The sequence below is a fragment of the Pseudomonas sp. LBUM1648 genome (genome assembly GCF_059716145.1).
Genome location: NZ_CP166808.1, coordinates 2900172 through 2957042, shown reverse-complemented (window position 1 = coordinate 2957042; position 56871 = coordinate 2900172). Strand labels below are relative to the sequence as shown.

Genomic DNA, 56871 nt, shown 5'->3' with positions numbered 1-56871 from the left:
CACCTTTGCGTAATTGCTAACGAGTAAAGTTTGACAAACAAAGTGGATTCCTTCTTTCAAGTGCGTTAAAACCGGACGAAGAGAAATGATGAACAGAATAATCGGACTACTGTTTTTCGCTCTTTTGGTTGGTTGCGCACAGCCTGTATCGCAAACGCCTGATGTCATCAGCGGGAACAGTGTTCAGAGCCAGAGAATGGATGGCGCGGCCACAGTTGCTTATCTCACTACGCTGTACGGTCGCCAGCTTCGAAATTGCAACACAGTGAACTCGCCATCTGCGTTTCTGTGCTCAGGTGTAATGACAAGGGTCACGAACAAAGATTCGAACAACACCTATAAAGTTTGGGCCTCCAGCCCTACCTCAATAAAAAATGGCGGAGTCAACTTCTCCTACTTGCGAGCCGATACCAACTTTGACAAGTTCGCCTTAAATAAAACCAATGCCAATGTCTACATTCTTTATCCCGTACTGGAAAGGTCTGCCAATACCGATCAACTGAAGGTGCTGTGTTCCTGCCCCATGGACTCCTACGGGTGGTATCGCAGCGCAACCGCTGTGTGTGTGTGTGGCCCACCCGTCTTACCCGAATAGCGGACATTGCCAAGACGCTGGTATCACCACGGGCAAGCAATACAAGAGCGCCTGGAGTTCGGCACCTGGCGACCAAAACAGGCGCCAGTGCGATTTTGACGTGAGGGACGAGCGCAATATGCGGGCCCGCCCGGCCTTTTATCAGTCGTTACGCGCCAAATCACTGCTAGGCACAACAGGACTCAGCCAATGGAACGACTTACTCGTTAAAACCCGAGCCGCCGGCAAACCAAACGTTTTACCAATACTTGCGTTCTTTTAACTGCCAGCAATAAACGACCCTAAAGCGCTCGCAGATGCGCAATACAACCAAAGGGATTTTTACAACTCCACCAACCCGAAAATTTTTCGTACCGATCATTCGTGTGGCACTTCCCACCGTCTTAACCGGTAAGGCCGCATTCACCTGCTTTGCAGCAGATCAGGGAATCAACCAATGAACGTGCTCAACGCGCCCTCGAAGCTCATCTCGTGTTTACTGGCAGGCGCCAGTCTGACAACACTCAGCATTTCTGCCGCCCCTGCGCAAGTTACGGAGCCCGGAGACAGCTTCATCGTCGTCACAGAGCGCTGTAATAAATACATCGAAGGCGCGCACTGGTTCTACCGGGACTACGAGTGGTCGCTTTCTATTACTCCCACGCCATGTGCGAGGAGGACACTGGAGCCGAGCACAGCTTACATATGGGATGAACTCACACGCGACTACTCCAATAGTCGCTACTGGCAAAACACGCATGGCATGCGTCACCAGTTGATTTGCCATTTGGCTATAGCTCGTGACAAGCCACAATGGAATCTGGAGCCGTGGCGCCCGGATGTGGGGTATGCCAAAACGCTGGAAGCCGGATGCAATCACGTCATCCCATTGCCGGAAAAGGCACCATGACACCTGTGTGATAGATGAGCGATACAGTTCATTTGACGCTGGTATCCGTCATTGAACCAACGGAAACTCGGAGCAGGCCTGGGTCGATCCAGGCCATTGCCTGAGGAATTTCAATGCGCACCATCGGCCTGATCGGCGGCATGAGCTGGGAGTCCAGCGCCGAATACTATCGACTCATCAATCAACAGGTGCGTGACCGTCTCGGTCCACTGCGCTCGGCACAAGTGTTGATGTACAGCGTAGATTTCGGCCCCGTCGAACAAGCCCAGCACGCCGGGCGCTGGGACGATGCGGCGGCGATTCTGGTGGATGCGGCGCGCAGGCTTGAGGCCGGCGGCGCGGAGTGCGTGGTGCTGTGTACCAACACGATGCATAAGGTAGCGGAGCAGATTCAGGCGGCGATCAGCATTCCGTTCCTGCACATTGCCGAACCGGCAGCGCACGCGGCTTTGGCGATTGACGCCGGTACCGTCGGGCTACTCGGCACGGCCTTCACCATGGAGCAGGACTTCCTCAAACAGCGCCTGATTGCCCAAGGCCTGACGGTGTTGGTGCCGGAAGAGGCCGAGCGCAAAGACGTGCATCGGATCATCTACGAAGAACTGTGCGTCGGGGTGATCAGTGAGGCTTCGCGCAAGATTTATCAGCAGGTGATCGAATCACTGACCGCGCGTGGCGCCCAGGCGATCATTCTCGGCTGCACGGAAATCGGCATGCTGGTGAAACCCGAACACAGCGCCCTGCCCCTGCTCGACACCACCGAACTGCATGCGCAGTCGGCGGTGGCGTTTGCGCTGGGCGACTGAGTCAGACTTTAGGCGAGCGGCGCAGGCGGGCCATGCTCAGAGTGTCCACCCATTGCCCGTCGCGCACCGCGTAGTCACGGAACAGGCCTTCGTTTTCGAAGCCGAACTTGCGGTAGAGGCCGATGGCCGCTTCGTTATCGGCGTATACCGTGAGTTCGACGCGGTGCAGGTTCATCCAGTTGTCGGCAACGTCCAGCGCCGCCGCCAGCAATTTTGAACCCACGCCTTTGCCCTGCCAGGCCACCGCCACGCCCATGCCGATGCTGCCGGCGTGGCTGCGGCGGATCCGCGAATAATGTTCCAGGCCCAAATGGCCGATCACCTCGCGCTGATGCAGCGCCACCAGTTTCACCGCCCGCTCGTTATCCGCCATCACCCGTTGCCGCCAGACCTCGACGGACTGAAACGGCATCTGCAACACCTGGCGGGCCACGGCTTGATCGTTGTACAGCGCAGTAACGGCCTCGACGTGGGATTCGTTGAAGCGTTCGATATGAATGGCGGGGTTGTGGTCGGGCATGGCAGATCCGTCCTGGATCGATGTGTGGCCGACCACTCTAAACCGCAGATCTTGCGCCTGGCTACAATCACAATGTAGGAGGTTTGGGTTTCAGTGGGTTCACCGTTCAGGTCTGGAACCATTCCTGGCGTTCGTCGAAGGTGTGGTGAATGAGGTCGAGCAGGGTTTGTACTTCGGCGATGTGTTGCGAATCGGCATTCACCGCCAGCCACGCCTGCAATCGCATCGGCTCCTCGAACAACCCTGGCAGCGCCACCAGTCCACGGTCATAGCGGCTCATGTACATCGGCAGTAAACCAATGCAGGCACTGCACCGGATCATCTCCAGCATCAGCTCGTAGGATTGCATCTGCACCACGCCGGCAAGGCGCTGTTCGACCAGATTGTTCCAAGGGCGAAAACTGTCGATCTGCTGATCGTGTTGCCATTGCACCAGCATGAAATCGGCGAGGTCGTCGGGGCTGTCGGGGCGCGCGGTAACGCGAGAGTAGCGTTTGGCGATGTGTGGCAGGTAGTCAAGGCTCGCGAGTCGCTGTGGTTCGCTGGTGACGAAGGTAGGGCCGGGATGCGGGGTTTCGCCGTGGGCCAGCCACAGGACGACATCGGCGCTGACGGCGCGCAGCGACAGCTCGCTGTCGAGGGCGATGATTTCCAGACGCACGCTGGCGTTACGCCGCAGCAGCGCAATCAGGTCGCGGCCAAGGATGTCGTGCAGGATCGATTCGGCGACCGCCAGGCGAATCAACGGTTGTTCGACCACTGGCAGTTTGCGCTCATTGGCCAGAGCAACCAGTTTGGCCTGAAGTTGCTGGCCTTCGCGGGTCAGGCTCAAGGCGCTGCCATGAAAGCTGAACAGGGAATGTTGAAGCTCTTGCTCCAACTGCGCCAGTTGTTTGCGCAGTAGGGTCGATCGCACGTTAAGGCTGCGCGCCGCTTGCATAAAGCAGCCGCAGCGAGCGCTGACCAGAAAGTATTGCGCGATTTCGGTGTCGATCATCGCGGCTTGCCCGAGCCAGGGTTCACTTTCGTCCTGCGCCCAGCGAAATTCGGCGCTGCCCTGTCGTCCTGCGGGTTCGGTGAATGACATCGATGACTCCCTGTCGATCTTTGTACTGGAAACGCCTCGGTTTAAATGTGGGAGCGAGCCTGCTCGCGAATACGGTGCGTCAGGTACCAACGATATTGGATTGACCGACGCTTTCGCGAGCAGGCTCGCTCCCACAGGGGATCTGCGGTGAATCAGGACTATTGTTTTTCCTCGAGAATTTTGTTCAGTTCAGCCCCATCAATACTCAACGTCGCGGTATTGAGCATTCCGTCCAGATACGCCTGTGCAATCTGCTCCTGACGCTGGGCTCGTAAAGCCTGGGTCAGTTGATCGCGCAGTTCATCGAGGGTCGCGGTACGCGCCGGTTGCTGCTCGGTGAGTTTGATCACATGAAACCCGGCCGCGCTTTGCACCGGATCGGAAACCGCACCAACCTTCAGTCGCGCCACCGCGCCGCGCACTTCCGGTACCAGTTGCTGCAAGGGTTGCAGACCGGTATCGCCGCCACGTTCAGCCGTCACGCGATCCTGCGAATACTGGGTCGCCAGCGCCGCAAAATCCCCCGGTGTCGCCTGAGCCTTTTTGCTCAGTTCCGCCGCCAGTTTGCGTACTGCTTCAAAATTCTGCGGTTCATTCACTCCAAGGAAAATCTGGCTGACCCGATACAAAGCCGGGGTCTGCCAGTTCGCCTTGCCCGCGTCATAGGCTTTCTGCAAATCGGCCGCACTCGGGTAATCCGCCGGCACTTCGCTGACCGAACGCAAATAATCGCGAAAGACAATCTGCTCAGTCGCCGCACGGGTCTGTCGCGCGACGTCCGGACGCTGTGCCCAGCCCTGCGCATCGGCCTGTTCCAGCACCGCTTTCTCGGCCAGACGCGCACGAATCCAGCGCTCCAGCGCTTCACGATTGCCGCGCAGTTGTTCACGGGTTTCTAGCGGGACAGTGGCCAGCAATGTCTGCAATTCCTGCGGTGACACCTGCTGATTGCCCAACCGCGCCACCGCTGGCCCCGTAGCAACCGCCGCCACAGGCGACGATTGCTGGGCGGCGACCGGGTCACTGCCCGGTCGCACCACCAGCGCCACGGCCACCACCAACAGCGCCACTGCTCCAGCGCCGATCACCATGGCAGGCTTTTTCACAGGGCGACTTCCTCTTGCTCGGCGACGGCCACTTTTGCAGCCGAGGCTTGAGCGGTCTGACTGAAGTCACGCAGGTAAACGATGAACTCCTGCAACAGACGATCCCACAATTCCAGATTGCCGCGCAGGTGATCGTTGCTGACGCCAGCGGCCAGCACCACGTCCATTTCCATCACCAGAAACTCGCCCTGCAACGACAACCGGGCAAAACGTCGAGTCGCGTTCCACTGCTCGGCCACACCGACTGGCAACTCACCCTGCACTCGCAGCGCACAGCTGAAAGTGAAGTCGACATAGCTACCCTGCTCCGCCGCCGGGTTGCCGAAGCGCACGGCGTAGCCGATGCCCTGGCTGGCGCTGAGCAACTGAACGATGCCGTTCTGTTCGGTCTGGTTGACGCGATAACCGGCGGCTTGCAGAACGTCGGTCAGGGATTGCGGGGAAACGTGGCTGATCAATTGAGTCATTACTTCTTCCTTGTTTATCAGTCTTTTAAATCAGGCTTTTTAATCAGTGCAAGAGCGCGGCTTGCGGCGCGTCGAATTGAGTCTTGTAGAGGTCGTCACCCAACCCCTGGGCCAGTTCATCGAACTTGACCCGGGCGCTGCCCGCGAAGGGCTGGCGGATCTTCATCACCTCGGCCACATCGATGTTTTCGTAGGCAGTGAGGATCTGTTTGGCGACGCCGTACATCTGCTGATTCTTGACTGAACATTGCTGCACTTGTGTGTCACGTTCAGCCAATTGCGCTTGAAGCTTAGACCGTTCTGCCTCTTTGGCACGGGCCATGACCAACAGCTCGTCATAGGCCTTTTTGAACTTGCCGGTTTGCTCGTTACTGGCCGTCACTTGCGCCTGAGCCTGGCTGTGCAGGCTCTGCTGCTGCCCGGCGAGTTGCTCGGCGACGCCTTTGGCCTTGGCCAGTTCGGCGCTCAATTGCTTGATTTGCGCCTGGGCGGCTTTGGCCTCGTTCTGCGCCGCCAGTTGCGCGGCGCTGGCCTGGGCCTGCTGACTTTGCAGGGCCTGCAACTGCTGGGTAGTGCTGCGCAACTGGGTGCGCAGGCGCTCTTCCATGCCTTCGGCGCTCGCCCCGTGCGCGATGAAAAAACTCAGCCCCAACAGTAAAACTCGTGCGTGCATGATCGTTCTCCCGGCGCCTTAGAAGCGCGTGTTGATCTCAAGCTGCAAGACGTCGATGTCGAAAGGCGCGCCGTACACCGCCTCGGTGCTCATCCAGCGACCGGTGGCGTAAACGTTCTTCGCCAAGCCGTAATTACCACCGATGAAATAGCCCTTGGCATTGGTGCCGCCGAGGTGGAACGACGAGTCGTTAAAGCCGTCCGGCAAGGCATCCGGCTGGATGTACTTGTAGCCGGCGAACATATTCCAGTCGCCCTGCTTCTTCAGGTCCAGCGCGTTGCCGAGGGTGAACTGCACCATCCATGCATTGGCACCGCTTTCGATATCGCCATTGCTGTCGAGGTTGTTGACGATCTGCCCGGCGGAACGCTTGCGCATGTCGCCTTCGTCGTAGCTGAGGTTGTGGATGTAGTTGCCCTGGCTGCGCAGTTTGAAGTCTTGCGGCAGATCGGCATCCCAGACCATGTTCAAGTCGAGCAGGTTGAACTCCGACGCCAGACCGACGAATTGCGGTTGCGGCGTGGTGGTCGGGTTAAGCGGGTTCGGCGTGATGTCCCGTAGCAGGAACACGCTGTTGCCCTTTTGCATGAACGCCGCGCGGCTGCCATCGCTGTCGCAGCCAGGTGCGCCGGCCCACGGCTCGCAGGGGCCGGAGCGCTGGCCTTCGATGTCGTCGAAGCGGTAATAAGCCAGTGCGCCCTTCAAGCGGTTGTTGCTGTTGATCGCCCATTTGGCGCCGATCTGCGCGCCGTATAGCCATTTGTTGTCGCTCTCTTCCTTGTCGAAGCCATTGCTGCTGGTGGTGTCGTTGGTGTAATCCACCGGAAACGCGCCGACGGTGCCGAACACGCCCCAATCACGGTTGAGCTTGTGATCGAAAATCGCCGCCACGCCGTCGAAGTTGAGGTCATGGGAATAGAGCATGTCAGTGGACATGAACGGGTTGGCAAAGCGGCCACCGGTCAGGGTCAACTCGTCCGTCGGCTTCCAGTTCAGGTAACCCTGATCGAGCCAGATGTCTTTCTTGGCGAAACCGCCGCCCAGGCTCTGCGTGGTCGATACCGGGTTGTTGTCGGAGCCGGTGCCGATGCGAATGCCGGCGGTCCATTCCGGCGAGATCACCGCTTTCATGCCCAGCCGAGCACGAATGCGGAACTGGTTGGTGCGGTCTTCACGGGTGTTGAGCAGCGGCGGCAGGCTGGTGCTGCTGTTGGGGTTTACGTCGTACGGGCCGTTGTTGTTGAGTTTGGCAAAGTCGACGATTTCGTTGCTGTTGCTGTCCGAGTAATAGCGCGACTCGTTACGCAGGCGAATGTCGCCGTCAAAGCTGATGCGCGACGCCCAGTCCGGGAAGGTGTTGGGCGCTGCCCAGTTTTCCTGCTTGGCGGTGGCCATGACCTCGGCTTTGACCTGATCGCGGATCTGGTCGCGCACCGCTGCCGGTACGTATTGCACGCGCACATCGCCCGGGGCGGCAACAGGGCCTGCCGCCACTGCCGTGGTTGCCGCAGCCTGTTTGGCCTGCGCCGCTTCGTTCTGCGCTTGAGCAATCAGCGCGTCGGCCTTGTCCTGTTTCAAAATGCCCTGCTCGACCAGCAAGCGGATCAGATTGATCGTGGCGTTCTCCGAGGGCGCAGGCGCTGCCACGGCCTGACCGACCAGGGTCGCGATGACCATGCCGACCGCCAGGGACAATCGATTCACGTTGGAAATCATCTGCACACAACTCCTTTTGGCAAAACTTTAAGAATTCGGTTAACCCGGACGCCGCCCTTGCAGGGACAGGCGCACAGGCAAAGTCATGGAGGCCGGTGGCCGTTCGCTTAAGTGCGGCGCATTGCGCAGCGCCGCCAAAACCTGGGTATCAATCTCGGGATTGCCGCTGGACTTGATCAGCTCGACCCGGGTGATCTCGCCAACGCTGCTCAGCCACACATCGGCCTGCAAGGTGAAGGCGAGGTTGCGCAGCTCCGGGTTCTCGCGCAGCAGCTTCTGAAAGGTGAACGCGAGGAACTGGCTGTAAGTGCCGTTACCCAAGCGACCGCCTCCAGCGCCGGCCATGCCGCCGCCCTTGCCCGCACCGATGTTGAAGGCGTCGTTGCCCGACTGTGCATCGCCGTCCATTTGCATCGGGTTGGCCAGATCGTCCGCTGGCGATGGCGGCGCCTCTTCTTCAGGCTTGACCTCCTGCGGCTCGGGCGTTGGTTCCGGTTCGACGATTTTTTCTTCCACCGGGGTTTCCGGCTCCGGCGGTTTCTCGGGTGGCGGCGGTGGCGGTGGCGGCAACGGAATGATCGTCGGCACCTTCGGCGCTTCGCGGCGGATGCCACTCATGTCGTTGGCCCACTGCCACAGGAACCATGCGGCGAGCGCGCCAACCAATAGCCCGGCGCCCCACTTCACAAAGCGCATCGGCGACTTTTTCACCGGCAGCGGCTCGATCGGGAGTTGTGCGGTCATGACTCAGCCCTGACTCGGTTTGCCGGTCACAAGACCGACCTGGGACAGTTCGAGCCGGCGCAGCAGATCCAGCACTTCGATGACTTTCTGGTACTGCACCGTCGCATCACCGCGCACGATCACCGGGAAGTCCGGGCTCTGTGCTTTCTCGATGCGCAGGCGCTCTTCCAGCTCGGCCAGCGTCACCGGGTAGGCATCGAGGAACACCTGGCCGCCGTCGTTGACCGAAATCGCCTTGGTCTTGGCTTCCGACAGCGACACCGATGCACTGGCTTTGGGCAGATTGATCTGGATGCCGGAAACCTGCGCGGTGGCGGTGAGGATGAACATCACCAGCACCACCATCAGCACGTCGACCAGCGGGGTGATGTTGATGCTGTCCACCGCGGCATCTTCTTCATCGTCGTGGGAGGCATTTACGGACGCCATGTCAGTGCTCCTCAGGCCGGTACGGAATGGTTGGCGTGATGGCCGCGCGAGTGCGATGCCTCACTGAACTGGCTCTCGCCGTGCATCTCCGCCAGACGGGTGATGAACTCGTCGACGAACACGCGCATGTCGGCGCTGACTTCCTTGTTACGCGTGATCAGGCGGTTGTAGCCAAACAGCGCCGGGATCGCGACGAACAGGCCCATGGCAGTGGCGAGCAGCGCGGCGGCCATGCCGGGAGCGATCGCATTGATGTTGACGTCGCCGGCCATCGCCGTGCCGAGGAACACCACCATGATCCCCAGCACGGTGCCGAGCAGACCGATGTAAGGGCCGCCGGCGATGGCGTTGGACAGGGTCGAAAGCTTCGAGCTGAGGGCCTGGTTTTCCCGGGTGCGCACGCCGTCCATCGAGCAACGGATCGCTTCGATGGTCGCCGCTGAAACCGAGGAGGTGTCGGCACCCTGCTCGCGGCGGGTGCGGATTTCTTTCACCGCCACCAGATACAGGCGCCACAGCGATGAATGCTGCAAACGCTGAGCGAGCTGCGTGTCATCGGCAAACATTTCCAGGCGTGTACCGACCTTGGCGAACTGCTCGCGGAAGGCTTCGTTGGCCTTGCTGACGCGGCCGAGGGTACGGTTCTTGCGCAGCATGATGATCCACGACTGGAACATCATCAGCACCAGCACCGCGATGATCACCCAAGCGTCGACTGGCACCGCGTTGAGCAGGAAACCGAGGCTGCCGAAACCGTAACCGGACTGTTCTTCATCAACGCCGTAGGCCACCAGTTTCGACTCGGCGCCTTGCGAGGTGGCGTCGGCCAGAATCAGCGGCGCAGCACGCGCGACTTTCGACAGGCGCAGTTCGTCGACAGCGCCCACGAATGGCTGCAAGGCGCTCGCGGAAAGGTCCGCGCCGATGGCCATGACCGAGTTGAACGCCGGCATCGCTACCGCCAGTGTCGTACCTTCGCGACCATTGATGTACAGCGTGACTTTCGAGCCTTCGGCGGTCAGCGCGACGTGTTGCCATTGACCCGGATTCAGCGGCTGCGTGGCGATTGCGCGTTGACCATCGATTTCCACGAACGGCACACCCTGATTCACACCGACCAACAGACTGTTGGCACCTTCACGGCGGGCCAGAATCAGTTGCTCGCCATTAGCCTGATCCAGACGCAGCCAGGCACTGAAGGTGAATGCGCTGCCGGCGTTGTGTTGCAACGAGGGGCTGGCCGGCAGTAGCAATGGCTGACCGCTGAACTGCAAGGCACGCCCCACTACGCCGTCAATCGCCGCGCCGGTCGCGCTTTGCGCGGTGTTGCCGTACGCGGTGGTGTCTTTGGCCGGCGTGCCGGTGGCGCCGTCGAAGTGATACAGCGCGTTGTAATTCGGGTCGAAGGTCAGTTGACCGTTGCCGGTGGCCGGGGCTTTTTGGTTGCCGTAATACATCCAGATGTCCTGACGCTGACCGCCCTCGACATTCGGCACATCAACCCAGATCAGCGCCATGCCCATCAGCGCATCGAAGCTTTCGATTTGGTGATTGAGCACGGTCTTGTCATCGGCGCCGACAAAGCGTAGATCCGAGCCGTCTTCTTTAACGCCATCGAAGGTGAAATTGCCGGTGTGCAGGCGCACCAGCAGCGCAGTGCGGCCCAATGCCTGATTGATCGCCGCGCCCTGCGGCGTGGTGTCGACGGTGATCTGTTTACGGTAGTGCCAGTCGTCCTGCCACCAGGCCTGAGCCGTGGCCGGGAGCACGAAGCCCAGGCAGATCAACAACGAAAGGAAGAGGCGCTGCATGTACGTGCTCCTTTAGAAAGTGGCTTGAAGGTTGAAGTGCAGGCGCGATTCCTGTTTCGAGGTGTTCGGCCCTTCGAGTAGCGGATAGCCCCAGTCGAGGCTGCCGGACAGCCATTTGCTCAGGCTGGCGCGGGTGCCGAGGCCGACGCTGGCCAGGGCGTAATTGGCGTCCTGATCCGGCAGTTCGTCGCGCAGGTACAGTTGCGCGCCTTCGGCGAAGGCGTAGAAGCGCCAATCCTGCATCCAGGTGCCGGTGTACTTGGCGAGCGACGGCGTGCGCAGTTCCTGGCTCAGCAGGTAACCGTCATCAGCCGTGCGTTCGGCGGCCAGATAGCCGCGCACCGACGTCGCACCGCCGGCGGAGAATTGCTCGTTGGAAACCAGCGGCCCTGAAGCCAACTGGAACGCCGCTTTGCTCGCGCTCTGCCAGTCGTTGGCGAAGGTCCAGGTGAAACTGGTGTCGCCCTTGAGCACGGCGAAACTCGGGTTGGCGCGGTAGCGTTTGTAGTCGAAGTCTTCGTCGGAGCTGCCATAACCGAAGAGGCTGCGGGTGGCCGCGACCAGGCTCAGGCCGAGGCCGAGCTGGCTCTTTTCGGTGTAGCGATAGCCGTTGTAGGCGAAGGTGAACGGCGCGTATTGCAGCGGCACCTTGTCGCTTTCGCCGGACAGGGTCAGGCGTTCATCGAAGTCCTTGAAGTCGATGCCCGCTGACAGCGAATTCGACCAACTGCCGCTGGACGGCAGTGTGTAGATCGCCGACACGCCATACGAATGCCCCTTGCCCAGCACGTTGCTGCCGCCGATGGTGGCGACGTTGCTGTCGGACTGATAACCGGAGAACTGCACGCTCCAGCGATCAGTCAGCGGCGCGGTATACGAGCCGGACCAGACCTTGGCGTTGTCGGTGTCCTGCGGCGCAGTGAAGTAGGTCAGCGAGATGCTGTGGCCGAGTTGCCAGAGGTTGTTGTAGCCGAGGCTGGTGACGGCCCGCAGTTTTTCGGTGTCGGCGCTGTAATCGTTGTTGAGGCCGACGCTGGCCGTCCAAGGGTTCTGGTCTTCGACCTGCAAGTCGACGTCCATGGTGCCGGGGCGCTGACCTTCGCGAACCAGTGGCATGACCTGGCGGCCCGGGGTTTTGTTGAGTTGCGCCAGTTCACCCTGAACCTTGGCGAAGTCCGGGACCTCGCCCTCCTTGAGCGCCGGGACTTCGTCGCGGATGTCCAGTGGCGAATAGTGCTTGGCGCCCACCACGCGCACGCGGCCGACCTTGGTTTCGCTGACTTGCAGATAGACGATACCGTCCGCCACCGCTTGCTCCGGCAACTCGACGAACACCGATTGATAGCCGCGCTCCTGATAGGTCTTCTGCAACGCGTCGCGCGCGCCTTCGATATCGCTCAGGGCTTTTTGCGGGCCGAGAAACGGGTATACCGCCTCTTCGATCGCCCGAGCATCGAGCACGGTGTTACCACGCACGAAGTATTCGTTGACGTCGACCAGACGCTGCGCGGCGGTGGTTTCGGCGGCCTCTTCGGCCAGCGCCGGCTGCACGCCCGCCGTCACCAGCAGCCAGCCCCACAGCGCCAGCCGTGACGTAAAAATCTGTTCCACACTACCCCCTGAATTCGCGATGACCTGTTGGCGCTGTTGCGCGCCTTGTGTGTTGCTTCAGTTGCTGGCTGTCGAAGCGCAGGCGTGTTTACCGAGCCATGTGTGCAATAGCGCGAAGTTCAACGAGAACTCGGGCATTTGCAGCAAGGCACCGCAGAACACTTCGCCGATGATTTTCTGAATGAGTTGCACCGCACGCGGGTTGTTGAGCAGCGTGGCGATGTCGCGACTGAGGGCGTTGAAGCTCCAGACTTTCTGTTGCAGGCCGAGGCCGACGAACCAGCGGAACAGCAGGTTGTAGCTGAGCTGTTCATAGAGCTGCTGCTCGCTAGGCACCGAATACAGCAGTTGCAGGAGCAGAATGTGCATGACCGTTTGCGCGGGGATCAGCCGGCCGGGCTCGGCATTGAGGTCGTGCAGAAGGTCGCGATGGGCGTCGAGCAAATCGTCGATCTGCGGGCGTAGCAAGACCAGCGAATGACCTGGCGGAATGTAGCTGGAGACCTCTTTCAAGGCGCCCTGCCAGTCATCCTGCGAGACGATCCAGACCCACGGCGCGCCGTAGCGATACACCGAAACCGGCTTCTTGCGCGCGGCTTCGACGATCTTCGACAGACGTTGATCGAGTTCCTGCATGCCCACTTTCGAGTAGCGTTCCATAGTCCCCACTGCCTCACTCCCGGCGTCCCGCCTCGGCTTGTGAAAAGCGCCCTGTCGGGCCCCTCAAGCGCGTTACATAGGCATGACCGGACTGGCGATGTGCTACCGAACTTTTGTCATAAAAGCTTCATTAGGGGAGCGTTTTGATAGAGGACTAAGGATGTTGTGTGTAGGGGCTAAAGACTTTCTAAGTTGGTGCCATGGGGAAACTCCGATCGCCGACCCGCATGGCGCCAACTGACAAAAAGAAACCTCGTCCGAATATACAATTGTTAAATTGGTTCCCTTCGCCCCCAGTTAAGGGTTCTTCAGATCAAAAGATCCATTAACTTCTACCTTTGCAGGGCCGGAAGGAACGGGACTGCCAACCAACTCCATCCAAATTTTAATAGTACCTTTGGTTTGCCGAGGTGAGTCCTGATACGAGACCGAGACCGTCCCCTTATAGGCAACATATTCATAGCTGTGATCTTCTGCGAACTGCTTGTACGTCGCAACTTCTAGATCACCGACGTCATATTCTGCGGACAATTTATCGGGAAACACTAAATCAAAGAATTTTTTTGTCGGCATGTTCCCATTAGGATTGTCATAAACTGAGACTTGAAAGCCTTCGCCGACCTCCTTGAAACCAAGGGTGAGAGGATGAATTTTTCCAAATTCTTCCAATTCCACATCGAAAGTACCCTCTGTCTTTGTTGCGATTTCCTCAACCATTTTTTTGCCCCTTCTGAAAGAATGTATCTCTCACTCGAAAGAATGAAAGTTGAATAAAATAGCTCACTAAAAACTTAAAAGGTCAGCTAACGCCGCTATTGATAATCCTGATTTAACAAGTTGTCTACTGTCAAAACTGACAGTAGACAACACAAAAAATTGTTCATAAGCAGGAAAAAGTGCTTAGCCATTTAGCTCAGGAATACACAGGCCAGATATCAACGACCCTGCCGCCGCGCACAGCCAACAAATCACCGAATTGCAGCAGCACCGCTTCGGTCTGGGTCGGGCGCAGGAAGACTTGATCTTCCACGGTCAGACCCACGGCATTCGAGCCATTGACCATCTCCTGATTGGAGCTGCGTCCGTAGACCCCATTACTCTGCAAACCGGGCGGCGATTCGAACTCGGCCATCCAGTTGCCGCCATACACGAAAAAGGTCTGGCGCTGGTTCGTATCCCACCACGAAAACAGCTTCGACTTGTCATCCAGCGCCGGGATGTTCACCGCGCCCGTGCTTTTCAAAACGGGCGTGGCGATGTAGGTGGCGGGCACATGATCGACCAGCGATGGCAAGTCGTAATGCGTCGGCTTGAGCATCGCTGTGCCCACCGACACTTCCGTGCTCAGCCTTTCGTTTTCATGAATGCGATAACTTGGACTGCCGGCGGTGTTCAGGCACAAGCCGTCGTGCCACAACTGCGCAAATTGCTGACGGGTGAAGTCGACGCAGCGCTGATAAATCACCATGACCTTGGCGAACAACTCTTCAGGCGAACCGAGAATCCCCGGCACGCCCATGCCCACGAAAGGGTCGTAGCCCATGAACCCGCCAAACTCCAGATGCTGCGGGTTGGCGCTGATCAGTGTGAGCATCTGCCCTAGCGCTTCAACGTCACTCACGCCGCCACGATGCAGGCCCACATCGAGTTCGATGTTGATGCGCATCCGAGAGCCCAACCCCTTCGCCAGTGCGAGGTATTGCTGCAAACGTTCAGGGCTGTCGAGCAGCCATTGCAGTTGCTTCGCCGGATCAAACGGGCCTTTGTGGGTTTGGTAGAACAGTTCAGCCGAGCGCACCGGCAGCGGCTTGCCGAGCAAGATGTCGGATTGCGGAAACTTCACGGCATCGTGGTTGAGAAACGGCTGATGAAATGACATCAAGTTCTGCGTTCCTGCTTTTTGGGCGATGTAACTGAGCAACCCCGGCGACGGCAGCGACTTTTCCACCAACCTCAGCTGCTTGCCACCGCGTCTCACCGACTGCATCACCACATCAATATTGTGATCGAGGCGATCCAGATCGATCAGCAGCACCGGGCGCATCGGGCCTTTTTCCTTCAGTTCACGGTTCAGTGCCTGGAAGTATTCGCTGTACGGCCCGCCGCGATCCCCCGGTCTCAGCCAGGCACCAACGCCCACCAGTAAAGCGCCGACACCCAGCGTGCCAAGCAGAAAATTACGTCGATTGACCGCCATCAGCTCACCCCCAGAATCGACGAAAGATGCGCATTCAAAAACTTGCCGCTCGGATCAAGCGCCTGGCGCACCTCGACAAACTCGCGCCAGCGTGGATACAGCGGCTGCAACGTTCGCGCATTGAGCGTGTGCAATTTGCCCCAGTGTGGCCGGCCGTTGTACTTCCAGAAGATCGGCTCGATGGCAGCGAATAGGTTGTGATGGTCCATCTGATAGTGCTGATGCACCGAGATCGAACAACTGTCGCGCCCCTCGAACATGCTCAACGGAATGTCGTCAGCCTTGACGTAGCGGTACTCGATGGGAAACCAGGTGCGCAGGTCCTTGTCCTGAATCAACTTGAGGATTTCGCGCAGGCAGGCCGGGCCGTGTTCGGTGGGCACGGAGTATTCCATCTCGTTGAACCGCACCGTGCGCACGTTGGCGTAGATGTCGAACGAGTCGCCCACCCGGTCATCGAAACTCGCCAGATGCCGCAGGCTGTTGAGCATCGTCCGGCGCAGGTCGGGAAAGTCGCTGCCGTACTTGTCGATCTTCTCGATCAGGTTAACGAACTCGTTGCCGCCCTCCTCTTCAGGGCTGATCGGCGGCGTCGCCGGGTCAGTGGTTTCGTTGAGGGCGATGGACAAGGCGTAGTCGGAATGGGTGACGACGAGCATTTCCCAGTGCTGGTTTTCCCGAGTGTTCTTATCGAGGTCTTCGAGCAATTCTTCGGTCTTGGCGATCCATTGGGTTTCACGCAGGCGATAGGCCGGGCGGTTTTGCAGGCGGATTTTCGTTGCCACGCCGAGTGCACCCAGGGAGACGCGAGCGGCGTTGAACACCTCAGGGTGGCGCTGACTGTCGCAGTCGAGCACCTCACCATTGGCAGTGACCATTTGCAGGCCGCAGACATGGGCCGAGTAGGACTGGAAGTTTTTGCCGGTGCCATGGGTCGAGGTGGCAATCGCTCCTGCGAGGGTCTGGTAGTCGATATCGGCCATGTTTTGCAGGGCCTGGCCGATGTCCTTCAGGGGCACACCCATGCGCGACATCGGCGTGCCGGCGGCGAATTCGGCTTGCAGGGTTTTCGGGTCGTGGTCGAGCAAACCGTTGAGGTAGCTCAGCGACAACAATGTGCCGTCGGTGGGCACCAAGGCGCTGAAGGAATGTGCCGAACCGACCGGACGAATTTTGCCTTGGGCCTGACGAATCACCGTCGTCAGCTCATCCAGATTTTTCGGCGCCAACCGTGCTGCCGGCAGGCAACTCTGCGCGCCCGACCAGTTGCGCCAGGGAATCAGCCGTGGCGCGCGCATCAATTGACCCAGGGCCGGGTTGCTCGCCAGCGCACTGTACGCGCCGACGATACTTGCCCGTTGCAATAACTGACGCCGTGTCAGATCCATCGTCATGCGCGCACCTTATTGTGGGAGAGGCTGGTCGGCCATGAAGCCGATCAATTGCAGGAACTGCTCTTGCGAGCACTCGACGCACTGGCCCATCGGCGGCATGCCGTTGTAGCCGTTGATGGTGTGGTCGAGCAGCGTGTCGACACCCTGCTGGATGCGCGGCGCCCAGGCTTTGCGATCGCCAGTGAGCGGTGCGTTGGCCGCCGGATTGGCGTGACAGAGCTGGCAACTGTTGGTGTAGATCTGTGCCAGTGCCGGGTCGGAGGGTGTGGCGCTGCTGGATGTCACTGACGGTTTTGCTTCGTCGCCACAGCCCGCCATCGCAGCGACCAGAGCCAGCAGTAAAGTGAATCGGATTGCCCGCATAACGATCCTCGCGTGGGGTGCGGCTTATTGTTGTGATCACACCTTAAGACAGCGGCACCAGACGACTGAGGGCATTGCGGGACAGTAAGGGGGGCAAACGGGGCCAGCCTTCTCTCCAATGATCGTTCCCACGCTCTGCGTGGGAATGCAGCCCCGGACGCTCTGCGTCCGCTTGGAACGCGGAGCGTCCCTTGAAGCTCTGCTCTGCGCCTTTGCGTGACATTCGGGTGACATTCGCGGGTTTAAATTTCGGCGCATTCAGGCGTATAACCTGTAAAGACTTTTTTGATTGCACGCGGACATCCAACACGGGGTAGCGACATGACCACAGCAAACATCCTTGGCAACCTGTTCCCTTCTGTCAGCGACATCCCGGAAAAATACCGCCCAGGCGCTCAGGTCGAGCAACGCGAATACCTCGTCGACGGCCAGTTGCGCCGCTGGGACGGCCCGCTCGCCACTGTACGCAGCCCGGTTTATCTGCACGGTGAAAATGGCGACGAACAAGTGATTCTCGGCAGCACGCCACTGCTCGATGCCGACACCGCCCTCACCGCCCTCGACGCCGCCGTCCGCGCCTATGACCGTGGCCAGGGTCTGTGGCCGACCATGCGCGTTGCCGAGCGCATCCAGCACGTCGAAGCCTTCCTTGGCCGCATGCGTCAGCAACGCGACGCTGTGGTGAAGCTGCTGATGTGGGAAATCGGCAAAAACCTAAAGGACTCGGAAAAAGAGTTCGACCGCACCTGCGATTACATCGTCGACACCATTAACGCCCTCAAGGAACTCGACCGCCGCTCCAGCCGTTTCGAGCTGGAGCAGGACACGCTCGGCCAAATCCGCCGCGTACCGCTCGGCGTCGCGCTGTGCATGGGGCCTTACAACTATCCGCTGAACGAAACCTTCACCACGCTGATCCCGGCGCTGATCATGGGCAACACCGTGGTGTTCAAACCGGCCAAGCTCGGCGTGCTGCTGATCCGCCCGTTGCTCGAAGCGTTCCGTGACAGCTTCCCGAGCGGCGTCATCAACGTCATCTACGGCAGCGGGCGTGAAACCGTCAGCGCGCTGATGGCCAGCGGCAAGATCGACATTTTCGCGTTCATCGGCACCAACAAGGCCGCCAGCGACCTGAAGAAGCTGCACCCGAAACCGCACCGCTTGCGTGCCGCGCTGGGTCTGGACGCGAAGAACCCCGGCATCGTCCTGCCGGAAGTCGATCTGGACAACGCCGTCAGCGAAGCCGTCACCGGTTCGCTGTCGTTCAACGGCCAGCGCTGCACCGCGCTGAAGATCCTCTTCGTCCATGAAGATATCGTTGACAGCTTCATCGAAAAATTCAACGCCAAACTGGCCACGCTCAAACCGGGCATGCCGTGGGACAGCGGTGTATCGCTGACGCCACTGCCGGAATCGGGCAAGGTCGATTATCTGCACGGTCTGGTGGCGGACGCGCGCAGCAAGGGCGCCGAGGTGGTCAACCCGAATGGCGGTGAATCCCGCGAGTCGTTCTTCTATCCGGCGGTGCTGTACCCGGTGAATCCGCAAATGCGCGTCTATCAGGAAGAACAGTTCGGCCCGGTCGTGCCTATCGTTCCGTACCGTCACCTCGATACCGTGATCGATTACGTGCTGGAATCGGACTTCGGCCAACAGTTGAGCATCTTCGGTACCAACCCGGTGGCGGTCGGCCGACTGGTCGACACCTTCGCCAACCAGGTCGGCCGGATCAATCTCAACGCCCAGTGCCAGCGCGGCCCGGACACGTACCCGTTCAACGGTCGCAAGAACTCCGCCGAAGGCACGCTGTCGGTACACGATGCGTTGCGGGTATTTTCGATCCGCACGCTGGTGGCGACCAAGTTCCAGGACAGCAACAAGGATCTGATCAGCGAGATCATTCGCGGACGCGATTCGAGCTTCCTGACCACCGACTACATCTTCTGACGAGGGCCTTGCACTGAGTACGTTCAGCACCCACAGATTGCCTCCGTTGTTGCGCCGAATCCTGCGTCCGCTGCTGGACCCATACCGGCGCTACCGCCACGCCCGACTGATCCATGCGGTGCGGGTGGCATTGGGGTTGCTGGCGACGATTTTGCTGACCACCGGCATCAATCTACCCCACGGTGAATGGGCGTCGGTGACCATGCTGGTAGTAATCGGCGGTTTGCAGCACCACGGCAACATCGGCAAAAAAGCCGCCGAACGCGCTTCCGGCACCTTGATCGGTGCCGGCGTCGGATTATTGCTGGTGGCGCAGCAGGCCTGGCTCGGCATGCCGTGGCTGACCTACTTCGCCATGGCGGTGGTCTGCGGCTTTTTCTCGTATCACGCGATCGGCAAGGGCGGCTATACCGCGCTGCTCTCGGCGATCACCGTATTCATTGTTGCCGGGCACGGCGACAACCCGATCACCGATGGCTTGTGGCGTGGGGTCGACATCCTGATCGGTATCGCGCTGGCATTGGCTTTTTCCTTCGCCCTGCCGTTGTACGCGGTGTACTCGTGGCGCTACAACCTGGCCGATGCCTTGCGCGACTGCGCCACGGTGTACGGACGGATCATCAGCGGCCAACCGGTCAGCGCTGACGAGCATCTTAAATTGATGAGCCGTTTGGGCGCAGTGATGGTGCAATTGCGTTCGCTGATGCCATCGGTGTCCAAGGAAGTGAAAATCTCCATGACCGAACTCGATGCCATCCAGCGCAACCTGCGCATGTGCATCAGCACCCTGGAGATCCTCGGCAACACCCGCCCCGATGCCAACGACCCAGAGGCCATGGCTCATCTGCAATCGGCGCTAAAAGCTGAACATCGGGTCATTCGCGTGCAATTGATCGGCATGGCCCGCGCCCTGAAATCCGGCGCGGCACAGCGGTTGGATCGGCCAGTGGAGTTGCACGAGACCAGCCTTGACGCACCTGTCTACAGCGCGCTCGATGGCTATCGTTTGTTGACCCGGCAACTGGCCGCGAACATCGGCGAGATGCGCCAGCGCCTGGCGAAAACCGCCCCGCGCTGGAACATCTGAGGCTTACTGCGCGGCCTGCCGCCGCGCCTTGAAGCCCCAGCCCTGTTGCATGCCGGCCGCCGCCAGCAGAATCGCCGCAACGCCAACCCATTGCAGGATTTCCAGGCGATGACCGAAGGCAAACCAGTCGACGAAAATCGCGGCAATCGGGTAGATGAAGGACAGTGCACCGGTCAAAGCCGTCGGCAACTTCTGGATCGCGCCGTAAAGCAGCACGTACATCAGACCGGTGTGAACAATGCCCAATGTAATCAGACTGGCCCACGCACTCGGTGCCTGCGGCATTGCAGAAAAGTGTGCGAACGGTGCGAGCAACAGCACACCGGTGCAGACCTGAATCAGTGCGATCAAGTGCGGTGGCGTGCCGGTCAGACGCTTGATGATCAACGCCGCAATCGCATAGAGAAACGCCGCGCCCAATGCCAGCGCAATTCCCACCAGATAGTCGTTTCCGCCCTCGCCTTGCTGGCCATGGGCGCTGACGATCGCCAGCATCCCCATGAAAGAAATCGCCAGCCAGAACAGCTTCTGCACGGTGATCTTCTCGCCGAGAAACAGCGCCGCCAAACCGACCAGCATGAATGGCTGAACGTTGTATACGGCTGTACCAATGGCAATCGAGGCCCGAGAGTACGAGGCGAACAACAGCACCCAGTTACCGACAATCGCCACGCCGCTGAGCACGGCCAGCAAAAATGTCGTGCGAGTCAGAATGCCCGGGCGCAAAAAGCCGAATGCTGCGCAGATCAATAACAAGGTGCCGGCACCGAACACGCAGCGCCAGAACACCACATCCAGCACCGGCTGCCCGGACACCAGCACAAACCAGCCGATCGTCCCGGATATGAGCATGGCAGCGGTCATTTCAAATGAGCCGCGACGCAGTGTGTTGTCCATCATTATTCTCCTGTGTTTGTGGCAAAAGTATGCCAAGCCGCCACAGGGCCACTCCAGCGCATAAAGCAGGCTAAACTCACTTTCTACCTTTTTTATCGAGGGTAGTTCTCACCAATCGCCTAATGCGGGAGTTTGTTCATGACCGACGATATCGACCAGATCCTCATCAGCGCATTGATGGAGGATTCGCGGCGTTCGCTCAAGGCGCTGGCGCAGATCAGCGGCTTGTCGTCGCCGAGTGTGGCCGAGCGTTTGCGCAGGCTGGAGGAGCGCGGTGTGCTCAAGGGCTACACCGTCGAGATTGATCCCAAGTGCTTCGGCTATCAATTGCAGGCGATCGTCCGGGTAAGACCGCTACCGGGGCAACTGCAGGAAGTCGAGCGTCAGATTCAGTCGATTCCCGAGTTCACCGAGTGCGACAAGGTCACTGGCGAGGACTGCTTTATCGCCCGTCTGCACGTGCGCTCGATGGAACAACTGGACACCCTGCTCGACCGCCTCAATACCTTGGCCGAAACCAATACAGCAATAGTCAAGAAGACCCCGGTCAAACGCCGCTTGCCGCCGATGGCTTAGGTGCTTTTTCTGCAAATTCGGCTTAGATTGACGTTTTTCCAGCGAAGGATTCGCGGTATGAAGATTCAGGCAGTAATTCTGGCGGCGTTGATGCTCGTTGGTTGCGGGACTGTGCAGACAGTCGTTCGCAGCGATCAGGACGCCGCGGCCTATCTGAAAGAGAAAAAATCCCACTGCGGCGCTGTTCCGCGAATCTACAGCGGCGTGACCTATGACTTCTGTTTGCTCCACGCAGAGCGTCCGGATGATGTCGATGCGTTCAATTACAACAACGCGACACCCGGCGTACTGGTAGATGCTGCATTTTCAGGGGTGCTCGATACGTTGCTGTTGCCTTATACAATCTACAAGCAACAGGCCGATGGCAGTATCGTCATCAATTGATAGCCTTTTCTGCAGACAACAAAAAACCCGCCTAGGCGGGTTTTTTGTTATTTCATCGACTGAAATCAGTCGTCGCGGCTCATGATGCCGAAGATCTGCAACAAGCTGACGAACAGGTTGTAGATCGATACATACAGGCTGATGGTCGCCATGATGTAGTTACGCTCACCGCCGTGGATGATGGCGCTGGTCTGGAACAGGATGCAGACGGACGAGAACAGCACGAAACCTGCGCTGATCGCCAGTTGCAGACCGCTGACCTGGAAGAAGAAGCTCGCCAGCGTTGCACCCAGCAGGACGAAGAAACCGGCGGTGATGAAACCACCGAGGAAGCTCATGTCCTTGCGGGTAATCAGCACGTAGGCCGACAGACCACCAAACACCAGTGCAGTCATCGCGAACGCCGAGCTAACCACTTCAGCGCCGCCCTGCATGCCCAGGTAACGGTTGAGTATCGGGCCGAGCAGGAAACCCATGAAACCGGTCAGGGCAAACGCCGACACCAGGCCCCACGCGGAATCACGGAGTTTGTTGGTGAGGAAGAACAGCCCGTAGAAGCCGATCAGCACCACGAAAATGTTCGGGTAGCCAACACGCATCTGCTGGGCAACGAACGCCATCACGCCGCTGAATGCGAGGGTGAGAGCGAGTAGACCATATGTGTTGCGCAGGACGCGGCTAACCTCTAGCTGCTCAGCCTGCACGCCGTTATTAACTGCGTAATCCTGTTCGCGCATGGCGACACTCCTGTTGGTTTGAAACGTTCAGTCGCAAAGATCATAACAGACGCTCTGTAACAAGCCATGCAGAGAGTTTGACAGTGTGTTTCATTCAGGTATTATGGCGCCCGCAACGCAACGGAGGTGTGGCCGAGTGGTTTAAGGCAACGGTCTTGAAAACCGTCGACTGTAACAGGTCCATGAGTTCGAATCCCATCGCCTCCGCCATCTTATGTACGACAAAGCCCTGATTATTCAGGGCTTTGTCGTTTCTGGCATTCAGAAAATTGGCTCCTCTCTCTACGGATCGGTTCCGCATCTTTTCGGCCATTTTCGCAACCCTGCCCTTCGACACTGGTGCGTACCCCTAAATTTAGTTGATTCGACCTCGAAGCTCATGGGGATGTGGCTGCATTCGATACGCAGCTTTCGGCCATAATCGGACAGTGGTCTAAACGCCCAATGGCCAACAGAATCGTCAATGCGTACTAGTCATGTGCCCCAATTGGCTAGAGGCGGCGGTTACTTTCCTGGGAAGGAATCGTTTCTTGTCTGAAATAACGAAATGAACCTGCCGATTGTCATCAACAAAAATACAAACGAACAAGACCCGAATTCAAAGATCCGGGTCCTATTCGCTTTATTTCAAACTGCCTTCAGGAGAGGCTTTTACCAAGCGTAGCGGTAGCCTACGTTCACCGAATAAGGCTGTTCGATACCATCGCCCTTGGTGTACTCCGCGTCGATGAAGAACTTGTGCTTCTCGGCGGTTTGCAGGATTACCCCGCCACCAATTTCCGCCCGCGAACCTGGCAATTTGCTGTCCAGACTTACATCGTTGACGCTCACATGGCTGTCACCGGCATGTTCGGTAATCCACGATGCTTTGGCGTATGGCTGCACAGTCATACCGTTATCCAGCTTCATGTTACGACCGAACAGGCTGCCAACTCGGCTCTGAACAGAAGTAACGGCATCCTGTTCGACTTTCAAGCCATTGCTTGCGGTGTAATCGCCACTGCCCACACGGAACGCTTGCAGTTCCAGTTGTGGCTCGACGAACCAGCCTTGTCCAAGATCGATCTGCTTGCCAACCTCTACACTCGCCGCTACTGCGTGATTCTTGTATTTACCGTCGACCTTCTGGCCCATATTGCTGGTGATGTCGACCTTGTTGTCCAAGTGGGTGTATTTCAGCACGCTGTCAACGTACACGCCGTTTTGGTCGATGTAGGTTGCATAGGTGCCGAGCATGGCGCTGTCGATCTGGCCTTTGCTGCCTTCGCCGAAGTTCTGACGAGCCTCACCTTGTCCGGCCATACCGCCGAGATACAGCTTGCCGTTGTAGAAAGGAATGGCCTTGTCGGCGCCGATCTCGAAACCGTTGACCTGCTGCTCAAAGGCACGGCTGGAACCGGTATTGATGCGCTGCTCTTTACCGAAGCCACGTGTCCACAGACCGCCCTCATCATTGCCCATACGCAACTCGCCGAGTCGTTTGGTCAAGGCATTCATCTGCGCACCGATGAGTCCCGTGGCCGCCGCCTGTTGAGCGATGGCAGCGTTTGCGCCCTTACTCAGGTTCTCTGGTTGAGGATTGCTGATAATGGGGTCGATGGGCGCAACGATATCTCCGGCACCGCCACCGGTATCACCCACTGGACCCTCGCCACCGCCCGCATCCTGTGCAGTGCCGGCCAGGTACCAGTCATCGCCACGCTGCTCGAGGCCATAACGGAAGGCACCCACGTCGACTTTACCGCCGTACAAATCGAACTTCCCCGCGCCGCCGTTGGTATCCACCAGCATCAGTGCACCACCCTGTGCCTGGTGGCCGGAATCGGCAACGATCAGCGTGTGCTCCCCGTCAACTTGCCCTTCAACCTTGAGCAAGTCGCCTTGTAGCGTCGCCAGGTCAGTGTTAAGCAAGAAGCTGCCATTGCCGCTCAAATTGCCCACCGTCAGCGTTTTGAACAAGCCGTTGGAGTGGTCGAAATTGACACGGCCGTCGTTCAACGAAAGAGCGCTCACCGAAGAGTCGCCAGTCATATTCCACATACTGCCACCACGGAGGCTCAGATTATGTAAACCAGTCGATGCGCCTTTCCAGGTAGAAGCTTCGTTAAGGTTAAGGCTGCTGTCGAGGGTGTAATCACGGTCGATCTCCACATCCCCTTTAAGTCGGGAGCCGTTAGTGGCGCTCAGTGCTACGCTCACAACTTGCTGTCCTCCCGATTCGGCGGTCCCGCCGGCCATTAATGTTTTACCTTCGATGGTAGAGCTGTCAGCAGTCACATCAAAAGCAACGGAGTCGCTCGCCTTGATAGCTACATTATCGGAACTGACCACAGTATTCTTAAGCAGGACGTTTTTCTGATCCGCTCCGTAAGCGCCAATAGCAGTGGCAAATTTGCCATTCACCTTAATACTTGAATTATCGAAGCTAATATTGGAAACAGGTGAACTAGAGCCCAGAGCCAGGCCTATGTTGTCCTCTTCGTCTCTATCATCAGCAAGACTCATAGCAATATCGACGTTATTGCCCACAACGGTGCCCCCCCAGCGGGCGGCAATCCCCATACCACCTACTTCGCCGTGAATACGAACGTTATCGAGGGTTACATTTCCAGTATCTGCATAGATACCATGCCCCCCCGACATTTCAATATCGCTGTTGACAAGATTCACATATGAATCAGTAAACGCCCAAACCATTGGCGGACGCGCGCCGCTGTTTTTAATACTCACATTGTTCGCATTGACAATGCCTCCACTTGCGACAGTGATGGCAGTACCCGTTGAGTGCAGGTTTGACGACTCAACATTCACCGTCCCTCCAACGTCAGCCCTTATCGCTTCGCTTTTAGAGGCAATGTCCATGTTATTGACATCAACGGTCCCCCCTCCATAAGCATGAACTCCGTAACTAGTACCAGTTCCGCTTGTGGTGATACTGCCGCCGTCCACGCTTATATGAGCAGCCTCTCCGTTGGCCTGCATTCCAATACCATTGGCGCCCGAGGTACTGATCACGATATCGTTCGCCACCACCGTCCCGCCTGGGTTGGCGTATATTCCATAGCCCCTGTTATTGGTGGTTTTAATGGTGGCTCCGCGAACGTTGACGTTACTGGTTCCTAATGCTGCAATTGCAAATCCGAAAGATCCGTGGGTAACAATATCGAGATTGCTGACATCGGCCGTCGAGTTCGTCACGAGCAGGCCCGAGCCTGTGCTGTTGATCTGCACATGGTTACCAAGTAGCTGGCTTGCTTCTTTGACATCCAGCGCGACGCTGTTGCCCAGTGTAGCGATCTGGGTGTTTTGAAGGTTTACCGTAGAGCCGCCAGACGCCATCAAACCAGACGTATTGGCCATGAGGGAATTTACGGTCATGCCGATCAAATTCAGCGTGGAGTTGCTTTCTACCAGAACAGCGCCCAAGCCAGTGCCTGAAGCGCTGAGAATACCGTTGCTCCAAGTCGCCTCACCGACATTCATAACCCGCAATACAGGGTTGTTGTCACCTGATGTCGTCATTGTCCCCGTACCGCTATAGGTCGTCCCGTCGACGACCATAACAGCAGCGTGCCCCACGCTGGAAAAAGCCAACAACAAGCTGGCAGACAACGTGCTCAAGGGAAAAGCCGGCGCTTTTGAAGATAAGCGCGCAAGGCTGTTGCGCGATTTTAATACGTCAGACGCCGACTCCGACGGCAACATAAAATAGGTACGCGTGCGATTCCATATAGCTCGGTAGATGCTGTTCATAAATCTCTCATTCATTGATTTTTTTCAGGACAGGCTTAAACAAGCCAGAGCTCGAAAGTCATTGAGGAGAGATTTGAACAGGAAATTTAGCAGCAAAAATTCAGGCTTTTCCGACTGGACTGTAGGAATATTCCTACGAGCTGGCTGCTCTTTTTGGTACTCAGCAACTCTTGTCTCCGTCTACTTTCAGATGAAACTGTAGTGGTCTAATGAAACCGGACACCCATTTAGGCGAGAATGCTCGCCAGATCGAGGTGTCAGATGACTAAACAACGCCGCTCCTTTACTCCTGAATTCAAGCGCGAGGCTGCTGACCTTGTGCTCAAACAAAACTACAGCTACATCGAAGCCAGCCGTTCGCTCGGCATTGGTGAGTCGGCATTGCGCCGCTGGGTTGACCAGATTCAGAAAGAACATAAAGGCGTCACTCCGCAGAGCAAGGCACTGACTCCGGAACAGCAAAAAATTCAGGAGCTGGAAGCCCGGATTGCTCGGCTTGAGCGAGAGAAATCAATACTAAAAAAGGCTACCGCGCTCTTGATGTCGGAAGATCACGAGCGTTCGCGCTGATTGACCAGTTGAGGGCACATGAGCCGGTTGATTGGCTGTGCAAGGTGTTTGACGTCACTCGCTCGTGTTACTACGCCCAGCGCCCGCGGCGCCGCACGCCGGATGTCGAACGGCTTCGATTGCGTAGTCGCGTAAGTGAGCTGTTCTCGCAAAGTCGCAGCTCTGCGGGCAGTCGCAGCATCCTGTCACTGATGCGTGAAGACGGTGAGCAACTCGGTCGATTCAAAGTGCGTAGCTTGATGCGCGAGCTTGATTTAGTCAGCAAACAACCCGGCTCCCATGCCTACAAACGAGCAACAGTAGAAAGACTGGATATCCCGAACACATTGAACCGCGAGTTCGACGTGCCTGCGCCCAATCAAGTCTGGTGCGGCGATATCACCTACATTTGGGCACAAGGAAAGTGGCATTACCTGGCTGTCGTCCTGGATCTTTGTACGCGTCGGATCGTGGGCTGGGCGCTGTCGGAAAAGCCAGACGCTGAGCTGGTGATCAAAGCGCTGGATATGGCTTACGAGCAGCGTGGCAGGCCTTCGGATCTGCTATTCCACTCGGACCAGGGATCGCAATATGCAAGCCGACTCTTTCGCCAGCGGTTGTGGCGATACCGCATGCGTCAGAGCATGAGTCGACGAGGAAACTGCTGGGATAACGCACCGATGGAGCGCGTATTTCGTAGCTTGAAAACAGAATGGATACCGACCGTGGGCTATCGAACTGCGCAGGAAGCACAGCGCGATATCAGCAACTTTTTGATGCATCGCTACAACTGGATTCGGCCTCACCAGTTCAACGAGGGGTTGGCACCAGCGCGGGCCGAGGAAAAACTTAACGTCGTGTCCGGGATTAGTTGACCACTACAAACCTGGCGGAGTTGAGTGGTAAGTATTGGTCGTTTCCAGCCCTTGGTAATCGGCGCCAATGGGGTGGATCGCGACGGTCTAGCATCGACCGTCGCAACGGGTGGTTAAACTTCCGTCTGTTCAGCCATTCCAAGACATCTTGGTCCTCCGATAAATCAGCGATGCTTTGGTTTTCCGTAGCGAATGAGTACCGTACATCGTTGCGTCAAGGCCAATGGTTGTTACCCACGCTTTGACTATCCGAGCGTACTGTCTGGTGGAGAGATGTTGTTCCAAGGCTGATGGCTGTAAGTAGCAATAGTGCTCATGGCCTGTCCTCCACGTTCAGGGAGGACAAGGGTGGATCACTCACAATGAGTGGTGGTCGCTATTCGACCACTACAATCCGCCCGAAAGCCGCTTCGAAAATCAGCGATGTGGGTGACGCCAGCCTGCTGCTTGGGCACACAAAAGGCGACATTACCGAGCGGGTTTATCGCTGCGCTGGCGGAGTTCGAGCCCCATCGCCTCCGCCATCTTCTATACGACAAAGCCCTGATTTTTCGGGGCTTTGTCGTTTCTGAAGTTCGCGATTTTTCGCTTCATACTCTCTGGATCGTTTCAGGCATTTCCGCAACGCTTCCATTCTGATATCGGCGCTGCCTACTCAAATCAAATTGCTCGCGACCAGATGTTCAGGGTGTTTGGCTGTGCTCTGTACGCTGCCTTCGTCCAGATAAAGAGCCAGCGCTTCCCCCAAGGCTTCGAATGTTCTGGCGATGCGCCCAACTTTGCGTAGATCACTGTGCATGGCAATCCAGACATCAACATCGAAGCCAAAGCTGTCAGGCAATAACTGGATCAGTCCATAGGTCGCTGCGACGGTGGTAGCGCATAAGCCAAATCCGAGGCCATTTCTGAGTGCGGCGAGTTGAGCAAGGTGGTTATCGGTGGCGATAGAGAACGGCTGGTCTACTTCGCACAGCCCCACCTCGACCAGTCTGCGTAAGTCAGCGGTACGGCGATCTGGTCCAATCAATGGCGCGCGACGCACCTCTTCGAGATTTGCAGGCTCGCCATAGCGTTCAAGGCATTGGGCATTTGCGAACAGCCCCACTCGTAAAGCACCGGCGCGTCGCACGACTATTTCCGCTTCTCTCGGGCGTACGAGGCGCACAGCGATGTCTGACTCCTGTCGGGCGATGTCTTCCAGCGAATCGTTGATACTGAGCTCAAGTTTCAATTCTGAATGCTTGTAATGAAACTCACGCATCAACCCCGGGAGCACCTCGACGCCCAGAAAAGCGCTGCTTGCGAGCCTGACGGTGCCACTCGTGACCTGCGTTTCAGCGCTGGCCATGCGATTGAACGCCTCGGCAGCCATCGCCATGGATTCGACATGGTGAACCAGCCCACGTGCCGATGCTGTAGGCACGAGCCCCGAGGAGGTTCGTGTGAATAACTTCACGCCCAGACCCGCTTCAAGGCTGTCGAGACGTCGACGAGCCGTTGCCTGCGCAATTCCCAGCAACCTGGAGGCGCCCGATAGGCTGCCACTGCGCAGAACCGCCAGGAACACTCGCTGGCTTTCCCATTCCAGCCCGCTCATCTATTCCGTACCAACGGTTGCTCCATTAATTGTCTTCTGGTGGATTCGAGAAGCATGGATGATGAACCCCTGACTCGTAGCGCAGCATCATAAGGAGCAACATCATGGGTTTCACCGGCCAATGCCGATGCGGACAAGTGCATCTTCAACTGCAGATTGAAGCACTTCCACCTATATATGCATGCCACTGCCTGAACTGCCAGCGATGGAGCGGCAGTGCGTTCGCATTGCATATGCTCTGTCCCGCTCAGGCGATTAAGGCGTCGGGGAGCATGCTTACATACCTGCATGAAGCAGAAGAGCACTCGTCGACGCAGTACGCCTGCAGTAAGTGTTTCACACGACTATTCAATGAGACCGATGCTGCCCCGGGCATGCGTGTATTGCGGGTTGGCGTACTCAATGGGGCCGACCGCTTGACGCCTTTGGCACACATCTGGACCAAGCGTAAACAGCCCTGGATTTCGTTGCCTGAAGATGTAGCCCAGTGGCCGGAAAGCCCAACTGCCGAAGACTTTGCCTTGGCCATCAGTCAACAGACACCAAAAGCTGCAAAGTAATGTTGGAAATAATATATCTGCTGAGATAAGCGAAAAAGGCGCCAGATTGGCGCCTTGAACATTATCAAGCGATTTTGATCACCACCTTCTCAAATGCTCCCCTCGCGAGATGCTCGTAGGCTTCTCGTGCAATCCAGGCGCCAGGTATCACCGTGGCCGAGCATCTGGACAATGGCGGTTTGGTGGAAATTCTAAAGCCCTATCGCCCAGCCCTTCGGTGGCATGGCGACCCGCTAGCCAAGCAAGCGCAGAAGCGGCGACCAACACGGCTGCGCTGAGCTCGAATGTGGCCTTGTAACCGCTCAGATCAAATGCCAGGCCACCAATGATTGCACCGCCAGCGATAGCCAGTTGGACGATAGCCACAAGCAAGCCTCCTCCGGCTTCCGCATCATCAGGCAGCGTTTTCGCCAGCCATGTCCACCATCCGACCGGAGCGGCCGTAGCGACCAATCCCCAGAGGCCAAGCAGCACAGCGGTCAGTACCGGCGATTCGCCGAAGTTCACCAGAGCCAGTGCGATGCCAGCCATGATCAGCGGGATAACTGTCAGCGTGCGGTACAGGCTGCTCCCCATAAACCTTTCGATCAGAAAGGTGCCGATAAACCCTGCAAGTCCCAGCCCCAGCAGCATGAAGGACAACGTTGAGACACTGACGCCAGTCACGCCCTCAAGAAATGGCCGCAGATAAGTGAACAGCATGAACTGTCCCATGAAAAACACGCTCACCGCGACCATCCCCAATGCGACTGGCAACTGCTTCATCAGCCGCAGAACGTTACCGCTACCTGCCTGGCGCTCAGCACTGAACGACGGCAGGCTGATCAGCAGCCATACGGCTGCAAGCACTGCGACAGGAACCACACAGAAGAATGCGCCGCGCCAGCCTATCAGCGAGCCAAGGAACGCGCCCGCCGGTGCGGCGATTACCGTGGCCAGAGCGTTACCGCCATTGACGATGGCCAGCGCTCGGGAAACTTGATCAGGCTTTACCAAACGCATTGCCGTCGCCGCCGACAATGACCAGAAACCGCCGATGGCTATGCCGATCAAAGCACGTCCGATCATGAATGAAGGATAGCCTGGCGCGAGCGCGACGACCGTGCCTGACACGATCATCAGCAAGGTCAGACACAGCAGCAACTTCTTGCGTTCTACGCGAGCGGCGATCGATGCAATGACCAGGCTTGTGATCAATGCAAAGGCACCGGACACGGAAATACCCTGCCCTGCCTGGCCTTCCGTGATGTGCAGGTCTGCCGCAATGGGTGTCAGCAGGCTGACGGGCATGAACTCTGAAGCGACCAGGGCGAATGCGGCCAACGACATGGCAAGCACCGCGCTCCAGCCGCGTTTTTCTGTAGAGGGAGAAGTCATGGGAACTACCTTTGGTGCGAAAAACGTGTGGATGTGATGCGCAGGGGTTCAAGCAGTTTGTCGCCCATACGGGCACTCCCCTGTAACAGATAGACACATTCTCCCGGTCGATCCGCCTCTGCCCTAGTGCATTCCTCTTGAATGCTTGCCTGATCCTCTGAGGATGCAGGGCGGTGGATAGGAAACGCCTCTGCAGCGGATTAGAGTTCGGTCAACAGGAGCGACCCGCCATGATCGATACACCCCTGCGCCATGAATCACCTTTGGCGTTGAACATTGACCCGCGCGTGAGCGCACCGGGTGATTTCGTCACGTCCATACCCGGGCTGTCGCTGTTTCGTCGCGACCAGCCGGCACCCCCTGTCGTGTGCATGATCGAACCAAGCCTCATTCTCGTAGGCCGTGGGGAAAAGCGCTTGTGGGTCGGTGGCGAAGGCTACCGCTACGGCCCTTCGCGGTTTCTGGTCACGTCGCTGGACCTGCCAGCCAATTCCGAAGTGATGCTAGCCAGTCCCGAACAGCCTTGTGTCGGGCTCGTGCTGAAACTGGATGTGAGCATGCTCGCCGAGGTCATCACCAAGGTTGGCATGCCTGCGAAGCGACAACCCTCCACCGGCACAGGCGCAGGCATTGGCACTATGTCGACCGCCCTGGAAGGTGCGCTCGATCGCCTGCTGGCATTGCTCGATGAGCCCGAGGCGATCCCGGTGCTCGCGCCGCTGATCCTGCGGGAAATTCACTATCGGCTGCTCTATACCGATCAAGGGGCACGGCTGCGGCAGATCACTGCTGTCGATGGCCAGGGTTATCGCATCGCCAAAGCCATCGACTGGCTCAAGGTCAACTTCACCGATGCATTGCGCATCGATGATCTGGCGGCGCGAGTGCAAATGAGCGCTCCCACCTTTCACCATCATTTCCGCCAGCTCACCGGCATGAGCCCGCTGCAGTACCAGAAGTGGCTGCGGCTGAACGAGGCCCGTCGGCTGATGTTGATGGAGCGTCTGGACGTTTCGCGAGCGGCATTTGCTGTCGGGTATGAAAGTCCTTCGCAGTTCAGCCGCGAATATGGCCGCCTGTTTGGGACCGCGCCCAGTCGTGACATTTCACTGCTGCGTGGCCAGCCATTCGAGGCGCAAGCGCTCGACAACACAGCCAGTTGAGCGAACGACACGCTTTACCGGTGATGCGCCTCGCAGCGCTTCACCGCTTATAAAAATGCACGTCAACCGATGATCAAGCGGGTGAACCATGGAACTACGAATCAACCAGAAGACCTATCAGGTCGATGCCGACGCCGATACCCCCCTGCTGTGGGTGATCCGCGATGATCTGGGCATGACCGGTACCAAGTACGGCTGCGGACTGGCGCAATGCGGCGCCTGCTCCGTGCTGGTGGACGGCAATGTCGTGCGCTCGTGCGTCACGCCAGTGGCTGGTGTGGTCGGCCGCGAGGTCACCACCATTGAGGCCATCGAAGCCGATGACGTGGGCAAAAGGGTCGTCTCGACCTGGGTCGATCTTCAGGTCGCCCAATGCGGCTACTGCCAGTCCGGCCAGGTGATGGCCGCCACCGCGCTGCTCAAACAAAACCCCAAGCCGAGTGATGCACAGATTGAGGCCGCGATGGTCAACCTGTGCCGCTGCGGCACTTACAACGCCATTCATGCCGCGATGCATGAGCTTGCCGGCAAGGGAGTAGCGTCATGAATGTCCGTATCGACCCTCCCCTTGAAGCATCAGCGCTTGATCTGCACGATCCGGTGAATGTGTCGCGCAGACGTTTCTTGACCGGTACCGCCGTGGGCGCACTGGTGCTCGGCTTTGGCCTGCCGCTCGGTTCGACACGCGTGCACGCTGCAGCGGCGGCGACTGCACCGCTCGAGCGCGGCACACAGGTTCCCGCGTTTCTGGAGATCCGCCCGGACAACCGCGTGCGTCTACTGTGCCCGTTCATGGAAGGCGGCCAAGGTACGTTCACCGCGATGGCGCAGATTGTCGGCGAAGAACTGGATGCCGACCCGTCGACCTTCCTGGTCGAAGCCGCACCACCGGGCGAGGCCTATGTGGTGATGGAAAACGGCATGCGTGTCACCGGCGGCAGTATGTCGGTGCGCATGAGTTACCCGGTGATGCGGCGCCTCGGCGCACTTGCCCGCGCCATGCTTTTGCTGGCGGGTGCAGAAAAGCTTGGCGTGCCGGTCGCCGAGTTGACCACCGAACCTGGCAAAGTCGTACATGCCAAGTCGGGCCGCTCGTTGACGTACGGTGAATTGGCCGAGCGCGCGATGGATCTGCCGGTTCCCGATCCGGCCTCTGTGAAGCTGCGTGATCCGAGCCAGTTTCGCTGGATCGGCAAACCGGTCAAGCGCGTCGATGCCTATGACAAGTCCACGGGCAAGGCGCTTTACAGCATCGATCTGAAGGTCGACGGCATGCTCCATGCCGCCGTTCAGCATGCCCCGCGCCTGGGTATGACGGTGGGCAACCTGCGCAACGAAGATCAGGTCAAGGCAATGAAAGGCGTGCATTCCGTGCATCGTCTGCCAGGTGCCGTGGCGGTAGTCGCCGAGCGTTGGTGGCACGCAAAACGTGCGGTGGAGGCGATTCAAGTCGACTGGCAAGAGCCAATGGCCGACAGCAAAGTGCGGCCGATGCCCGCCGACTTTTCCAGCGATGCGTGGCTCAAGCGACTCGCCGACGACAAAGGGCCTGCCAGAGATGATGAAACCCAAGGGGATGTGGCTTCGATTCTTGGCGATGCCAAGTCCCGCGTCGACGCCACCTACCACAACCAATACCTGAACCACGGACAGTTGGAACCACCCTCTGCACTCGCCAGATTCAATCCGGACGGTTCGCTGGAAGTCTGGCTGCCTAATCAGGCACCGGACATGTTCCGTGCGGATATCGCCAAACGCACAGGGCTCGATGCGTCTCGCATTACCTTGCATTCGCCATTGCTGGGCGGATTCTTCGGTCGACATTTCCTCTACGACTCAGCCAGTCCTTATCCTCAGGCGATCGAATTGTCCAAGGCGGTTGGCCGCCCGGTCAAACTGATCTGGAGTCGAGAAGAAGAGTTCCTGCGAGATGTGCTCCGTCCCGTTGCCGCAGTGAATTTCCGCGCGGCGCTTGATAGCGACGGATGGCCGCTGGCAATCGAAGCGATCAGTGCCACTGAAGGTCCCACTGAAGCCATCGCCGGCAAGCAAGGTGAAAAGCTCGACCCTACGGCGCTTGAAGGGTTGTCGGGCAAGTCCTACGCAATCCCCAACAAACGGATTGCACAGATCTACGTCAAAGGTCCGGCGATGCTCGGTTACTGGCGTTCGGTGGGCAATTCCCTCAACGACTTCTTCTATGAGTCGTTCCTTGACGAACTGGCCGACAAGGGTGGCAAGGACCCGTTCGAACTCCGCCTGCATTTGCTGCGCGACAACCCGCGCCTGACCACGCTGCTGCAAGCAGTGGGTGAGTTGTCGGGCGGCTGGAAGCGCGGGCCGTTTACTGCCGAGGACGGCAGCAAACGTGCGCGAGGCGTGGCGATGGCTTCGCCGTTCGGTACAGAGACGGCCGTGATCACCGAGGTGTCCATCGAGAATGGCCAGGTCAAGGTCCACGACATCTGGCAGGCGATTGACCCCGGCAGCATCGTCAACCCGGCGATTGTCGACGCTCAGGTCAATGGCGCGGTGGCGTTGGGACTGTCCCAGACGCTGGTGGAAGAGTCCGTGTGGATTGAGGGTAAACCTCGGGCGCGCAACTACGACTTGTATCCGATCCTGCCGCCAGCGCGGATGGCACGGGTACACGTGCGTGTCATCGAGAGCGGGGAAAAAATGGGCGGTATCGGCGAACCACCGTTGCCGGCCGTGGCGCCAGCCGTCGCGAACGCAGTGGCAACACTGACCGGGCAACGGGTCCGCAGTCTGCCCATGAGCCGACACACCTTCACCTGATCAACGCCGGAGCGTCCATGAATAACAGCCGATTCGCAAGAACCGCTGGCTGGCTGGCAGTGCCGTGCCTGGTCGCGGCAGGCCTGCTGGCCTGGTATGTCACCCGCGAGCCCGCCTCGCCCCTTGAAAGCCAACCGATCGCTGCGGCCGACATCGAACCGGCGCTGGTCGCGCGTGGCGAATACGTCGCCAGGCTTAGCGATTGCGTGGCATGCCACAGCGTGCCAGGTGGTGCGCCGTTCGCCGGAGGCCTGGAAATGGCCACACCGCTGGGCGCGATCCACGCGACCAATATCACCCCGGACACAGAAACCGGCATCGGCCACTACAGCCTGGCGGACTTCGACCGTGCCGTGCGCCATGGCGTGGCACCCGAGAGCCGACGTTTGTACCCGGCGATGCCCTACCCGTCTTACGCCAAGCTCAGTGACGAAGACGTACGTGCGTTGTATGCGTTCTTCATGAAAGGCGTGGCACCCGTCAAACAGGCGAACATCCCGAGTGCCATTCCCTTTCCGCTGAACCTGCGTTGGCCGATTGCGCTGTGGAACGGTGTGTTTGTCGACGCCGAGCCCTACGTGGCCAAACCGGCGCAGGATGAAGTGTGGAACCGCGGCGCTTACCTCGTTCAGGGCGCCGGGCACTGCGGCAGTTGCCATACGCCGCGTGGCTTGGCGTTCAACGAGAAGGCGCTGGATGAATCCGGTACGCCTTACCTCGCTGGCGCCTTGCTCGATGGCTGGTACGCGCCGAGCCTGCGCGATGACCACAACACAGGCCTGGGTCGATGGAGCGAACCGGAAATCGTGCAGTTCCTCAAGACCGGTCGCAACAGGCACGCGGTGGTCTACGGTTCGATGACCGAGGCTTTCAACAACTCCACGCAGTTCATGAGCGACGAAGACCTGACGGCCATTGCCCGTTATCTCAAGTCGTTGCCTGGGGACCGCCAGCGCGACGGGCAGCCATGGCAGTATCAAGAGGTCTCGGCAGCGACGCGCCTGAATGCGCCGGGCGCCCACACCTACGAGACGCGCTGTGCCTCCTGCCACGGCCTGGACGGCAAGGGACAATCGCAATGGATGCCACCGCTGGCGGGTGCCACTTCTGCGCTGGCCAAAGAAAGCGCCTCGGCGATCAACATCACCCTTAATGGTTCGCAGCGTGTCGTGGCTGCCGGTGTACCGGACGCCTATCGCATGCCGGCATTCCGCGAGCAGTTATCGGATCAGCAGATTGCTGAGGTACTGACATTCATGCGCAGCACCTGGGGTAATCAGGGCAGTGCTGTTGATGCACAGGCGGTTGGCAAGCTGCGCGAACACACCGATCCGGCCAGCAGCAGCCCGATCATCCTGCACATGCGCTAAGAGGAGAGCCTGATGGAAAGCATCGACTTGCTGGTCCTGCGCACGGCGCGGGACTGGCTCGCCGCCGGCGAGCGTGTACTGCTCGCCACGGTGGCGCGCACCTGGGGTTCTTCGCCGCGCCCGACAGGGTCGATGATGGCCTTGCGTAACGACGGTCGAGTGGTGGGCAGCGTGTCCGGGGGCTGTATCGAAGACGATTTGATCCATCGCTATACCACGGCCCATGGCGGCAGTGGTTTTGACGACAGCGCACCGCAAGTGGTGCGCTATGGCGTCAGCGCCGATGAGGCGCATCGATTCGGCTTGCCCTGCGGTGGCACGCTTGAACTGATCCTCGAGTTCAGCCCGTCCTGGCAGTCGCTCGATGAACTGCTGATCCATCTGGATGGCGGGCGGCTGGTGCGCCGCTGCCTGGCAGTGGCGTCCGGCCAGGTGACGCTCGCACCCACGGCGACCCCGGAGCAGTTCACGTTTGACGGCCAACAGATGCTAAATACGCTGGGACCGGGCTATCGGATGCTCATGATCGGTGCCGGCGCATTGTCCGAGTACCTGGCCACCATGGCGTTGTTCAACGGCTTCAAGGTAGCGGTTTGCGATCCACGTCCGGAATACATCGAGACTTGGGCGGTAGACGGCGTGGAGCGCATCGTCGGCATGCCGGATGACGTGGTCCGCGACTTCGCGGTCGATCTGCGAACCTGCATCGTCGCTTTGAGTCATGACCCGAAACTCGACGATCTGGCGCTGCTCGAGGCCCTCCACAGCCCGGCGTTTTACATCGGCGCCATAGGCTCGCGGCGCAACAGCCAGCTGCGACGCGAACGCCTGATCGAGCATTTTGGTGAGACCCAAGCCTCGCTGAAGCGTTTGCACGGACCGATCGGCCTCTACATCGGCAGCAAGACGCCTGCGGAAATCGCCGTCAGTGTGATGGCCGAGATTCTTGCGGCCAAGAATGGTGCGAGCTTGCCGAGTGAACTCAGCGTGGCCCAAGCTAAACATGCCATTGAATCTGTGGCCTCATCGGCCGGAAAAGCTCTGGTGACAAAAACCTCACCAGGATGTCTACGCTGAAGATATCAAACCGGGATATTGGATCTCGACATTCAACGTCATCAGCCCCCATTTCCTCAGTCATCAGATTTGCGGCGACTCTGGCGAGACTGACGACGGGCTCTATCCCAGGGCGGTATCGAGAAACATCATCACCCCGAATCCAAGCATCAAGCCAAGCGTCGCAGGGGTTTCGTGGCCATTGCGGTGGGTCTCGGGAATCACTTCGTGGGACACCACGAAAATCATCGCGCCGGCAGCCAGACCGAGGGCGATGGGATAACCCAGCGCGAAGCTGCTGGATATACCCAGGCCGACAATAGCGCCGATCGGCTCCATCAATCCTGACCCGACGGCGATCAGCGCCGCGCGCAGTGCGGAAATGCCCGTCACGCGTAACGCCAACGCGACAGCCAAACCTTCGGGGATGTCTTGAATGGCAATGGCGGTGGTCAGAGGCAAGCCCACCTGCATGTCACCGTTGGCGAAACTCACACCGATGGCCATGCCTTCCGGCAGGTTGTGCAGCGTGATCGCCAAAACGAACAACCAGACCCGATTGATGCGCTTGGATTCAGGCCCGCGACGGCCACTTTTTTCGTGCTCGTGGGGGACGAAACGATCCAGGCCAACCATCAACCCCACGCCCAGCGCCAACCCTGCAACGACAACACATGCGGCAAGCAGTTGATTGCCGCACAGCGCTTGCGCCGCCTCGATGCCGGGAAGGATCAGCGAAAAAGAACTGGCGGCGAGCATCATGCCGGCGGCAAACCCGAGCATGGTGTCTTGAGTACGTGCAGCGATATTGCGCAACGCAATCGCTGCAACGGCACCGGCCGCTGTCGCGGCGAAGCCGGACATTCCACCGAGGAAGGCAAAATACAGATTTTGTTTGTTGGCACCGACGAAAGCGCCATAGCCGCTGATCAACAGCAAAACAGTTACGCCAATCAGCACTGCCCAGAAAACCCGTCCGCCCCATCCAGGGCCTGAGAATCGGGCGAACCAGGTTCGAAAAGGCGCGTCGGACGAGGTCAACGGTTCGGGCATGACGATCTCCTGTTTTCTTGAATAGCTGCGACGTTCCAGGGTTCCGACATCACCATGAAAGCAAATGCTTCAGTGATAGTCCTCTCCGGCGACCGCTCGCGGACCCAACTGATGAGTCAGCCTCCTATGTCCATGCCGATTTGACCATCCAGTGCCTGCCTCACCTACCAGACCAAGCGTCAAGACTTCGAGAGCGCTGTTGCCGAGTTTGCGCTTTTGCATAGGAGATCTCCCTGATGAGCGGGGCTCGCGCACTCACGTAAACCAGAAAAGAAATCGCTCCGCCCTTTCATACCCCTTCTCGCTGGCAAAAAAACACAGCATGTCGAGCATAATGCCCGTCACAGCGAACACGACGCCTTGGCCAACCGCGTCGAAGATAATCAGGAAGATACCCAAAACAGTAAAGGCACAGCCAAGCGCTGCCAGCATTCTGCGGCTGTTGGTTTGACTCGGATACTTGTTCAGCATTTCTCACCGGCTGAAGTCATCAATTCCATGGCTGAAACTGTAGACCACGCTGCTGCGCACCTATCCATACCGTCTTTCAGAAAGGGCCATTGCAAGGCGTCTACTCATGAATGACCTTGATGTAATCGTTCAACTTTGAGCGCCGCAACAGCACCCAGTCGCTACTTTGCAGGCCAAAACATCTAGAAGTGTTTTGCTCGACCAGATCGGGCTGTCATCAAGCGCCAAAGTTGAACGCTATGGAAATCCGCGGTCTCGCCCCTTCATAACGCGTTACTGAATGCATCAACCACGATGGAAACATGAGGAACGTTCCACTTTGGGCGGCACAAGTAATACTGAAACCGGCGGTAAGGCAATCTTCAACTCGCATGCGCAGCGCCGGGTTGTAGGTCGATGCAACCATGCCGCGCGGGTCGATGAATTCCAGATCTCCGCCAACGCCGGGATCTTCCTCCCGGCCGCCGGCGTCGACCCAGTAAACCCCAGACCAGAACGCACCGGGATGGCCATGAAGTGCATTGCTGTGGCCGGCCTCGTTAACGTTGGCCCAGGCGTTGACCTTCCAGTCGAAAACAGGCTCGGTCAGGCCGTATTGATCGCTGTGCACCGCTGTCAGTTGAGTGGCAAAGTCAGTGGCGAATCTCACCAACGCAATGCACGCCGCCCCTCCCCATGCGGAGAAATCGCTCGACGATTGCCAACCACCGTCATTGCTGTGGTGTGCACCACTGCGATCTTGCGCCATACGACGGGTGACGATGGACTTCAACTCGGCATTTAGTCTTTCTGCATCGGGGTACTGAATACTCGCCAGGGGTGTTGCGAACAGTCGCCGGATCTTTATAAGTTCGGGATCTATCAGATTGTTGTTCGACTGCATTGCACTTTCTCAACTTGCGCTAGTTGCAACGAACTATATCGAGCGCAGTGAAAGACCGATGTAAACCTTTGTTAAAACTATACTTTAAAAAGTTAAAAGTGCATTCAAGCACTCTCGCTTTCAACTTCCCGGCGACCGGGCATCGTGCTAAAACTGCACAACTCCGCAAAAACTCGCAGGACAGTCACGCAATGCCCAAGAAACCGCCGGTCAGTAAAGAGGCCGCAACCGCCGCAGAAATCGAGCGCTCCATTCAGGCGTTGAACAAAATGGCCGAACGCCTGTGGGGTGATGGTCGAGAAGCCGAGGCCAAGGCGCTTCTCGACGCGCTTGATGCATTAAACCGGGCGCTCGACCGGATCAGAATTGGCGAGAGTCGCAGGATTGTGACGCTTCATTAGCCTACGGTTTGAGAATCAGCAGCGGCTCGCCCTTCTTCACAATGTAAGTCGCCAGTTCAGAAGCCTTCTCTTTGCCGACGTTGCTGGCGACATGCGCAACACCCGCCGGAATAAACAGCGAATCCCCGGCCTTCAGTATCACTGCCGCCCTGCCCTCAAGTTGATATTCAAATGTCCCGCTGATCACGTAAGCGACTTCCACGCCCGGATGCGCATGCTTGGGCGAGGTCACGCCGGGTTCGAAATCGACCCGTGCCTGAATCACCTCACGGTCGGCAGCGCCCAGATCCTGACGAACCAGATCCGTGCGGCTCAGGCCTTGTTGCCAGCTCTTGGGTTGCGTGTCAGCGGCGTGTGCGATCGCGGTCATCGAAGTGAGTATTACAGCGGTAGCCAGAAACAGTGGACGGCGCATGGTGTTGCCCTCTTGTACGTAGTGGTGTGGTGACCGCTACTTTGCGCGGGGCATGTATGGCTGATGTGTCTTAAACCCGGTGTTTGTTATTGGCGTGTGTACACGGGCGTGATTGATACACGCTTATACAAACCTTTCGCTGTTCTGCTGCTGCGCCAGCAACCATGTCCGCAAGGCGACGATCTTTTTAGAGTCGGCGGTTTCATGAGGTGTCACCAGATAGAAACCCAGATCATCCTTCAAACGCAGAGCAAAAGGCGCCACCAGTCGCCCGGCCCGCAGGTCGTCGTCGACATAGGTCGAGCGCCCGATGCAAACCCCCTGCCCGTCAACGGCGGCCTGTACGGCCATCATTGCCAGATCGAAGGTCAACCGTGGTCCTTGGGCCAGTTGCGCTGGCTGGCCCGCTGCGCTGAGCCAGACGCTCCAGTCTCCGCCGGTCATACCGCTAACTTGCAGCATCGTGTGATGGGCCAAATCAGCAGGCGCATTCAAGGCCTTTGTCCCACCGAGTAACGCGGGGCTGCACACGGGAAAAATCTCATCGGACATCAAAAAATCGGCACGCAGGCCCTTCCAGTCACCTCGGCCATAGCGAATCGCGGCATCAATGCCACCCTTGCGAAAATCCACCAGATCGGTAGAAGCGCTGACTCGTACTTCAATCTCAGGAAATGCCTGCTGAAATGAAGGCAGGCGCGGCAGCAACCACTTGGATGCCACCGACACCAAGGTGCTGATGGTCAGCACGCTGTTGTTGCGCGACACCAGCAATTGCTCCGTTGAATAGCGCAATTCGTGAAACGCCGAACGGATGCCGGGCAAGAAGACATGCCCGTCTGCCGTGAGCGCCAAACCGTCCTTCAACCGCAGAAACAGAGGCACGCCAAGCTCATCTTCGAGTCGACGTATCTGATGACTGATCGCGGTTTGCGTGACGTTCAGCTCCTGCGCAGCCAAGGTAAAGCTCATGTGCCGAGCAGCGGACTCGAAGGCTCTCAAACCATTCAAGGAGGGCAATCTGGCGACCATATGACGTTCAATACTCATGAGATTTTGTCATACGCTAACACTCGAAATGACCTTTGCGAAACGCTCAGTGACATTGGATTCTGGCGTCCTTTCTCCACAAGGAACTGCCATGAAACTGTATTTCGCACCGATGACCTGTTCTCTGTCACCGCACATTGTGCTCCGGGAACTGGGGCTGCCGTTCGAGCTGATTCGCGTCAACAACCAGACCAAACGCACCGCCGACGGGCGTGATTTTCGTGAGATCAATCCCAAGGGGTATGTGGCAGCGTTGGTACTGGATAACGGCGAGGTGCTGACGGAGGGGCCGGCGATCCTGCAGTTCCTTGTCGACCAAGTTCCCGGTAGTGCGCTGGCGCCGGCCAATGGCACGTGGGAGCGTTCGCGTTTGCAGGAACATCTGAACTTCATCAGCAGCGAAATTCATGGCGGCAGCGCGCCACTGTTTAACAGTCAGATCCCGGAATCGATCAAGTCGCTCTTCAAACACAAACTGTTTTCGCGTTTGGAGTTACTGAGCCAGATGCTCGCAACGCAGGACTATCTGATGAGTACCTTCGGCGTGGCCGACGCCTACCTGTTTACCGTCCTCACCTGGCTACCGACATTCAACATCGATATTGAGAACTGGCCGGTGCTGGCCGCCTACATGAAGCGCATCGCCGACAAGCCAAGTGTGCGGTTGGCGATGGCGGCAGAAGCGGCCACACAGCCGGTCTGATCCGTGCCGTTTGCGCGAACGGGCCATGTCGTCAGTGAATCTGTAAACTGGCGCAAACCTTTACTCACTCAAACAAGAGATCAGCATGGCCAACCAAGACATCACTTTCACTCCGGACCCGGACGCCGACTCGATTTCCTCCGACGTTGCGACTTTCGGCGGCATCATGGTGTCCACGCAGATTCCGACCCGTGCCGATGGCAGCCTGGAACTGGGTGGTATTACCGAGCAAAGCGAATGCACGCTGCAAGCGCTGAAAGTCGCACTGGAACGTGCCGGCAGTTCGATGGATCGGGTGATGCACCTGACTATCTACCTCACCGATATGGCTGATCGTGCGGCGTTCAACGAAGTGTACAAACGTTTCTTCGCCAAGCCGTGGCCAGTGCGTGCAGCGGTGGGCGTCGCCTCGCTGGCCGTCGAAGGCATGCGTGTGGAAGTGACTGCGATGGCCGCCAAGGCCTGACCGGAAAACATAAATCTCTGTAGGAGCTGTCGAGTGGAACGAGGCTGCGATCTTTTGATCTTTGAAATCAAGATCAAAAGATCGCAGCGTGCCGCAGCTCCTACAAAAGCGAGACCAGGTCTGCAATAGCCATCGGGCAGCACAGGCGTGCCGGGCGCGCGTTTCGCGGGTAGAATGCGCGCCTAACCGTGACAGCCTGACTAAAAAAACTATGTCCTTGCCCAAGCATCATCTGGAATTGCTCAGCCCTGCCCGCGATGTCGCCATCGCCCGTGAGGCGATCCTGCACGGCGCCGACGCCGTGTACATTGGCGGCCCGAGCTTCGGCGCGCGCCACAACGCCTGCAACGAAGTGAGCGAAATCGCCGAACTGGTGGAGTTCGCCCGCAAGTATCACGCGCGGATCTTCACCACCATCAACACCATCCTGCACGACAACGAACTGGAGCCGGCGCGCAAGCTGATCCATCAGTTGTACGACGCGGGCGTCGATGCGCTGATCGTCCAGGATCTGGGCGTGATGGAACTGGACATTCCACCCATCGAACTGCACGCCTCGACCCAGACCGATATCCGCACCCTTGAGCGAGCGAAGTTCCTCGATCAGGCCGGTTTTTCGCAACTGGTACTGGCTCGCGAGCTGAATCTGCAAGAAATCCGCGCGATCGCCGACGAAACCGACGCCGCCATCGAATTCTTTATCCATGGTGCCTTGTGCGTGGCCTTCTCCGGCCAGTGCAACATTTCCCACGCGCAAACCGGCCGCAGCGCCAACCGTGGCGACTGCTCGCAGGCCTGCCGTTTGCCGTACACCCTCAAAGATGAAAAGGGTGGCGTGATCGCCTACGAAAAACACCTGCTGTCGATGAAAGACAACAACCAGAGCGCCAACATCCGCGCCCTGGTTGAAGCCGGTGTGCGTTCGTTCAAGATCGAAGGTCGCTACAAAGACATGGGCTACGTGAAGAACATCACGGCCTATTACCGCCAGCGCCTCGACGACGTACTCGAAGATCGTCCGGACCTGGCCCGCGCTTCCAGCGGCCGTACCGCGCACTTCTTCCTGCCCGATCCGGAAAAGACTTTCCATCGTGGTAGCACCGATTACTTCGTCACCGATCGCAAAATCGACATCGGCGCCTTCGATTCGCCGACCTTCACCGGTTTGCCGGTGGGCACGGTCGAGAAAGTCGGCAAGCGTGACATGCAGGTCGTGACCCACGAGCCGCTGTCCAACGGCGATGGCTTGAACGTGCTGGTCAAGCGTGAAGTGGTCGGTTTCCGCGCCAACATCGCCGAAGCCAAAGGCGAGTTCGATGAAGACGGCGAGAAGCGCTACCGCTATCGCGTCGAGCCGAACGAGATGCCGGAAGGCCTGTTCAAGCTGCGTCCGAATCACCCGTTGAATCGCAACCTCGATCACAACTGGCAGCAGGCACTGCAAAAGACTTCTTCCGAACGCCGCGTGGCGCTGAGCTGGTTTGCACGCTTGCGTGAAGAGCAGCTTGAAATCACCGCCACCAGCGAAGAAGGCATCAGCGCCAGCGTCACCCTGAACGGCCCGTTCGGCGTCGCCAACAAGCCTGAGCAGGCGCTGGAGCAACTGCGCGATCTGCTCGGCCAGCTGGGCACCACGCAGTACCACGCCACCGACATCAAACTGGATGCGCCACAGGCCTTCTTCATTCCTAACTCGCAGCTCAAAGCCCTGCGCCGTGAAGTGATCGAAGCGCTGACTGCCGCACGCATCGCCGCTCACCCGCGTGGTAGCCGTAAAGCTGAAACCAGCCCGCCGCCGGTGTACCCGGATTCGCACCTTACCTTCCTGGCCAACGTCTACAACCAGAAGGCGCGCGACTTCTATCATCGTCACGGCGTGAAGCTGATCGACGCCGCGTACGAAGCGCACGAAGAACCAGGCGAAGTGCCGGTGATGATTACCAAACACTGCCTGCGTTTCTCCTTCAACCTTTGCCCGAAACAGGCCAAAGGCGTGACCGGCGTGCGCACCAAAGTCGCGCCGATGCAGTTGATCCACGGCGATGAAGTGCTGACGCTGAAGTTCGACTGCAAGCCGTGCGAGATGCACATCATTGGCAAGATGAAGGGCCACATCCTCAACCTGCCGCAACCGGGCAGCGTGGTCGGCCACATCAGCCCAGAAGACCTGATGAAAACCATCCCCCGCGCACCGCACTGAGTGGTTGGCGAGTGCGGTGCTTCGGCGCTGTACTCGCCCGCCCTGCTCTACCGGGCCAAATCGCAGGCATAAAAAAACGCCAACTTCTTGCGAAGTTGGCGTTTTTCAATAGATGGCAGGGGCGGCTGGATTCGAACCAACGCATGGCAGGATCAAAACCTGCTGCCTTACCGCTTGGCGACGCCCCTACAGCTCTTGTCAGCGGCTCCGTGAGGATCGCTGCGAGAACGGGGCGCAATTTAACAACATTCGTTACGTTTGTGAAGCGCGAAGTGAAATATTTTTTGTTTTAAAACAGCGACTTATTATTTTGGCCGAATTCGGGCCAGTGATCAGTGGGTTTAGCGCGGTGTATCACACTGTGTACGAACCCCGCCGCGATACAGCGCCTTTCAACAACGCCCCACTTCGACACAGGCCAGATACGTCCCTACGCTTAAATGCACTGAAGGTTTGAAGGATTCATACAGAACCCTTGGCCAAAGGCTCGCACAGGAGACGTCACCATGAAGATGGCACTGCACACCCGCAAAACCGGCACCGCGCTCGGCTTGTCGATTCTCGCTTTCTCCTTGTTTGGCGCCTTCAGCACAGCTCAGGCGCAAACCTCTGAACCTGCAGCAGTAAGCTATTCCGCACCCTCGCCCTTCGGCCCGTTGAAACATGTGAAGGCCGGCGTGCTGGACGTCGCCTACGCCGAAACCGGCCCGGCCAATGGCCCGGTGGTGATCCTGCTGCACGGCTGGCCTTACGACATTCACAGCTACGATGAAGTCGCGCCTTTGCTGGCGGCCAAGGGCTATCGGGTATTGATGCCCTATGCACGCGGTTATGGCGATACACAGTTCCTCTCCAAGGACACCCTGCGCAATGGCCAACCGGCAGCGCTGGCCAGTGATGTCATCGACTTCATGGATGCCTTGAAGATCAAGCAAGCGGTGCTCGGCGGCTATGACTGGGGCGCACGCTCGGCGGGCATCGTCTCCGCGCTGTGGCCGGAACGGGTCAAGGCACTGGTGGCGGTCAGCGGCTACCTGATCGGCAATCAGGCCGCCGGCCAGAATCCGCTGCCGCCCAAGGCGGAATTGCAGTGGTGGTATCAGTTCTACTTCGCCACTGACCGGGGTCGCGCCGGCTACGCGAAAAACACCCACGACTTCGCCAAGCTGATCTGGCAACTGGCGTCACCGCAGTGGAAGTTTGATGACGCCACGTTCGACCGCTCAGCCAAAGCCCTGGAGAACCCGGATCACGTCGACATCACCGTGTTCAACTACCGCTGGCGTCTGGGCCTGGTGCAGGGCGAAGCGAAATACGCAGCGCTGGAGCAAAAACTGGCCACCGCACCGTCGATCAGCGTGCCGACCATCACGCTGGAAGGCGACGCCAACGGCGCACCGCACCCGGCGCCTGAGGATTACGCCAAGCGCTTCACCGGTAAATATCAGTTCCGTTTGATCAATGGCGGTATTGGCCACAACTTGCCGCAGGAAGATCCGCAGTCGTTTGCCAAGGCTGTGATTGATGCGGATCACCTGTAAAAGCGTCTTATCCTGGCGCAAACAAAAAAGCAGTCAGCCGCAAAGGCTGACTGCTTGATAATTAACGTGAGTGGTTAGTCGATTGGCACAACGTTATCCAACGCCTTGTTCACCGCCAACTCCCCCAACATGACCACTTGTGCAATGCCCAGCAGGGTATTGCGGTTCGACCCCTCCAGCACACCTGCAAAATTACCGAGCATGACCGCGGCGGACGCCAAGGAACCGCTGGCATTGGTCAGCAAGGATTCGGTGTCGGATTGCGGGTGGACCGTAAATAGAGTGCTGGGCGTATAGGGTGTGGCCATGATCACGGCCGCCGGCAGCAGGCAATCCGGATCGGTTTCTGGTGGGTTTGGCGTGATTTTGAACATAGATGATTCTCCACTAGATAAAAATGAGGAGCCATCACTCTCGCTACCAAACGAGGGTGGCGGCCAAACGCAGGTTGGTAGACCGGTCTAAGCGGAGAAAAACCCCGGCGCTCCCGAAAGAGCCCCACGCGTGGCCGCCATATAAAGCTGAGTCCAGGGAAAGGACTGCATAGGCGTTGCCATCACGCTTAGAAAACGGGCTACCAAACCCGATCACTGTTTTGCAGTGACAGGGAAACGATACAGCCCGCCTCATAGCGCGTAAGCCGGCGGATTCTGGCGTACGCGTAGGTAACGGCGCAAGGTGTTGTAGCCGTTATGGCGTAACAGGTGGTGTAAGTTAAACGTGCGTGCGAAGTGGTGTTTAAGCACCTCGGAGGTCGTGAATCCTTTGTTCCCTTTGCGGGTCGATTTCAGGCCCCCTCACATCAAAAGATCGCAGCCTTGGATACCGGGCGTGGGCTATTTGACCAACCGTTTCTCTTTCGACGGGCGATAGCCAAAATACGAGCTGTAGCACTTGCTGAAGTGGCTCGGCGAAACGAACCCGCACGCCACCAGCACTTCCACTTGCGACAACTCGGTGTGTTGCAACAACCGTCGCGCTTCGGTGATGCGCAATTCCAGGTAATAGCGCTGCGGCGTGGTGCCCAGTTGTTCCTTGAACAGGCGCTCTAACTGGCGGCGGGACCGACCGGCGTAGACCGCCAGTTGCTCCAGCTCCAGCGGTTCTTCAAGGTTGGCGTCCATCAGCTTCACGACTTCACGCAACGGCGCGCTGACACAGATGTTTTCATCCGGTTTGATCCGCCGATACCGCGACTCTTCGAACGCCAGAATGTCTTCGACGCCCTCCACCAGCGCCTTGCCGTGCAGGCCTTTGATCCAGTCCAGCGCCATGTGGAAAGCTCCCGACGGGCTGGACGCCGTGAGCCGGTCGCGATCGATCACGTAAGGCTCGCTGCTGACGTGGGTGGACTTGGCGATTTCGGTGAGCGCCGGACGATGCTCCGGGTGGATCGCGCAGCGGTAACCGTCAAGCAATCCGGCGCGCCCGAGAAACCACGCACCATTCCACAGCCCGGCAAGACTGACGCCCCGCTCCGCCGCTGCACGCAACAGATGGATCAACTCATCCGTCGCTTTCAACTCGGTTCGATAACCACCGCACACCACCAGCAGATCCAGCTCCTGAAGCGCCGCCAGATCAATCCGCGCATCCGGGCGAATGACCAGCCCCAGATCACTGACCACCTCGCCGTCACTCAATGCCAGCGTGCGCGAAGAGAACAGGCCCGGACGGAGCAGGTTGCTGGTGATGATCGTGTCCAGCGCCTGGGTAAAGGCCGGCAGTGAAAAGTGTTCGAGCAGCAGAAAACCGGTGCGGGTCAAGCGGGTGTCAGCCGATTGCTCATTCAGATAGCGGAGGTTTTTGCCCTTCATGCCCCCGCTGAATTGGCGTCGTTCGATCAAGGTCTGGTCCATCGGTCATGTTGTTATTCTCCGATAGTTGGCCTGAAGCGCCGAAGAGTCAATCGCGCCTGCGGCAGGTGTCTGCTTGCACCAGATCCGCTACGCCATCAACTCCACAATCCAATCAATAAAAACCCGCAACTTCCGGCTGACATGACGGTTCGGCGGATACGCCACGTAGAGCGGCATCGGTTCCAGTTGCCAGTCTTCGAACAAGGGCACCAACTCGCCCTGAGCCACGTGCGCATCGGACATGTATTTGGGCAGCCATAACACTCCCATTCCGGCCAAGCCTGCTGCGAGATAGGCATTACCGTCGTCGACGGCCAGCACATGACGCCCCTTGATTTGCAAACGTTCACGCTCGTTATGCAAGGCATACGGCACGGGTTTGCCGGTGCGCGCCCACAAGAAAGCAACGACGCGGTGATGTGAATCTTCCAGCTCCTGTGGATGCAGCGGTGTGCCTGCACGCGCCAGGTAGTCAGGCGCGGCAAACACACCCAGTGGAAGATCCGCGACTTTGCGAGCCATCAATGACTGATCCAGCAGTTCACCTCCGCGCACCACGCAATCGACGTTCTCATCGATGATGTCGACGATACGATCACTGACGCCCATGTCGATCTGGATGTCCGGGTAGCGCGCGTGAAACCCGGGCAATGCCGGCACAAGAATATGGCGCGCCAGAGGACTGGGCACATCCACGCGTAACCGGCCACTGGGCAAAGCGGCGGCGCCGGACAGGCTGGTTTCGGCATCCTCCATGTCGGCCAGCAGCTTGATCACTCGCTCGTAATACAGCGCGCCGTCCGCCGTGACGTTGACCTTGCGTGTGGTGCGGTTGAGCAATCTGACCCGCAACCTGGCTTCCAATTGCTGGACGAGCTGGGTCACGGTGGTCTTGCTCATGTGCAGGGTTTCAGCGGCTTTGGTGAAACTCCCCGCCTCGACCACCCGGGCGAAGGCCTGCATTGCATCAAAACGGTCCACTTTTCGCCCTCTGATTGTTTGTATATTGCAAACAGTGAGCGCCAAGATTGCGCGTTTATCGCCCCACTGCAAACCCCTAATGTTGCTCCATCAACTCACTGATGGAGACACCCCATGACTCAGCGCGATGTTGTTTTTCCACCTGGACGCCAGGCCCTTTACGAACGTCATCAATACTCCCCTGCCGTGCGTTCCAACGGTTTTCTGTTTGTCTCGGGACAAGTCGGTAGCACCGAGGACGGCTCGCCCGAGCCGGACCTGAAGAACCAGGTGCGTCAGGCTTTCACCAATTTGAATGCGATCCTCAATGAAGCCGGTTGCACGTTCGACGACGTGGTCGACGTCACCGTGTTCATTGTTGATCCGCAGTCGAAGTTCGAAACGATCTGGAATCTAGTGCTGACGGAATTCTGGGGTGAGGCGCCCCACCCAACCGCCACCGCTATTGGTGTAACGTGGCTGTATGGCTTTGATTTCGAGATCAAGGTGATCGCCAAACTGCATGAAGCGATCTGATCAACCAGGAAACCCGCACACGGCCGACCCCGTTAGTTGAAGTCATTGCGTTGTTTTATGGCGTTTTTATGTTCAAGGGCTGGGTCGCGTTCCGTTGACGTGCAGAGCAGGCGTAGCTCGGCGGACTTTTAATATCAGAAAAAACCATCCCGCAGAGCACTTTGACCCCACTCCGTTGATGGTCTATATCAGTTGTTAGCCGCCAACAACCCGCCTGCTCGCAAGGAAGATCACATGGTGCTCCGACGGATCGGCCTGATAAGTACATTCGTCGCCTTGGCGTCGTTTCAATCAGGCTGCACTTCGCAGCATGTTCACCAATTGGAAATCAAGAAATATGTAGCGCAGCCCAATAGCCTGATCAAACAGATGGATGGCAACGCTTCTATACTTTATGAGAGGGATGGGCACTTCTATACCGCCGGATACATCGCCTACCTCGCAGGGTACGATAAAGAAAGCGTTCAGGATTTTTCCTGTTATACCCAGACACCCGACGAAATCACGACCCTCAATGCAATCTGGGTTTCACTGTATGCCTCGTTTCCAACGATGTGGGACTATCGACACGAAATCACCAGTAGCCTTCACTCCTTGCATGGCGGCGATGCGCAAGCGGTTTACGAGCGCAGAAAACGTCTGAAAGCACTGATCATCGAATCGATACAACCGGGATCCGGAGCGCAATCCTGGCAGACAGGTTTTCTGATCCACGCTTTTGGCGACAGTTACGCCCATGTCCACGGTGAACCTCCAGAAGCTTATGGTCAGCTAATTGGCCACACTATCCCGACGCTTTTCGGCAACAGTCCTGACGCGATATTTCTAGCGAATAATCATGTTCGATACCTCGAATTCGTCACCGAACTTTTTGATGCGCTATCACAAGGTCAAACGACATTTCCTGCAGACAAAGATGCACTTGTGCGCTTTAAAAAGGAGATTTCGAAGCAAGCCGAACTGGGAAGTGATGGAGATAAAAAAGTCACGATCATCGTCAAGCAAGGTAACGTCAGTTACGACTGGGAAAAGAATGAGGAAATCTGTGGCGTCAAGGACAGCGAGATCGACCGATCGGCAGTAAGGCTCTTCTTGAAAAAAATGTCTGGACAACTGGACGAGGCCATCTGAAATGAAGTGGCTCGCAGTGTTTTTTTTCCTGCTGGTCGGATGCACTCATACCCCACAGGAACAAGGCATTGCCGTATGGAATCAGCCTCGTGCTGAAAGTCCGAAAATCCAGTTCCTGGGTGTCGGTGGCTGGCTGATCACCTGGGAAAAAGAACAACTTGTTTTTGCGCCTTTTTTCTCCCGGACATCGATCTACAAACTACCGTTCAACACCACCCCTGATGTAGCAAAGATCGATCAATCGATGCCTGTCGCTCCGCAGGCGACCATGATGCTGGTAGGACATGGCCATTACGACCACCTGTTGGATGTTGCTTATATCGCCAGGCACCAGGCTAAGGAAACGACCATCTATGGTTCCGCAAATGTAAAACATATCCTCACCGCGGAACTCCCGGATGAAAGAGTCGTTGATGTGCAGCCGATGCTCGGCCCTGCATTTTCCACTCCGGGCCAATGGATTTCCTCTCGCGGGGGACGTATGCGCGCCATGCCTTTGAAAAGCCAGCACGCTCCGCATTTACTTGGATTCCACTTAGTCCCGGAAGATGGCTATCGGCGAGATTTGCAACGCCTGCCCCGGTCTGCCTGGACCTGGAAAGCCGGCCAGCCAATCGCTTGGCTGGTGGATTTACTGGATGAAAACCAAAGGCCTGTATACAGGATTCACTATCAGGATTCGGCCGCCACGCCACCTTACGGATTTCCACCTGTACTGGAGGACGGCAAAGCGATAGACCTGGAGATACTGTGCGCCGGCAATTGGAATCAAGTACGCGACTATCCGAAAAAGTTACTTCAAGTCACAAAACCAAAGAGAGTGCTGGTGGGGCATTGGGAGAACTTTTTCGGTGGCGATATCAACGCCCCGACCAGCATTCCTTTTTTGGATTTCAAAAGGCTGATCGCGGTTGTAAAAGCGGCTGCACCCCAGGCGACGGTAAGCGTCATGGCACCGCTCTCAGAAATGAGCCTGCCCGTTCATTGAGGCGTCAGCGCCCACTGGCGAGCTTCCGACAGTTAGTTTTTCCAGAGTTTCGACCGCGACTTGTATCTGCCGAGGGCCTGAGGGGTAGCCTTTGCCTCGTTCAATGAGTATAACCTCGCCGATTCGTCTACCCTGAGTTCGCGCCTCACGCCGCCTCTTCAGCCATTTTGACGCTCACGAAACGGAGATTCCCATGCTCAAACGAACCCTGGCACTGACAGCCGGTCTGGCCCTGTCCTTTTCTGCGCTGGTGTCGCAAGCCGCTGATGTATTGCGGGTCAGCGCCATTCCCGATGAAGCCCCGACCGAGTTGCTGCGCAAGTTCGAGCCACTGGGTGCGTATCTGGAACAGCAATTGGGCATGAAGGTGCAGTTCGTTCCGGTAGCCGACTACCCGGCGGTGGTTGAAGCGCTGGCCACCGACCGTCTCGACATGGCCTGGCTGGGCGGTTTCACCTTTGTTCAGGCGCGTTTAAAGACCGACGCCACCACCCCGGTGATTCCGCTGGTGCAACGTGAGCAGGACGCGCAGTTCACCAGTAAATTCATCACCGCCGACCCGAACGTCAAGAGCCTGGCCGACCTCAAAGGCAAGACCTTCGCCTTCGGTTCGGTATCGTCCACCTCCGGCAGTTTGATGCCGCGTTACTTCATGCTGAAAAATGACAACATCAAGCCTGAAGCGTATTTCAGTCGTGTCGCTTATTCCGGCGCTCATGACGCTACCGTCGCCTGGGTGCAGGCCGGCAAGGTCGATGCTGGTGTGTTGAACGCCAGTGTCTGGCAGAAACTGGTAGATGCCGGCAAGGTCGACACCACTAAAGTGAAAGTCTTCGCCACCACCCCGACCTACTTCGATTACAACTGGACGGTGCGTGGCACGCTCGATCCGGCATTGGCGGCGAAGATCAAAAAAGCCTTCCTTGATCTCGACCCGGCCAACCCTGAGCAGAAGAAGATTCTCGACTTGCAGGCAGCCAGCCGTTTCATCGATACCAAGCCTGAAAACTACAAGGGCATCGAGGAAGCCGCCCGCGCTGCCGAACTGCTGAAATGACCTTACGCCTCACCCAAGGCAGCCTGCGCCACGCCAATGGAGTCGACGCCCTGCGCGGCGTCGACTTGCAGATCGGCGTCGGCGAACAGGTCGCCATCATCGGCCCGTCCGGGGCTGGAAAATCGAGTTTGCTCAACCTGCTGGCCACCGCGTTACGGCCCAGCAGCGGTGACATTGAAGTGCTCGGCGAGCGTACCTGGCACTTGTCCGCCCGGCAGCGACAGCGTCTGCGCGCGCGAATCGGCCTGGTGCATCAGGCGCCGCCCCTGCCACCGCGTCAGCGCGTGGTCACGGCGGTGTTGGCCGGCAAACTCGGCCAATGGAGTCTGGGCAAAAGCCTGCTGAATCTGTTGCATCCGCTGGACGTGCCCGGCGCTCGCGCGGCGTTGGCGCGCCTGGATCTTGCCGACAAGCTGTTCGCCCATTGCCAGCAATTGTCCGGCGGCCAATTGCAGCGTGTCGGCATTGCCCGGGTGCTGTATCAGGCGCCGGAGATTCTGCTGGCCGACGAACCGGTTTCGGCGATGGACCCGGTCATGGCCGGTCACACGCTGTCGATCCTGTCGCGCCACGCTCGCGAACACAACGTCACGTTGGTGGCGAGCCTGCATGCGGTGGATCTGGCGCTGTCGCACTTCCCACGCATCATCGGTCTGCGTGACGGGCAGATTCTGTTCGACAGCCCTTCCGATCAAGTCAGCCACGAGATGCTCGACGCGCTGTACGCCAACGAACAACTGCAATCGCCGACCGCTGCGGTAGCGCCTTTGACTGTGCAGATTCCACGATGCTGAACGCCGATTCACGCGACCCCGCTGCGTGGCCGCGACTGCTGCTGACAATCGTGGCGATTGCCTTTTTGTGGCCGGGGATCCAGATCAGTGAACTGAACCTCGGCGTGCTGCTGCCCGACAGCCAGAATGAAATGGGCCGGTTTGTGGCGCAGTTCTGGCCGCCGGCACACGATGAAGCGTTTTTGCAGTTGTTGTTCAAAGCCACCTTGCAAACTCTGGCGATTGCCACCGCCGGCATGGCGTTGGCGCTGCTGTTGGCCGTCCCCGCCAGCCTGCTCGCCAGTCGCGCCTTGTCGCTGTCTGCGGCCTCACGGGGTGGCGTGCCAAGCCGTTGGGGCCGGTTGCTGCGCTGGCCGGTTCGCGGTGTGTTGATCTTCCTGCGCAGCGTGCCGGAGATCGTCTGGGCATTGCTGTTTGTGCGCGCGGTCGGCCTCGGGCCGGCAGCGGGTGTGCTGGCAATCGCCATCACCTACAGCGGCATGCTCGGCAAGGTCTACGCAGAAATTTTCGAATCCACCGACCAACGTCCGGCCCATGCCTTGTTGCAATCGGGCAGCGGCCGGCTGGCGAGTTTTGCTTACGGCATTCTGCCTAATGTCGGTGCCGAACTGCTGTCGTACACGGTCTATCGCTGGGAGTGTGCAATCCGTGCTTCGGTAGTGATGGGGTTTGTCGGTGCCGGCGGCCTGGGCCAGCAGATCGACCTGTCGATCCGCATGTTCGCCGGCGGTGAAGTCGCGAGCATTCTGTTGACCTTCCTGCTGCTGGTGCTGGCGGCCGATCAACTCAGCCGCTTGCTGCGCTGGAGGCTGACGTGAATCGCCTGATCAATCTGTTGATGATCGCTGGTATCGGCGTAGCGGTTTTCGCTTCGTTTGCTTATCTGAGCCTTGATCTTGGCGAACTTGGCAGTGCCACCAGCCTCAAGCAGATGGGCGCATATGTGCAGCGCTTTCTCAGCCCGGATCTGAGCGCCGGTTACCTGAAGGCGATCTTCCACGGTTCGATGGAAACCCTGGCCATGTCGGCCCTCGGCACCCTGCTCGCGGCTGTGTTTGGCATCGTTCTCGCCCTGCCCGCCGCCGGGCGTTTCGGCTGGCCGCTGCAAAGTGCCTCGCGCCTGCTGCTTAACGGCCTGCGGGCGATTCCGGAATTGGTCTGGGCCGCGCTGATGGTGCTCGCCGCCGGCCTCGGCCCGAACGCCGGCACCCTCGCCCTCGCCCTGCACACCACCGGCGTGCTGGGCCGATTGTTCGCCGAAGCACTGGAAAACACCCCGCCGCAGCCCGCCGAAGCGATCCGCTTGCAGGGCGGCAACCCGATCCTCGCCTTCTGCTACGGCACCCTGCCCAACCTCGCCCCGCAACTGCTCGCCTATATGCTGTATCGCTGGGAAAACAATATCCGCATGGCCAGCGTGCTGGGCTTCGTCGGCGCGGGCGGTTTGGGGCAGATGTTGTATGTGAGCCTGAGCCTGTTTCAGGAAGCGCAGGCCAGCACGGTGATTCTGGCGATGCTGGCGCTGGTGTTTGCGGTGGACTGGTTCAGTGCGTGGAGCCGCCAGCGCTGGGTAAAAGCGTAAAAGCAGATGATGGCGAGTGGATATCTAGTAAAAGCTGATTATGCTTCAGGAAACCGCGCAGCAATGCGCGGCGGTCAGACTGTGCACGCTTTACGCGACAGCAATGGCGACAGATGCCACAAGGCCAGAGTGCAGTAAGCGATATGTGGAACTCCGGCCTACAACAATAAGCACGACGGAGAACACCTATGGCCACAATCGACACAGCATCCACAGGCAGTCCACCCCGCAGCGGCGGAATCACCAAGGAGGAGCGCAAGGTCATCTTTGCCTCGTCCCTTGGCACGGTGTTCGAGTGGTACGACTTTTACCTCTACGGCTCACTCGCGGCGATCATCGCCAAACACTTCTTCGCCGGCGTCAACGAGACCACGGCGTTTATCTTTGCCCTGCTCGCCTTCGCCGCCGGATTCGCCGTGCGGCCGTTTGGCGCGATCGTGTTTGGTCGGCTCGGCGACATGATCGGGCGCAAACACACGTTCCTGATCACCATCGTCATCATGGGTGTCTCTACGGCTATCGTTGGTTTGCTACCGGGCTACGCGACCATCGGTGTCGCCGCGCCCGTGATCCTCATCACTCTGCGATTGCTGCAAGGCCTGGCGCTGGGCGGTGAGTACGGCGGCGCGGCCACTTACGTCGCTGAACATGCGCCACCGGGCAGACGCGGTTTCTTCACTTCATGGATTCAAACTACCGCGACCCTCGGCCTGTTTCTCTCGCTGCTGGTGATCCTGGCCTGCCGCACCGCGCTGGGTACCGAAGCGTTCGAAGCCTGGGGCTGGCGGATTCCGTTTCTGCTGTCGATCCTGCTGTTGATCGTCTCGGTGTATATCCGCCTGCAACTGAGCGAGTCGCCGGTGTTCCAGAAAATGAAGGCCGAAGGCAAGGCGTCCAAGGCGCCGCTGACCGAGTCGTTCGCCCGCTGGGACAACCTCAAAGTGGTGATCATGTCGTTGCTCGGCGGCACGGCCGGCCAAGCCGT

At 58.4% G+C, this 56871-nt stretch carries 54 protein-coding genes, 2 tRNA genes and 2 pseudogenes (1 of these 58 cut by a window edge); 28 read left to right on the top strand and 30 right to left on the bottom strand.

Annotated elements, in window-relative coordinates:
- Window positions 1–1031: 1031 nt before the first annotated feature.
- Both ACA043_RS13580 and ACA043_RS13575 read left to right on the top strand, forming a co-directional pair.
- A complete protein-coding gene (locus ACA043_RS13580; protein WP_489879798.1) occupies window positions 1032–1484 on the top strand; it encodes a DUF2599 domain-containing protein in 453 nt (150 codons plus the stop codon).
- Between the two features lie 113 nt (window positions 1485–1597).
- The gene (locus tag ACA043_RS13575; protein ID WP_497659450.1) at window positions 1598–2290 is read left to right on the top strand and encodes an aspartate/glutamate racemase family protein; all 693 of its coding nucleotides are present in this window, start codon (window positions 1598–1600) and stop codon (window positions 2288–2290) included.
- Window position 2291: 1 nt separating this feature from the next.
- Here the strand turns inward: ACA043_RS13575 and ACA043_RS13570 are convergent, their stop codons facing one another.
- The 15 genes from ACA043_RS13570 to ACA043_RS13500 form a co-directional block, all read right to left on the bottom strand.
- Window positions 2292–2810, bottom strand: coding sequence for a GNAT family N-acetyltransferase (locus tag ACA043_RS13570; protein ID WP_497659449.1), 519 nt, complete (start codon window positions 2808–2810; stop codon window positions 2292–2294).
- 106 nt (window positions 2811–2916) lie between these two features.
- Window positions 2917–3897 carry a LysR substrate-binding domain-containing protein gene (locus ACA043_RS13565; protein WP_497659448.1) on the bottom strand — a complete coding sequence of 327 codons (981 nt, stop codon included), beginning with the start codon at window positions 3895–3897 and terminating at the stop codon, window positions 2917–2919.
- Between the two features lie 158 nt (window positions 3898–4055).
- A complete protein-coding gene (locus tag ACA043_RS13560) occupies window positions 4056–5003 on the bottom strand; it encodes a peptidylprolyl isomerase (RefSeq protein ID WP_497659447.1) in 948 nt (315 codons plus the stop codon).
- Window positions 5000–5470: a YbjN domain-containing protein gene (locus ACA043_RS13555; RefSeq protein ID WP_489879793.1), complete on the bottom strand. Its 471-nt coding sequence runs from the start codon at window positions 5468–5470 to the stop codon at window positions 5000–5002. The genes ACA043_RS13560 and ACA043_RS13555 overlap by 4 nt, the downstream gene beginning before the upstream one ends.
- Before the next feature lie 43 nt (window positions 5471–5513).
- Complete coding sequence (locus tag ACA043_RS13550) at window positions 5514–6143, bottom strand: DNA repair protein (protein WP_497659446.1); 630 nt, start codon at window positions 6141–6143, stop codon at window positions 5514–5516.
- Between the two features lie 18 nt (window positions 6144–6161).
- The gene (locus ACA043_RS13545; RefSeq protein ID WP_401264991.1) at window positions 6162–7859 is read right to left on the bottom strand and encodes a putative porin; all 1698 of its coding nucleotides are present in this window, start codon (window positions 7857–7859) and stop codon (window positions 6162–6164) included.
- Between the two features lie 39 nt (window positions 7860–7898).
- Entirely contained in the window at window positions 7899–8603 is a 705-nt protein-coding gene (locus tag ACA043_RS13540; protein ID WP_497659445.1) for an energy transducer TonB family protein, read from the bottom strand.
- Between the two features lie 3 nt (window positions 8604–8606).
- Window positions 8607–9032 (bottom strand): ExbD/TolR family protein, encoded by a 426-nt coding sequence (locus ACA043_RS13535; RefSeq protein WP_186551381.1) that lies wholly within the window; start codon window positions 9030–9032, stop codon window positions 8607–8609.
- A gap of 11 nt (window positions 9033–9043) precedes the next feature.
- A complete protein-coding gene (locus ACA043_RS13530) occupies window positions 9044–10843 on the bottom strand; it encodes a DUF2341 domain-containing protein (protein ID WP_497659444.1) in 1800 nt (599 codons plus the stop codon).
- A 12-nt stretch (window positions 10844–10855) separates the two neighbouring features.
- Window positions 10856–12454: a ShlB/FhaC/HecB family hemolysin secretion/activation protein gene (locus ACA043_RS13525; RefSeq protein ID WP_489879789.1), complete on the bottom strand. Its 1599-nt coding sequence runs from the start codon at window positions 12452–12454 to the stop codon at window positions 10856–10858.
- 57 nt (window positions 12455–12511) lie between these two features.
- Entirely contained in the window at window positions 12512–13123 is a 612-nt protein-coding gene (locus ACA043_RS13520) for a transposase (RefSeq protein ID WP_187680425.1), read from the bottom strand.
- 288 nt (window positions 13124–13411) lie between these two features.
- Window positions 13412–13831 carry a hypothetical protein gene (locus ACA043_RS13515; protein WP_489879788.1) on the bottom strand — a complete coding sequence of 140 codons (420 nt, stop codon included), beginning with the start codon at window positions 13829–13831 and terminating at the stop codon, window positions 13412–13414.
- 196 nt (window positions 13832–14027) lie between these two features.
- Window positions 14028–15236 carry a DSD1 family PLP-dependent enzyme gene (locus ACA043_RS13510; protein ID WP_497659644.1) on the bottom strand — a complete coding sequence of 403 codons (1209 nt, stop codon included), beginning with the start codon at window positions 15234–15236 and terminating at the stop codon, window positions 14028–14030.
- Window positions 15237–15310: 74 nt separating this feature from the next.
- Window positions 15311–16639, bottom strand: coding sequence for a D-arabinono-1,4-lactone oxidase (locus ACA043_RS13505; protein WP_497659643.1), 1329 nt, complete (start codon window positions 16637–16639; stop codon window positions 15311–15313).
- A gap of 75 nt (window positions 16640–16714) precedes the next feature.
- Window positions 16715–17068, bottom strand: a complete 354-nt coding sequence (locus ACA043_RS13500; RefSeq protein ID WP_497659443.1) for a c-type cytochrome — start codon at window positions 17066–17068, stop codon at window positions 16715–16717.
- 321 nt (window positions 17069–17389) lie between these two features.
- Between ACA043_RS13500 and ACA043_RS13495 the strand changes: the two genes are divergently transcribed.
- Complete coding sequence (locus ACA043_RS13495; protein ID WP_489879786.1) at window positions 17390–19015, top strand: NADP-dependent glyceraldehyde-3-phosphate dehydrogenase; 1626 nt, start codon at window positions 17390–17392, stop codon at window positions 19013–19015.
- A gap of 46 nt (window positions 19016–19061) precedes the next feature.
- Window positions 19062–20102: an FUSC family protein gene (locus ACA043_RS13490; RefSeq protein ID WP_497659442.1), complete on the top strand. Its 1041-nt coding sequence runs from the start codon at window positions 19062–19064 to the stop codon at window positions 20100–20102.
- Window positions 20103–20105: 3 nt separating this feature from the next.
- Here the strand turns inward: ACA043_RS13490 and ACA043_RS13485 are convergent, their stop codons facing one another.
- Window positions 20106–20999 (bottom strand): DMT family transporter, encoded by an 894-nt coding sequence (locus ACA043_RS13485; protein WP_497659441.1) that lies wholly within the window; start codon window positions 20997–20999, stop codon window positions 20106–20108.
- Window positions 21000–21137: 138 nt separating this feature from the next.
- On the opposite strand from ACA043_RS13485, the gene ACA043_RS13480 reads away from it, so the two are divergent.
- Window positions 21138–21575 (top strand): Lrp/AsnC family transcriptional regulator, encoded by a 438-nt coding sequence (locus ACA043_RS13480; protein ID WP_187680420.1) that lies wholly within the window; start codon window positions 21138–21140, stop codon window positions 21573–21575.
- A gap of 57 nt (window positions 21576–21632) precedes the next feature.
- Window positions 21633–21959 carry a YceK/YidQ family lipoprotein gene (locus ACA043_RS13475; protein WP_187680419.1) on the top strand — a complete coding sequence of 109 codons (327 nt, stop codon included), beginning with the start codon at window positions 21633–21635 and terminating at the stop codon, window positions 21957–21959.
- A 65-nt stretch (window positions 21960–22024) separates the two neighbouring features.
- On the opposite strand, the gene ACA043_RS13470 is transcribed toward ACA043_RS13475, so the two are convergent.
- Window positions 22025–22696 carry a Bax inhibitor-1/YccA family protein gene (locus tag ACA043_RS13470; protein ID WP_187680418.1) on the bottom strand — a complete coding sequence of 224 codons (672 nt, stop codon included), beginning with the start codon at window positions 22694–22696 and terminating at the stop codon, window positions 22025–22027.
- A 122-nt stretch (window positions 22697–22818) separates the two neighbouring features.
- On the opposite strand from ACA043_RS13470, the gene ACA043_RS13465 reads away from it, so the two are divergent.
- A tRNA-Ser gene (locus tag ACA043_RS13465) sits at window positions 22819–22906 on the top strand.
- Between the two features lie 441 nt (window positions 22907–23347).
- Here the strand turns inward: ACA043_RS13465 and ACA043_RS13460 are convergent.
- Window positions 23348–26449, bottom strand: coding sequence for an autotransporter outer membrane beta-barrel domain-containing protein (locus ACA043_RS13460; RefSeq protein WP_497659440.1), 3102 nt, complete (start codon window positions 26447–26449; stop codon window positions 23348–23350).
- Between the two features lie 261 nt (window positions 26450–26710).
- On the opposite strand from ACA043_RS13460, the gene ACA043_RS13455 reads away from it, so the two are divergent.
- Window positions 26711–27873 (top strand): IS3 family transposase gene (locus ACA043_RS13455; RefSeq protein ID WP_497659638.1). Its coding sequence is split into 2 segments (ribosomal slippage): window positions 26711–26966 and window positions 26966–27873, totalling 1164 coding nucleotides; the frame shifts between segments, so codons are not numbered across the junction.
- Between the two features lie 147 nt (window positions 27874–28020).
- On the opposite strand, the pseudogene ACA043_RS13450 reads toward ACA043_RS13455, so the two are convergent.
- Window positions 28021–28155: pseudogene (locus ACA043_RS13450) on the bottom strand (integrase); the annotation flags it as partial.
- Between the two features lie 110 nt (window positions 28156–28265).
- Between ACA043_RS13450 and ACA043_RS13445 the strand changes: the two are divergent.
- Window positions 28266–28445, top strand: a pseudogene (locus ACA043_RS13445) (hypothetical protein); the annotation flags it as partial.
- A gap of 83 nt (window positions 28446–28528) precedes the next feature.
- On the opposite strand, the gene ACA043_RS13440 reads toward ACA043_RS13445, so the two are convergent.
- Window positions 28529–29470, bottom strand: a complete 942-nt coding sequence (locus ACA043_RS13440) for a LysR family transcriptional regulator (protein WP_497659439.1) — start codon at window positions 29468–29470, stop codon at window positions 28529–28531.
- A 104-nt stretch (window positions 29471–29574) separates the two neighbouring features.
- Between ACA043_RS13440 and ACA043_RS13435 the strand changes: the two genes are divergently transcribed.
- Complete coding sequence (locus ACA043_RS13435) at window positions 29575–30030, top strand: GFA family protein (protein WP_497659438.1); 456 nt, start codon at window positions 29575–29577, stop codon at window positions 30028–30030.
- Window positions 30031–30177: 147 nt separating this feature from the next.
- On the opposite strand, the gene ACA043_RS13430 is transcribed toward ACA043_RS13435, so the two are convergent.
- The gene (locus ACA043_RS13430; protein WP_401264960.1) at window positions 30178–31407 is read right to left on the bottom strand and encodes an MFS transporter; all 1230 of its coding nucleotides are present in this window, start codon (window positions 31405–31407) and stop codon (window positions 30178–30180) included.
- 230 nt (window positions 31408–31637) lie between these two features.
- On the opposite strand from ACA043_RS13430, the gene ACA043_RS13425 reads away from it, so the two are divergent.
- From ACA043_RS13425 to ACA043_RS13405, 5 genes are all read left to right on the top strand, one after another.
- Window positions 31638–32570 (top strand): AraC family transcriptional regulator, encoded by a 933-nt coding sequence (locus ACA043_RS13425; protein WP_401264957.1) that lies wholly within the window; start codon window positions 31638–31640, stop codon window positions 32568–32570.
- Between the two features lie 88 nt (window positions 32571–32658).
- Window positions 32659–33117 carry a (2Fe-2S)-binding protein gene (locus tag ACA043_RS13420; protein ID WP_489879777.1) on the top strand — a complete coding sequence of 153 codons (459 nt, stop codon included), beginning with the start codon at window positions 32659–32661 and terminating at the stop codon, window positions 33115–33117.
- Complete coding sequence (locus ACA043_RS13415; RefSeq protein WP_497659437.1) at window positions 33114–35369, top strand: xanthine dehydrogenase family protein molybdopterin-binding subunit; 2256 nt, start codon at window positions 33114–33116, stop codon at window positions 35367–35369. Before ACA043_RS13420 ends, ACA043_RS13415 begins: the two co-directional genes overlap by 4 nt.
- Window positions 35370–35386: 17 nt before the next feature.
- On the top strand, window positions 35387–36739 hold the full coding sequence (locus ACA043_RS13410) for a cytochrome c (protein WP_497659436.1): 1353 nt from the start codon (window positions 35387–35389) through the stop codon (window positions 36737–36739).
- Between the two features lie 12 nt (window positions 36740–36751).
- On the top strand, window positions 36752–37816 hold the full coding sequence (locus tag ACA043_RS13405) for an XdhC family protein (RefSeq protein WP_497659435.1): 1065 nt from the start codon (window positions 36752–36754) through the stop codon (window positions 37814–37816).
- Window positions 37817–37918: 102 nt separating this feature from the next.
- Here the strand turns inward: ACA043_RS13405 and ACA043_RS13400 are convergent, their stop codons facing one another.
- From ACA043_RS13400 to ACA043_RS13390, 3 genes are all read right to left on the bottom strand, one after another.
- Complete coding sequence (locus ACA043_RS13400) at window positions 37919–38848, bottom strand: ZIP family metal transporter (protein ID WP_401264947.1); 930 nt, start codon at window positions 38846–38848, stop codon at window positions 37919–37921.
- A gap of 255 nt (window positions 38849–39103) precedes the next feature.
- A complete protein-coding gene (locus ACA043_RS13395; protein WP_401264944.1) occupies window positions 39104–39319 on the bottom strand; it encodes a hypothetical protein in 216 nt (71 codons plus the stop codon).
- Between the two features lie 217 nt (window positions 39320–39536).
- Entirely contained in the window at window positions 39537–40202 is a 666-nt protein-coding gene (locus ACA043_RS13390) for a TIGR02466 family protein (RefSeq protein ID WP_497659434.1), read from the bottom strand.
- Window positions 40203–40393: 191 nt separating this feature from the next.
- Here ACA043_RS13390 and ACA043_RS13385 point away from each other — a divergent pair, with 191 nt between their 5' ends.
- Entirely contained in the window at window positions 40394–40603 is a 210-nt protein-coding gene (locus tag ACA043_RS13385; RefSeq protein WP_401264939.1) for a hypothetical protein, read from the top strand.
- Between the two features lies 1 nt (window position 40604).
- On the opposite strand, the gene ACA043_RS13380 is transcribed toward ACA043_RS13385, so the two are convergent.
- Window positions 40605–41018, bottom strand: coding sequence for a cupin domain-containing protein (locus ACA043_RS13380; RefSeq protein WP_497659433.1), 414 nt, complete (start codon window positions 41016–41018; stop codon window positions 40605–40607).
- A gap of 123 nt (window positions 41019–41141) precedes the next feature.
- Complete coding sequence (locus tag ACA043_RS13375) at window positions 41142–42050, bottom strand: transcriptional regulator GcvA (RefSeq protein ID WP_497659642.1); 909 nt, start codon at window positions 42048–42050, stop codon at window positions 41142–41144.
- Window positions 42051–42159: 109 nt separating this feature from the next.
- Between ACA043_RS13375 and gstA the strand changes: the two genes are divergently transcribed.
- From gstA to ACA043_RS13360, 3 genes are all read left to right on the top strand, one after another.
- A complete protein-coding gene (gene gstA / locus ACA043_RS13370) occupies window positions 42160–42771 on the top strand; it encodes a glutathione transferase GstA (protein WP_497659432.1) in 612 nt (203 codons plus the stop codon).
- A gap of 85 nt (window positions 42772–42856) precedes the next feature.
- A complete protein-coding gene (locus ACA043_RS13365; RefSeq protein ID WP_123464338.1) occupies window positions 42857–43237 on the top strand; it encodes a RidA family protein in 381 nt (126 codons plus the stop codon).
- A 211-nt stretch (window positions 43238–43448) separates the two neighbouring features.
- Complete coding sequence (locus tag ACA043_RS13360) at window positions 43449–45437, top strand: peptidase U32 family protein (RefSeq protein ID WP_497617994.1); 1989 nt, start codon at window positions 43449–43451, stop codon at window positions 45435–45437.
- 113 nt (window positions 45438–45550) lie between these two features.
- Here ACA043_RS13360 and ACA043_RS13355 read toward each other — a convergent pair.
- Window positions 45551–45625 (bottom strand) — tRNA-Gln (locus ACA043_RS13355).
- Between the two features lie 318 nt (window positions 45626–45943).
- Between ACA043_RS13355 and ACA043_RS13350 the strand changes: the two genes are divergently transcribed.
- On the top strand, window positions 45944–46978 hold the full coding sequence (locus ACA043_RS13350) for an alpha/beta fold hydrolase (RefSeq protein ID WP_497659431.1): 1035 nt from the start codon (window positions 45944–45946) through the stop codon (window positions 46976–46978).
- Between the two features lie 74 nt (window positions 46979–47052).
- Here the strand turns inward: ACA043_RS13350 and ACA043_RS13345 are convergent, their stop codons facing one another.
- The 3 genes from ACA043_RS13345 to ACA043_RS13335 all read right to left on the bottom strand — a co-directional run bounded on the left by ACA043_RS13345 (window position 47053) and on the right by ACA043_RS13335 (window position 49818).
- Entirely contained in the window at window positions 47053–47352 is a 300-nt protein-coding gene (locus ACA043_RS13345) for a DUF6124 family protein (protein ID WP_497659430.1), read from the bottom strand.
- A gap of 462 nt (window positions 47353–47814) precedes the next feature.
- On the bottom strand, window positions 47815–48837 hold the full coding sequence (locus ACA043_RS13340; protein WP_401264922.1) for a GlxA family transcriptional regulator: 1023 nt from the start codon (window positions 48835–48837) through the stop codon (window positions 47815–47817).
- Between the two features lie 87 nt (window positions 48838–48924).
- Complete coding sequence (locus ACA043_RS13335; RefSeq protein ID WP_187680388.1) at window positions 48925–49818, bottom strand: LysR family transcriptional regulator; 894 nt, start codon at window positions 49816–49818, stop codon at window positions 48925–48927.
- Window positions 49819–49932: 114 nt separating this feature from the next.
- Between ACA043_RS13335 and ACA043_RS13330 the strand changes: the two genes are divergently transcribed.
- The 8 genes from ACA043_RS13330 to ACA043_RS13295 all read left to right on the top strand — a co-directional run.
- On the top strand, window positions 49933–50334 hold the full coding sequence (locus ACA043_RS13330) for a RidA family protein (RefSeq protein WP_489879764.1): 402 nt from the start codon (window positions 49933–49935) through the stop codon (window positions 50332–50334).
- 192 nt (window positions 50335–50526) lie between these two features.
- The gene (locus tag ACA043_RS13325; protein ID WP_497659429.1) at window positions 50527–51465 is read left to right on the top strand and encodes a hypothetical protein; all 939 of its coding nucleotides are present in this window, start codon (window positions 50527–50529) and stop codon (window positions 51463–51465) included.
- Window position 51466: 1 nt separating this feature from the next.
- Window positions 51467–52453: an MBL fold metallo-hydrolase gene (locus tag ACA043_RS13320; protein WP_489879762.1), complete on the top strand. Its 987-nt coding sequence runs from the start codon at window positions 51467–51469 to the stop codon at window positions 52451–52453.
- Window positions 52454–52646: 193 nt separating this feature from the next.
- Window positions 52647–53510, top strand: a complete 864-nt coding sequence (locus ACA043_RS13315; protein ID WP_401264919.1) for a putative selenate ABC transporter substrate-binding protein — start codon at window positions 52647–52649, stop codon at window positions 53508–53510.
- Window positions 53507–54304, top strand: coding sequence for a phosphonate ABC transporter ATP-binding protein (locus ACA043_RS13310; protein WP_187680385.1), 798 nt, complete (start codon window positions 53507–53509; stop codon window positions 54302–54304). Before ACA043_RS13315 ends, ACA043_RS13310 begins: the two co-directional genes overlap by 4 nt.
- Window positions 54298–55122: a PhnE/PtxC family ABC transporter permease gene (locus tag ACA043_RS13305; protein ID WP_489879759.1), complete on the top strand. Its 825-nt coding sequence runs from the start codon at window positions 54298–54300 to the stop codon at window positions 55120–55122. The genes ACA043_RS13310 and ACA043_RS13305 overlap by 7 nt, the downstream gene beginning before the upstream one ends.
- Window positions 55119–55886 carry a phosphonate ABC transporter, permease protein PhnE gene (phnE, locus tag ACA043_RS13300; protein ID WP_497659428.1) on the top strand — a complete coding sequence of 256 codons (768 nt, stop codon included), beginning with the start codon at window positions 55119–55121 and terminating at the stop codon, window positions 55884–55886. Before ACA043_RS13305 ends, phnE begins: the two co-directional genes overlap by 4 nt.
- Before the next feature lie 188 nt (window positions 55887–56074).
- Window positions 56075–56871: the 5' portion of an MFS transporter gene (locus tag ACA043_RS13295; RefSeq protein WP_497659427.1), read on the top strand. Its footprint extends 883 nt past the window's final position; only the first 797 of its 1680 coding nucleotides appear in the window; its start codon is at window positions 56075–56077; its stop codon lies off the right edge, out of view.

What these genes read in the sequence shown, in the direction of transcription:
- ACA043_RS13580 (WP_489879798.1), top strand. Translation starts at nt 1,032, where the DNA reads ATGAACGTGCTCAACGCGCCCTCGAAGCTCATCTCGTGTTTACTGGCA.
- ACA043_RS13575 (WP_497659450.1), top strand. Translation starts at nt 1,598, where the DNA reads ATGCGCACCATCGGCCTGATCGGCGGCATGAGCTGGGAGTCCAGCGCC.
- ACA043_RS13570 (WP_497659449.1), bottom strand. Translation starts at nt 2,810, where the DNA reads ATGCCCGACCACAACCCCGCCATTCATATCGAACGCTTCAACGAATCC.
- ACA043_RS13565 (WP_497659448.1), bottom strand. Translation starts at nt 3,897, where the DNA reads ATGTCATTCACCGAACCCGCAGGACGACAGGGCAGCGCCGAATTTCGC.
- ACA043_RS13555 (WP_489879793.1), bottom strand. Translation starts at nt 5,470, where the DNA reads ATGACTCAATTGATCAGCCACGTTTCCCCGCAATCCCTGACCGACGTT.
- ACA043_RS13550 (WP_497659446.1), bottom strand. Translation starts at nt 6,143, where the DNA reads ATGCACGCACGAGTTTTACTGTTGGGGCTGAGTTTTTTCATCGCGCAC.
- ACA043_RS13545 (WP_401264991.1), bottom strand. Translation starts at nt 7,859, where the DNA reads ATGATTTCCAACGTGAATCGATTGTCCCTGGCGGTCGGCATGGTCATC.
- ACA043_RS13540 (WP_497659445.1), bottom strand. Translation starts at nt 8,603, where the DNA reads ATGACCGCACAACTCCCGATCGAGCCGCTGCCGGTGAAAAAGTCGCCG.
- ACA043_RS13535 (WP_186551381.1), bottom strand. Translation starts at nt 9,032, where the DNA reads ATGGCGTCCGTAAATGCCTCCCACGACGATGAAGAAGATGCCGCGGTG.
- ACA043_RS13530 (WP_497659444.1), bottom strand. Translation starts at nt 10,843, where the DNA reads ATGCAGCGCCTCTTCCTTTCGTTGTTGATCTGCCTGGGCTTCGTGCTC.
- ACA043_RS13515 (WP_489879788.1), bottom strand. Translation starts at nt 13,831, where the DNA reads ATGGTTGAGGAAATCGCAACAAAGACAGAGGGTACTTTCGATGTGGAA.
- ACA043_RS13500 (WP_497659443.1), bottom strand. Translation starts at nt 17,068, where the DNA reads ATGCGGGCAATCCGATTCACTTTACTGCTGGCTCTGGTCGCTGCGATG.
- ACA043_RS13495 (WP_489879786.1), top strand. Translation starts at nt 17,390, where the DNA reads ATGACCACAGCAAACATCCTTGGCAACCTGTTCCCTTCTGTCAGCGAC.
- ACA043_RS13485 (WP_497659441.1), bottom strand. Translation starts at nt 20,999, where the DNA reads ATGGACAACACACTGCGTCGCGGCTCATTTGAAATGACCGCTGCCATG.
- ACA043_RS13480 (WP_187680420.1), top strand. Translation starts at nt 21,138, where the DNA reads ATGACCGACGATATCGACCAGATCCTCATCAGCGCATTGATGGAGGAT.
- ACA043_RS13475 (WP_187680419.1), top strand. Translation starts at nt 21,633, where the DNA reads ATGAAGATTCAGGCAGTAATTCTGGCGGCGTTGATGCTCGTTGGTTGC.
- ACA043_RS13470 (WP_187680418.1), bottom strand. Translation starts at nt 22,696, where the DNA reads ATGCGCGAACAGGATTACGCAGTTAATAACGGCGTGCAGGCTGAGCAG.
- ACA043_RS13460 (WP_497659440.1), bottom strand. Translation starts at nt 26,449, where the DNA reads ATGAACAGCATCTACCGAGCTATATGGAATCGCACGCGTACCTATTTT.
- ACA043_RS13440 (WP_497659439.1), bottom strand. Translation starts at nt 29,470, where the DNA reads ATGAGCGGGCTGGAATGGGAAAGCCAGCGAGTGTTCCTGGCGGTTCTG.
- ACA043_RS13435 (WP_497659438.1), top strand. Translation starts at nt 29,575, where the DNA reads ATGGGTTTCACCGGCCAATGCCGATGCGGACAAGTGCATCTTCAACTG.
- ACA043_RS13430 (WP_401264960.1), bottom strand. Translation starts at nt 31,407, where the DNA reads ATGACTTCTCCCTCTACAGAAAAACGCGGCTGGAGCGCGGTGCTTGCC.
- ACA043_RS13425 (WP_401264957.1), top strand. Translation starts at nt 31,638, where the DNA reads ATGATCGATACACCCCTGCGCCATGAATCACCTTTGGCGTTGAACATT.
- ACA043_RS13420 (WP_489879777.1), top strand. Translation starts at nt 32,659, where the DNA reads ATGGAACTACGAATCAACCAGAAGACCTATCAGGTCGATGCCGACGCC.
- ACA043_RS13415 (WP_497659437.1), top strand. Translation starts at nt 33,114, where the DNA reads ATGAATGTCCGTATCGACCCTCCCCTTGAAGCATCAGCGCTTGATCTG.
- ACA043_RS13410 (WP_497659436.1), top strand. Translation starts at nt 35,387, where the DNA reads ATGAATAACAGCCGATTCGCAAGAACCGCTGGCTGGCTGGCAGTGCCG.
- ACA043_RS13405 (WP_497659435.1), top strand. Translation starts at nt 36,752, where the DNA reads ATGGAAAGCATCGACTTGCTGGTCCTGCGCACGGCGCGGGACTGGCTC.
- ACA043_RS13400 (WP_401264947.1), bottom strand. Translation starts at nt 38,848, where the DNA reads ATGCCCGAACCGTTGACCTCGTCCGACGCGCCTTTTCGAACCTGGTTC.
- ACA043_RS13395 (WP_401264944.1), bottom strand. Translation starts at nt 39,319, where the DNA reads ATGCTGAACAAGTATCCGAGTCAAACCAACAGCCGCAGAATGCTGGCA.
- ACA043_RS13390 (WP_497659434.1), bottom strand. Translation starts at nt 40,202, where the DNA reads ATGCAGTCGAACAACAATCTGATAGATCCCGAACTTATAAAGATCCGG.
- ACA043_RS13385 (WP_401264939.1), top strand. Translation starts at nt 40,394, where the DNA reads ATGCCCAAGAAACCGCCGGTCAGTAAAGAGGCCGCAACCGCCGCAGAA.
- ACA043_RS13380 (WP_497659433.1), bottom strand. Translation starts at nt 41,018, where the DNA reads ATGCGCCGTCCACTGTTTCTGGCTACCGCTGTAATACTCACTTCGATG.
- ACA043_RS13375 (WP_497659642.1), bottom strand. Translation starts at nt 42,050, where the DNA reads ATGGTCGCCAGATTGCCCTCCTTGAATGGTTTGAGAGCCTTCGAGTCC.
- gstA (WP_497659432.1), top strand. Translation starts at nt 42,160, where the DNA reads ATGAAACTGTATTTCGCACCGATGACCTGTTCTCTGTCACCGCACATT.
- ACA043_RS13365 (WP_123464338.1), top strand. Translation starts at nt 42,857, where the DNA reads ATGGCCAACCAAGACATCACTTTCACTCCGGACCCGGACGCCGACTCG.
- ACA043_RS13360 (WP_497617994.1), top strand. Translation starts at nt 43,449, where the DNA reads ATGTCCTTGCCCAAGCATCATCTGGAATTGCTCAGCCCTGCCCGCGAT.
- ACA043_RS13350 (WP_497659431.1), top strand. Translation starts at nt 45,944, where the DNA reads ATGAAGATGGCACTGCACACCCGCAAAACCGGCACCGCGCTCGGCTTG.
- ACA043_RS13345 (WP_497659430.1), bottom strand. Translation starts at nt 47,352, where the DNA reads ATGTTCAAAATCACGCCAAACCCACCAGAAACCGATCCGGATTGCCTG.
- ACA043_RS13340 (WP_401264922.1), bottom strand. Translation starts at nt 48,837, where the DNA reads ATGGACCAGACCTTGATCGAACGACGCCAATTCAGCGGGGGCATGAAG.
- ACA043_RS13330 (WP_489879764.1), top strand. Translation starts at nt 49,933, where the DNA reads ATGACTCAGCGCGATGTTGTTTTTCCACCTGGACGCCAGGCCCTTTAC.
- ACA043_RS13320 (WP_489879762.1), top strand. Translation starts at nt 51,467, where the DNA reads ATGAAGTGGCTCGCAGTGTTTTTTTTCCTGCTGGTCGGATGCACTCAT.
- ACA043_RS13315 (WP_401264919.1), top strand. Translation starts at nt 52,647, where the DNA reads ATGCTCAAACGAACCCTGGCACTGACAGCCGGTCTGGCCCTGTCCTTT.
- ACA043_RS13310 (WP_187680385.1), top strand. Translation starts at nt 53,507, where the DNA reads ATGACCTTACGCCTCACCCAAGGCAGCCTGCGCCACGCCAATGGAGTC.
- ACA043_RS13305 (WP_489879759.1), top strand. Translation starts at nt 54,298, where the DNA reads ATGCTGAACGCCGATTCACGCGACCCCGCTGCGTGGCCGCGACTGCTG.